This window comes from Gordonia sp. VNK21 (assembly GCF_046098115.1).
Taxonomy (GTDB): domain Bacteria; phylum Actinomycetota; class Actinomycetes; order Mycobacteriales; family Mycobacteriaceae; genus Gordonia.
Genome location: NZ_JBJURU010000001.1, coordinates 428,350 through 485,188 on the forward strand (window position 1 = coordinate 428,350; position 56,839 = coordinate 485,188).

Below are 56,839 nucleotides of genomic sequence, written 5' to 3' on the forward strand. Positions count from 1 at the left end.
ACGTCCTCGTCGTCGGTGGTCTGATCGGTTTCGCTGTCCGGGTACGCGAACAGCTCGGTGAGGAAGAGGTTCACCTCACCGGTGATCGGATCGAGGCAGCGCGCACACTGGCCGCGGGTCTCTGCCCGGACCGTTCCGGTCACCAGCACACCCTCGGACACCGACTCGAGCCGCACGTCCAGCTCTACCGGGGTGCCGGCCTCGATGCCGACCATCTCGGCGCCGATCCGGGTGTCGGAGACATCGGTCCGGTGCAGTTCGGTCATCGACCCGGCCCGCCGGGGCAGAGAACGGACGTCGATCACGAAGGCTTCGGTAGTACTCACTGCCGAGATTGTACCCGCAGGTAATGCGGGATTCAGCCCGCCATCGGTGCCGCGGCCGGCCGGTGAGCGCGCTCGTGGCCGAAGTCCGGGTTGGCGAAGTCGCCGCCCACGGCGTGCGGGTGCTCGACGTAGTCGTGGGTGCCGGCACCGGTCCGCAGCTGCTGGCGGCCGCGATTGACCGACCGCAGCGTGCCGGTGAGGACGTCCTCGAAGGCCGCCAGCTTCTCGTCGACGTAGACGTCGCATTCGCCGCGCAGGCGGTCCGACTCGGCGTAGGCCGCGTCGACGATGCGCTCGGCCTCCGACTTGGCGGCGGCCACCACCTCGGCCTCGGAGACCAGGCGCTGCTGCTCGGCGATGCCGTCGGCGACGGACTTCTCATAGTTCGCATTGCCGGCCTCGACCACGCGGGCGGCCTCGGCGCGGGCACGGCCGGTGACGGCCTCGAACTCGCGCTGCGCACCGTGCGCCAGGCGCTGTGCGTCCTCGTTGGCCGATTCGGTCACCGACCGGGCGTGCGCGGACGCCTCCTCGACCATGCGGTCGGCCTTGGCCTTGGCCTCGGAGAGCATCCGGTCCGCCTCGGCGCGGGCATGCGCCAGGGTCGACTCAGATTCGCTCTGCGCGCCGTCGATCAGTTCGTCGGCCGTGGTCCGAGCGTTGGCGACCAGGGTCTCCTTCTCGTCGAGCACGTCCTGTGCGTCGTCGAGTTCAGCCGGAATGGCATCACGCAAGTCGGCCAGCAGCTCGATCACCGCACTGCGCGGGACCACGCAGTTCGCGGACATCGGCACACTGCGGGCTTCTTCAACGATGTCGATCAGCTCGTCGAGAGCTTCAAAAACGCGGTACACGATGACCCCTATCCGGCACGGACGCCTCTTGTCTCACCCAGGGTTGCGGGTATTGCTGAGGCCATTGTGCCGAATGTTGCAGCTGTGACTAGGGAGGCAGGATGGGCGTGTCGCGACCGATCCGTCAGACCTTCCGCACGCCGTTGATCTTGTCCATCAGCGCCTGATGAATGGCCGGAGACAGATACGGCGCGGCCTCGCCGCCGAGTTTGGCGACCTCCTTGACCAGCGAACTCGACACGTGGGCGTACCGCGGATCGGTCAGCATGAACAGCGTCTCCGCACCGGAGAGCTCGCGGTTCATCTGCGCCATCGGCGCCTCGTAGGCGAAATCCGTCTCCGCCCGCAGTCCCTTGACGATGGTGGTGGCGTCCTCGTCGTGCACCAGATCCACCAGCAGTCCGGTCCAGCTGCGCACCGACACGTTCGGCAGATCGGCGCAGTCCCGCTCGATCAGCGCGATGCGCTCGTCGACGGAGAACATCCCCTGCTTGTTCGGGTTGACCACCACCGCCACGATCACCCGGTCGAAGCGGGCGGCGGTGCGCTCGACGACGAAGCGGTGACCGAGAGTGAAGGGGTCGTAGGATCCGGGGCACACGGCAGCGCTCATGGACCGAAGCCTACTTGCCCGGGCGGCCCCGGCGATCAGCCGGCGAGCGTAGTGGCCAGCAGCACCCGGGTGTCGCCGTAATCCTTATCGGCGACCTGCTCGAGACCGGCCGGCCACACCGGCGGCGCACTGCGCGAGCCGCGTTCGAGCACCACCCAGGCATCCGGAGCCAGATGCGGCCGCAGCGCCGCGAGCAACGCGTCCACCTCGTCGGCACCGACCTCGTAGGGCGGATCGACGAAGACCACGTCGAAGACTCCGCCCGGTGCGGACAGGAAGGCGTCGACGGTCCGGGCCACCACGCGGGCCCGCCCCTCGGCCCGGCAGACGGCGATGTTTTCGGTGATCACCCGAGCGGCCTTCCGGTCCGATTCGACCAGCACCGCGGTGGACGCGCCGCGGCTGAGCGCCTCGAGTGCGAGCGCCCCGGTTCCGGCGTACAGATCCAGCACCCGGGCGCCGGCCGGATCCATCCGGGCGGCGAGCATCGAGGCGATGGCCTCGCGAACGCGATCGGAGGTCGGACGGGTGCTGTCGGCGGGCGCGGCCAGGCGGCGGCCGCGGAACTCGCCGGCGATGATTCGAGGCATGATGCACCCATCCTACGGCCTGGGAAGTCCGTTCAGACGAACCGACTGTGACTTATCCCACACCCGTCCGCTGAACAGTAACGATCACCGATATTCGCCGATGAATATGGTTTCGGCAATGACTTTCGGCAATCGATCCGCCTAGCCTCGATGACGTCATGAATCCGGAACAACCGCCTTCAGACCGAAAGACCGCCGCCCCGGCGACGGTCCCGAAGATTCAATACCGCCGGCCCACGGTCGCCGACGGAATCCGCATGTGGGAGATCGCTCGCGACTCCCAGGTGCTCGACGTCAATTCCAGTTACGCCTACGTGCTGTGGGCCCACGATTTCACCGAGACATCGATTGTGGCCTGTGCCGACGGAAGGCCCGTCGGTTTCGTAACCGGATACCGCAAGCCCCGCCGGCCCGACGTGCTGATGGTGTGGCAGGTCGCGGTAGACGCCGATCAGCGCGGACGGGGAATCGCCGCGCAGATGCTGATCGACCTCTTCCGGCATTGCGCCGGAGCCGGGGTCACCAGCCTCGAGACCACCATCAGCCCGGACAACGTCGGCTCCCAGCGCACCTTCGCGTCGGCCGCCGAGACGCTCGGCCTCGGATTCCGGTCCGAGCCGCTCTTCGCCGTCGACGACTTCCCGGACGCACACCAGCCCGAAGATCTGTACATCCTCGACAGGCCGACCGATATCTGAATACCGATACCTGCATAAGGAACTGAACTAGAGATGACGACGACTATCGATACGCACGTGGACGACGCTACTTTTGCCAAGCATGAATCCGAAGTCCGCTCCTACTGCCGCAATTGGCCGGCGGTGTTCACCACCGCCTCCGGATCCTGGCTCACCGCCCAGGACGGCATTCGCTACCTCGATTTCTTCGCCGGCGCCGGAGCCCTGAACTACGGGCACAATCACCCCGTTCTCAAGGAGCGGCTGATCGACTACCTGGTGCGCGACGGCATCACGCACGGCCTGGACATGTACACCCAGGCCAAGGGCGAGTTCCTGGAGACCTTCAACCAGCGGATCCTCAGCCCCCGCGGGTACGACTACCGGGTACAGTTCCCCGGCCCCACCGGCACCAACGCCGTCGAGGCGGCCCTGAAGCTGGCCCGCAAGGTCACCGGCCGCGAAGCCGTGGTCAGCTTCACCAACGCCTTCCACGGGATGACCCTCGGCTCGCTGGCGGTGACCGGCAACGCCATGAAGCGCGCCGGCGCCGGCATCCCGCTGGTGCACAGCACCCCGATGCCCTTCGACAACTACTTCGACGGCGCCATGGAGGACTTCTCCTGGTTCGCCAAGACGCTCGACGACTCCGGTTCGGGACTGAACCGGCCGGCCGCCGTCATCGTCGAGACCGTGCAGGGCGAGGGCGGGGTCAACGTGGCCAGCGCCGAGTGGCTGCGCGCCCTGGCCGAGCTGTGCCGTGAGCGCGAGATCCTGCTCATCGTCGACGACGTCCAGATGGGCTGCGGCCGCACCGGCGAGTTCTTCTCGTTCGAGTTCGCCGGCATCCGGCCCGACATCGTCACCCTGTCCAAGTCGATCGGCGGCTACGGGCTGCCGATGGCACTGACCCTGATCCGTCCGGATCTGGACGTCTGGGGCCCGGGTGAGCACAACGGCACCTTCCGCGGCAACAATCCGTCCTTCGTCACGGCCACGGCCGCCCTCGAGCAGTTCTGGGCGGACGACGACCTCACCGACGCCGTGCACCGCAAGGGCGCGATCATCGAGGACCGTTTCGCCGAGCTGTGCATCAAGCATCCGGAGCTGAGCCACCGCGGCCGCGGCCTGGTGCAGGGCCTGGTCTTCGAAGACGGCGAGAAGGCCGCTGCGGCCTGCGCCCACGCCTTCGAGCACGGCCTGCTGGTGGAGACCGCCGGCCCGAGCGACGAGGTGATGAAGCTGCTGCCGCCGCTGACCATCAGCGAGGAGGATCTGCGCCACGGCCTGGACATCCTGGCCGCCGCCGTCGAGGAGGTGCTCGCATGATCGTCCGCACCACCGACGAGATCACCGGCACCGACCGCGACATCGCCGACGGAGCCTGGCGCTCCAAGCGCATCGTTCTGGCCGGCGACGGCGTGGGCTTCTCGTTCCACGAGACCGTCATCGAGCCGGGCTCGGTCAACGAGTTCCACTACGCCAACCACGTCGAGGCCGTCTGGCTCATCGAGGGCGAGGGTGAACTTCTCGACCGGGAGACCGGCATCACCTATCCCCTGGGCCCGGGCAGCATGTACCTGCTCGACGGCCACGAGCGGCACACGGTGACCGTCCGCGAGCGGATGCGCATGCTGTGCGTGTTCAACCCGCCGGTGGTCGGCGACGAGGTGCACGACGAGAACGGCGTGTACCCGCTCAAGACCGTCGACGCCTGAGCCCGGAGCGCGCCTCGCCGGCGCGCTACCCTGGGGTATGCGGACTCGAAGCGATGCCTGGATACCGGCGCCGCGCACCGAGCCCGACCCCGATCCGCTGACGCAGAGCCGTCGGCTGGCCGAACTCACGGCCGGCCGGCGGCTCGTCGTCGTCACCGGGGCCGGTCTGTCCACACCCTCGGGTATCCCCGACTACCGCAGCCCGGGATCGCCGCCCCGCACCCCGATGACCATCGAGATGTTCCTCAGCTCGCCCGATTTCCGGAGGCACTACTGGGCGCGCAACCATCTGGGCTGGCGGCACATGGATGCGGCCCGGCCCAATGCGGCGCACCGCGCCCTGGCCCGGCTCGAACAGACCGGCACCGTGGCCGGGGTGATCACCCAGAACGTGGACATGCTGCATCTGAAGGCGGGCTCGCGGCGGGTGGTGGATCTGCACGGCTCGTACGGGCGGGTGCGCTGCCTGCAGTGCGGACGCCGGCTCTCCCGCCATGCGCTCGACGCCCGCTTCGAGGCGGCCAATCCCGGCTTCCGCGAGTCGGTGAACGGGCGCGGCGCCATCGAGGTGGCCCCGGACGCCGACGCCGTGCTCGCCGAGACCTCCGGCTTCGTCCTGGTCGACTGCCCGGCCTGCTCGGGCATCCTCAAACCCGACATCGTGTACTTCGGTGAGACCGTCCCGAAAGACGTTGTGGCGCAGTCCTTCGCACTGGTCGACGAGGCCGACGCGGTACTCGTCGCGGGGTCGTCGCTGACCGTGATGAGCGGTCTGCGCTTCGTCAAGCGCGCCGCCCGCGACGGCAAGGAGGTCTTCATCGTCAATCGCGGCGCGACCCGTGCCGACGGCGTGGCGACGCTGAAGATCGACCACCGCTGCGAGGTGGTGCTGCCCGCTCTGGCGGATCTGCTGGAAGCCTAGATCCCGACCAGGTCGTCGGCGTGGATCACCGGACGGCGCAGCTCTGACGGCAGGACGTCGGTGGAGCGGCCGAGCATCTTGGTGACGTCCTCGGTGTCGTAGGCGGACACCCCGCGCGCGATCGCCGTGCCGTCGGGGGCGATCACCTCCACCACGTCGCCGGCCGAGAAGCTGCCCTCGACCATGGTGATACCGGCCGACAGCAGCGACCGGCGGCGGCGCAGTGCGGCCACGGCACCGTCGTCGATGGTGAGCCGCCCGTGGCTCTCGGCGGCGTGCCGCATCCAGAACCTGCGTGCCGACAGCCGCTGCGGCGGTGCGGCGAAGACGGTGCCCACCGAGGCATCCGAGAGCGCCCGGCCGGCGTCGGCGGCGGCCGCGAGCAGCACCGGCACCCCGGACTCGGAGGCGAGCCGGGCGGCCGAGAGCTTCGATGCCATCCCGCCGGTGCCCAGCGACCCCCCGGCCCCGGCGATCACCCCCTCGAGGTCCTCGGCGCCGCGGACCTCCTCGATGAACCGGGCGGGCGCACCGTCCGGTCCGGGCTTGCGCGGATCACCGCTGTAGAGTCCGTCCACATCGCTGAGCAGAACCAGTGCGTCGACCGCGGCCAGATGCGCCACCAGAGCGGCCAGCCGGTCGTTGTCGCCGAACCGGATCTCGTTGGTGGCCACCGTGTCGTTCTCGTTCACCACGGCCACCGCGTGCAGGGTGCGCAGCCGGTCGAGCGTCCGCTGTGCATTGGCATGACTGCGCCGGTCGGCCACATCGTCGGCGGTGAGCAGCACCTGTCCCACGGTCCGGTCGTAGCGGGCGAAGGAGGTGCCCCAGGCGTGCGCCAATCGCAGCTGCCCCACCGAGGCGGCGGCCTGCTTGGTGGCCAGATCGGTGGGTCGCATGTGCAGTCCGAGCGGGGCGATACCCGCGCCGATCGCCCCGGACGACACCACGATCACATCGCTGCCGGCGCGCATCCGGGCTTCGAGAGCATCGACGAGCGCGTCGAGCCGCGCCATGTCCAGGCCGGTGTGCAGGTCGGTCAGCGCCGAGGAGCCGATCTTGACGACGATGCTGCGGGCTGCGGCGATCCCGGCCCGGGCCGGGCTGGTCATCGCCCCGGGCGCCTCACTCATCGTCGGTGTCTCCACTGCCCGCGCCGTCGTCGGCGTACTCCCAGCCGAGGCCCTCGTCGCCGGCCTCGTCGGGACGTTCGCGGCGCAGCTTGCGGGCCTGCTTGCGTTCGGCGGCACCGATGCGGTCGCTGCGTTCGAGACGCACGTCCGTGCCGCGACCGGTGAGCGGCACCTCCTGGCCCATCGGGGTGCTCGGCTCCCAGTCGAAGCTGACCTCGCCGATGGTCACCGAGCAGCCCGGCTGAGCGCCGCGTTTGACCAGCGCGTCCTCCACCCCGAGCCGGTTGAGCCGGTCGGCGAGATAGCCGACGGCCTCGTCGTTCTCGAACTGGGTCTGCCGGATCCAGCGTTCCGGGCGGGCGCCGCGGACGATGAAACCGCCCTCGACGTCGGGATCGGCCTCGATCGTGAACTCTCCCTGGTCGACGGCCTTGGGCCGGATCACGGCCCGCCGGGCGACCGGCTTGTCGTGCTCCCGCCGGTAGTCGGCGACCAGCTCGGCCAGCGCGTAGGTCAACTCGTTGAGGCCGATGTGCGCCACCGCGGAGATGCGGTAGACCGGCCAGCCGCGTTCCTCGAGTTCGGGCTGCACCAGATCGGCCAGGTCCGCCGCATCCGGGATGTCGATCTTGTTGAGGATGACGATGCGCGGGCGCTGCGCGAGATCGCCCAGCGAATGGTCCGCGCTCAGCGCCGGCTGATAGGCGGCCAGCTCGGCTTCGAGCGCGTCGATGTCGGAGATCGGATCACGACCGGGTTCGAGGGTGGCGCAGTCCACCACGTGCGCGAGCACCGCGCAGCGCTCCAGGTGCCGCAGGAAGTCCAGACCCAGTCCGCGCCCCTGCGAGGCGCCGGGAATCAGGCCGGGGACGTCGGCGACGGTGAACGTGTCGGCACCGGCGGTGACCACGCCCAGATTGGGAGCGAGGGTGGTGAACGGATAGTCCGCGATCTTCGGCTTGGCGGCCGAAAGCACCGACACCAGCGACGACTTGCCGGCCGACGGGAAGCCGACCAGGCCCACATCGGCCACCGATTTGAGTTCGAGGATCAGCTCGCGTTCCTGACCGGGCTCGCCGAGCAGGGCGAAGCCGGGCGCGCGCCGGGCCTTGGACGCCAGCGCCGCATTGCCCAGTCCCCCGCGACCGCCCTCGGCGGCGACGAACTCGGTGCCCGCACCCACCAGATCGGCGAGGATCGCGCCGTGCTCGTCGAGCACCACGGTGCCGTCGGGCACCTTGAGCACCAGAGACTCGCCGTTGGCACCGCTGCGGTTGCCGCCCTCACCGGGTCTGCCGTTGCCGGCCTTGGCGTGCGGGCGGAAGTGGAAGTCGAGCAGCGTGTGCACCTGCGGATCCACCACGAGGGTCACGTCACCGCCGGAACCGCCGTTCCCGCCGTCCGGGCCGCCGAGCGGCTTGAACTTCTCCCGATGCACGGAGGTGCAGCCGTGGCCGCCGTTGCCGGCCTGCAGCGAGATCTTGACCCGGTCGACGAATCGCGACACTGCGGGCCTCCTTCGGGACGGTGATGAGTGGGGCGAGCGGCCCCGGTGGACAGACAGCGACAGGGCGGGTCAGGGTGCGTCTGCGACCCTGCCCGCCCTGTCGGGTGGAAAAGCTGTGAACGTCCGGGTCAGACCGCGGCCGAATCCGGGACGATGTTCACGGTCTTGCGGCCCCGCTTGGTGCCGAACTCGACGGCGCCGGAAGCCAGCGCGAAGAGCGTGTCGTCGCCGCCGCGGCCCACGTTGACGCCCGGGTGGAACTTGGTGCCGCGCTGGCGGACCAGGATCTCACCGGCGCTGACCTGCTGGCCGCCGAAACGCTTCACGCCGAGGCGCTGGGCGTTGGAATCGCGACCGTTGCGCGAACTGGATGCACCCTTCTTATGTGCCATCTGTCAATCCTCCTGGATAAAGCGTGAAAGCGATTACTTGATGCCGGTGACCTTGAGGACCGTCAGCGGCTGACGGTGACCCTGACGCTTGTGGTAGCCGGTCTTGTTCTTGAACTTGTGGATCCGGATCTTCGGGCCCTTGACGTGCTCGACGACCTCGCCGGTCACCGAGACCTTGGCCAGCGCGTCAGCGTCGGTGGTCAGGTTCGCACCGTCGACGACCAGCGCCACCGGCAGCGACACGGTGCTGCCCGGCTCGCCGTCGATCTTCTCGACCTTCACAATGTCGCCCTCGGCGACCTTGTACTGCTTACCGCCGGTCTTGACGATCGCGTACGTTGCCATTTCCCGCTGTCCTCTTTACTCATCATCGTGCCGGGGCCGCAGCTATCCCTGCGCCCGGCGGATTGGGTATCTACCTCAGTTCCGGAACCGTCCGGAACCTGCTTCTGCAGCGGCGCACACGAGTACCCGCGCCTGCAGAAGGCGACCCGTCAAGGCTACGGCACGCCGTAGAGACAGGTCAAACCGGCTCGCCGCGGGCCCGGCCTCAGTCCTGAGGCGGCCCGGCAGCCCGCTGACCGCTGCGCCGGCGCGGTGTCCGCTTGACGGCCACCACCGGTTCGGCGGTCTGCTCGGCCACGGTGGTGGCCGGCTCCTCGTCGGCGGTCACCACGATCGGCTCGGCCGGCGGGGTCGGTGCCGCGGCGCGGCGCACGGCCCGCCGGCGACGGGTGGTCGAGACCACCGGCGCGGCCGGCTCGGAACCGGTGTCGGCGGGGGCCGCCTCCGGAGCCGTGTCAGCCGCCGGGGCCTTCTCAGCTGTCGGGGCCTTCTCGGCTGCCGGGGCCTTCTCGGCTGCCCAGGGTTCGCTCGCGTCGTCCTGCGATGCGCTCTCACGCTTCGGCGCGGCGGTGCCGGCCACCTCGCGGCGCACCCGGGTCGACGACCCGGACCCGCTCTCGCGTCGCCCAGAGTCCCGCGTGCGCGACTCCTGCGTGCCCGACTCCTGCTTGTTGCCGATATCGGCAGCGTCGGTGTCCGGCGAGGCGGCGGCCTCGGGCCGGTGCCCGTCCACCGATGCGGCGGCGTGACCGTCCTCCTCGTCGTGGTGAGCCATCGCCTTGAAGAGCGGGTGCTCGGCGGCCGGCTTGTGCGGCTTGGTCTCCGCCGCGGGCTGCGCCTGCGGTTCGGACTTCTTCTTGTTGCGCCGGGACCGCTTGGACCCGGACTCGCCGCGGCCGTCGTCGCCGCCCGAGCGCACCTCCACCGGGTTGGCGTGCACGATCACACCCCGCCCCTGGCAGTGCGTGCAGGTGGTGGCGAAGGCTTCGAGCAGTCCGGTGCCCAGACGCTTGCGCGTCATCTGCACCAGCCCCAGCGAGGTGACCTCGGAGACCTGGTGGCGGGTGCGGTCACGCGAGAGGGCTTCGGTGAGCCGGCGCAGGACCAGATCCCGGTTGGACTCGAGCACCATGTCGATGAAGTCGACGATGATCATGCCGCCGATGTCGCGCAGCCGCATCTGGCGCACGATCTCCTCGGCCGCCTCCAGATTGTTGCGGGTGACGGTGGCCTCGAGGTTGCCGCCGGATCCGGTGAACTTGCCGGTGTTGACGTCGATGACCGTCATCGCCTCGGTGTGCTCGATGATCAGGGTGCCGCCCGAGGGCAGCCACACCTTGCGGTCGAGCGCCTTGGTGAGCTGCTCGTCCACCCGGTACACGCCGAAGGAGTCGGCGGCAGTGGGCGAGCTCTTCTCGAAGCGCTCGACACGTTCCATCAGGTCCGGGGCCACCTGCCCGACGTAGCCGGAGACCAGGTCCCACGACTTGTCGCCCTCGACGACCAGCTTGGAGAAGTCCTCGTTGAACAGATCGCGCACCACCCGGACCAGCAGATCGGGCTCTTCGTAGAGGGCCCGGGTGTTTCCGGATGCCTTCTCGATGTGCTTGGCGGATTCGGCCTCGATCGCCTTCCACTGCTTCTCCAGGCGCTGCACGTCGGCCTCGAGCTCTTCGGCGCTGACGCCCTCGGAGGCGGTGCGGATGATCACTCCGGCCTCGTCGGGAACGATCTTGGCCAGGATCTGCTTGAGCCGCTTGCGCTCGGTGTCGGGCAGCTTGCGGCTGATGCCGGTCGACGTGCCGCCGGGCACGTACACCAGGTAGCGGCCGGCCAGCGAGATCTGCGTGGTCAGCCGGGCACCTTTGTGCCCCACCGGGTCCTTGCTCACCTGGACGACCACCATGTCGCCGGGCTTGAGCGCCTGCTCGATCTTGCGCGAACCGCCGTCGAGGCCGGCGGCCTCCCAGTTGACCTCGCCGGCGTACAGGACGCCGTTGCGGCCGCGGCCGATGTCGACGAAGGCGGCCTCCATGCCGGGCAGCACGTTCTGCACCCGGCCGAGGTAGATGTTGCCGACCATCGACTGCGAGTTCTCGGTGGTCACGAAGTGCTCCACCAGCACACCGTCCTCGAGGACGGCCACCTGCGTGTAGTCCTCGGTGGGCGCATGCGCATCGGCTGCCGCGGCGGCCGGGTCGACGTTGTGCTCGCGCACCACCATCACCCGTTCGACGGCCTCCCGGCGTGCCAGGAACTCCGACTCGGACAGAATCGGCGGACGGCGACGGCCCGCGTCGCGGCCGTCACGCCGCCGCTGGCGCTTGGCCTCGAGCCGGGTGGAGCCGGAGATGCCCTGCACCTCGTCACGCTGACGCTTGGCGCGCGGCTCCCGCTCGTGCACCACGGTGTTCGGCGGATCGTCGGACGACGAGGCATCGTCGCTGTCGGCCCCGCCGCCCTTCCGACGACGGCGACGGCGACGGCGCTTGCTCGACGGAGTCGTCGAATCGGCGTCGCCGTCGGCTCCCTCGCCGCCGGGCTCGCTCCCCTCGGCGCTGTCCCCGCCGGCGTCGCTGCCGCCGGAAGCCTCGGCATCGTCGGTCTTGCCGTCGGCACTCTTACCGTCGGCGTTCTTGCCCTTAACGGGCTTGCCCTCGGCGGCCTTGGTCCCGGAGCGCGTGTCCTCGGAGTTCGTGTCCTGCGGAGCTGCGCTCCCTGACGCTGCGGACTCGTCGGACTGCCCATCGGCGCCCGTGCCGTCGTCGGACTGCCCGGTCTGTCCTTCGCCCTCGGTGCCCTCGGCGCCGTCACCGCGGCCACGACCGCGACCGCGGCGTCCGCGCCGCCGGCGACGCGGACGGTTGCCCTCGCCGGACTCGTCGGCACCCTGGCCCTCGGTCGCCGCGGATTCGTCCGACGCGGCCCGGTCCTGGCCGTTCTCGTCCCGACCGTTCTGATCCCGGCCGTTCTCCTCCCGGCCGACGGCGGGCGCCGGTTCGGGCGTGGTCGGCGGCAGGAACAGCGGTGCGGCCACCTCCACGGGCGCTGCGGGGGCGGCGGGCGTGGCGGCGGGGTCGGTCACGCCGGAGAAGAACAGGCCCTCCGGCTGTCCGGTGCCGGGCACGTCCTTCGACTCGGCCGGCGCTGATGTCGCCGGCGCTGATTCCGCCGGCGCCGGTTCGGCGGGTGCTGATTCGGCGCGCGCCGAATCAGCCGGGGCCGGTTCTGCCTGAGGAGGTTCCGCCTGCGCTGGTTCTGCCGGCGTCGCAGCCGCCTCGGTGGACGGCTCGGCGTCGGCCGCCGGCGCCTCGGCCGGGGCCGCGATGCGGTCTGCGACAGACTGCGCCTCGTCGCGGCTGATGGATGACTGCGCGGTGCGCGCGGCCACTCCGAGCTCCGCCAGGTGTGCCAGTACTTCCCTGCTGGTCAGTCCCAGCGTGCGGGCGAGTGCGTGGACACGCAGTCGGAGCGGAAACTGCTGCGCCGGTCCATCCGCCGAGGTGGCGTCTGCCGGCGACCCGTTATCGGTCACGTGGTCTCCTCGAGACCCCCGGGCGCGTCGGAGCTAACAGCGACGCGGCCACGCGAGGGCCTTCCCAATGTGTGCCGGCCGTGTGCGGCCGGGTGTTGTGTGGTCTTCGCGTCCGCAGACGCCTTGCTGGCGGCGCCATCTGGACGCCTGTTCGACGGCACCGCGTCGGTCGTGAGTAACGACGTTCGCCTGGTGGTCGCATCAACGTCGCCAAAGTGTGACACCGCTGACGGTTCGAGTATCCCACACGTACACCCGATCACCGCACACGACCTACAGACTCGGGGGCTCCGCGGGCCGCGTCGGGGGGTGGAGAATTACTTGTTGAGCTGGGGAAACCAGAGCGCGATTTCTCGTGCAGCCGATTCCGGCGAGTCCGATCCGTGAACGATGTTGAACTGGGTCTCCAGCCCGAAATCGCCGCGGATGGTGCCCGGCACGGCCTTCTCGACCGGGTCGGTGCCGCCGGCCAGCTGCCGGAAGGCGGCGATGGCGCGCTCCCCCTCGACCACCAGGGCCACCACGGGCCCGGAGGTGATGAACTCGAGGAGCGAGGCATAGAAGGGGCGCTCGGCGTGCTCGGCGTAGTGCTCGGCGGCCACCTCGGTGGGCACCTGACGCAGCTCGAGGGCGGCCAGGGTCAGGCCTTTGCGCTCGATGCGGTTGATCACTTCGCCGACCAGTCCACGCTGGACGCCGTCGGGCTTGATGAGAACGAGGGTCTGTTCAGTCACGAGCACACACTTTAGCGGCACCGGCCGCACCGGCCGCGGCGAGTGCCGCCGGTCCGGGCGGGGCCGGGCTACGGGCAGTACTGGGCGTCGACGGCGAAGACGCCGTAGTCGAAGAGTGCGCCGGCGGTGCCCTCGGGGTCGACGACGATCTGCACGCAGGCCCCAGGCGTCGTCGACGCGGTCCGCAGCTCGCTGTCGATCCGCTCCCCGAGCGCCCGGTTGGCGTCCTGGTAGTCGGGCGGCGCCGGGAGCGCCTTCACCACGTTGCCGGGCCGCTGACCGGCCAGCCAGAGGGTGGCATCGCGGGTCGCCAGATAACCGAAGGCGCCCTCGCGCACCGGCATCGGCTCGCCCGGGACGGCGGTCTCCTGCGGTGCGGGTTCGGTGACCGGGCCGGCGTCAGTCGTGTCGGCCGCCGCGGGAGCCGCCAGCGCCACGGAAACTCCGGCCGTCAGCAGCAGCGTTGTCAGAAGGGTCCGTCGGCCGGCACGCGACATAGGTGTCAGTCCTCGCTTGTTGTTCGCAGGTGGGGTCGGGCTGTCGCCATCGATTGTAGCGACAGTCACACTCGGGCCGAGTGTAGCCACTCTCACAGGCCAGGCGGCCGACGCGGCGCGCCCGGGCCGCCGGTCAGGCCTCGTCGGGACGCCCCGACGGCTGCTGCACCGGCCGCTGTCCGGGCAGCTTCCCCGCCTCGATCCGTTTCTCCACGTCGCGTTTGACGTAGGCGATGTAGATCCAGACGCACAGGAAGATGACACCCACCACGGTCACCGACCAGTGGAAGAGCCCGCCGAGGATCACCAGCAGCTGGGCGGCGAGGTTCATCTGCAGCGCCCGCGGGTTCTTCTGCCGGCCCGAGAGCGCGATCAGCAGGATGAAGACCAGGCCCAGGTAGGTCCCGGATGCCCAGGTGACACCGTTGCCGAGGGTGGCAACGACCGGGAACGTGAGGCCCATGACGATGGCCTCGAGGATCAGGGTGCCGGCCATGACCCCGCGGAAGCCCTTCCACGGATCGGTGGGCGGCGGGGTGAACTGCTGAGTCATGACGGCTCCTTGCCGAACAGGGCGCGGCCGGCGCCGGCGGTCACGACCGAACCGGTGATGATCACGCCGCCACCGGCGACGGGTTCATCGTCGGTCTCACCCTCGGGGCCCTCTTCGGCCATCGCGACGGCGGTGGCGACCGCATCGGGCAGGAACGGTTCGACGTGCACCCGGTCGTCGCCGAAGATCTCCACCGCCAGGTCGGCCAGTGCGGAGACGTCCAGGGCCCGCGGCGAGCCGTTGTCGGTGATCACCACGGCGTCGAGGGCGGGTTCGAGTTCTGTGAGCACCCCGCGGGCGTCCTTGTCGCCGAGCACGCCCACCACGCCGATGAGCCGGCGGAAGTCGAACTGGCCGGTCAGCGCCTGCGCCAGCGCCCGCGCCCCGTGCGGATTGTGGGCGGCGTCGACGAAGACGCTCGGTGCGCTGCGCAGGCGTTCGAGCCGGCCGGGGCTGGTGACGGCCGCGAAACCCGCGCGCACCGTCTCCACGTCGAGCTGCTTGTCGGCCCCCGCACCGAAGAAGGCTTCCACCGCGGCCAGCGCGACCGCGGCGTTGGCGGCCTGGTGCTCACCGTGCAGCGGCAGGAAGATCTCGTCGTACACCCCGCCCAGCCCCTGCAGCGTCAGCAGCTGGCCGCCGACGGCGGTGCGTGCCTGCAGCACCGAGAACTCCGAGTTCTGCCGGGCCACGATCGAACCGGCCTCTACGGCGGCACGCAGGAGCACGTCCATCGCCTCGTGCTGCTGGAGCCCGATCACCGTGACCGGATCGTCGGGCACCAGCGCATCCGGGTCGGCGGCACTGATGATCCCGGCCTTCTCGCCGGCGATCAGGGTGAGCGTGTCGCCCAGGTAGTCGGCGTGGTCGAGGTCGATCGGGGTGATCACCGCGACCTTCGAGTCGATCACATTGGTCGCGTCCCACCGTCCGCCCATGCCGGTCTCCACCACGGCCACGTCCACCGGGGCCTCGGCGAAGATCGCATAGGCCAGGGCGGTGAGCACCTCGAACTTGCTCAGGCGCGGACCACCGGCGGCCACCGAGGAGTCGTCGATCATCTCGATGTACGGCTCGATGTCGCGGTAGGCGTCGATGTAGGTGCGCGGGCTCACCGGGGTGCCGTCGACGGCGATGCGCTCGGTGACGCGCTGCAGGTGCGGACTGGTGATGCGGCCGGTGCGCCGATGGTGGGCCAGCAGCAGGGCGTCGACCATCCGGGTCACGGAGGTCTTGCCGTTGGTGCCGGCGATGTGGATCGACGGATAAGCGCGCTGCGGGTTGCCGAGCAACTCCATCAGCGCGCTGATCCGGGTCAGTGACGGCTCGATCCTGGTCTCCGGCCAGCGCGTGTCGAGTTCGGCCTCGAGCACCGCGAGTTCGGCGAGGTCGGCCTCTCCGGGCTGTTCGGCGCCGAACGCCCCGTCACCGGATGCAGTGGTGCTCAACGGTTCTCCCGCTGCTCCAGCTCAGCGATCTTGGACCGCAGCCGGGCGGTCTCGGCCTCGGCCAGGTCACGCCGGGCGCGGATCTTGGCGACCACCGGCTCCGGCGCCTTGGACAGGAACTGTTCGTTGCCGAGTTTGGCGGTGGTGCCCGCCAGTTCCTTCTCCGCGGCGGCGAGATCCTTGGCGGCGCGGGCCTTTTCGGCGGCCACGTCGACGGTGCCCGAGGTGTCGATCGCCACGGTCGGGGTGCAGCCGGTCAGCCGCACCTCCACCGTGGCGGTGGCGGCGAAGTCGTCGCCGGGTTCGGTGAGCTTGGCCAGCGCATCCAAGTACGGCCGCAGATGGGCCAGCTCGTCGTCGAGCCCGCTGATCCGGGCGGCCACCTTCTGGCCGGGGTTGAGGCCCTGATCGCTGCGGAAGCGGCGCACCTCGGTGACCAGCTTCTGCAGATCGGTCACGTGCGCGGCGGCCGCGGTATCGGCCGGTTGTCCCGAGGCGGTGGGCCACGAGGCGAGCACCACCGATTCGCCGCCGGTCAGCGCCTTCCACAGCACCTCGGTGACGAACGGCATGACCGGCGAGAGCGCCCGCAGCAGCGGATCGAGGACGTTCCCCAGCACCAGCGCGGTGCGGGAGGCGGCGTCCTCGCCGCCGGCGATCTGCACCTTGGCCAGTTCCAGGTACCAGTCGCACACCTCGTCCCAGGCGAAGTGATACAGCGCCTCGCAGGCCTTGGAGAACTCGTACGCTTCGAAGCCCTCGTCGACGTCGGCCAGGACCTGATCGAGCCGGTCCAGGATCCACCGGTCGGCGTCGGTGAGCTCGCTGCGCGGCGGCAGTTCGCCAATCCGCGCACCGTTCATCAGCGCGAACCGGGTGGCGTTGAAGAGTTTGGTGGCGAAGTTGCGCGAGCTCTGCGCATGCGACTCGCCCACCGAGATGTCGCTGCCCGGGTTGGCGCCGCGAGCCAGCGTGAACCGCAGCGCGTCGGCGCCGAAGCGGTCCACCCAGTCCAGCGGGTCGATGCCGTTGCCCTTGGACTTGCTCATCTTGCGGCCGTGTTCGTCACGGACCAGACCGTGCAGGAAGACGTCCTCGAACGGCACCACCGCCTTGCGCTCGGCGAAGCCGGCCAGGTCGAGCCTGCCCACGTAGGTGCCGAACATCATCATCCGGGCCACCCAGAAGAACAGGATGTCGTAGCCGGTGACCAGGACGCTGGTCGGATAGAACTTGTCGAGGTCGGCGGTCTGTTCGGGCCAGCCGAGGGTGGAGAACGGCCACAGGCCGGAGCTGAACCAGGTGTCGAGGACATCCGGATCCTGGGTCCAGCCCTCCGGTGCCGTCTCGTCCGGTCCGAAGCACTCGACCTGACCGTCGGGTCCGTACCAGATCGGGATGCGGTGCCCCCACCACAGCTGCCGGGAGATGCACCAGTCGTGCATGTCGTCGACCCAGCCGAACCAGCGCGGTTCCTGGCTGGCCGGATGAATGACGGTGTCGCCCTCGCGGACCGCATCGCCGGCCGCCTTCGCCAGCGCATCGACCTTGACCCACCACTGCATCGACAGCCGGGGCTCGATGGTCTCGCCGGACCGCTCCGAGTGGCCCACACTGTGCAGGTACGGGCGCTTCTCGTCCACCACGCGGCCCTGTTCGGCGAGCGCCTCACGGATCGCGACCCGCGCCTCGAAGCGGTCCATCCCGTCGAACCGCGTGCCGGTGTCGGCGATCCGTCCGGCCTTGTCCATGATCGTGGGCATCGGCAGATCGTGCCGCAGCCCCATCTCGAAGTCGTTGGGGTCGTGCGCCGGGGTGATCTTCACCGCGCCGGTACCGAATTCCGGATCGACGTAGGCGTCGGCGATCACCGGGATCTTCCGGTCGACGAAGGGATGGTCCAGTTCGGTGCCGACCAGCGCCCGGTAGCGCTCGTCGTCGGGGTGCACGGCGATCGCCGTGTCGCCGAGCATGGTCTCCATTCGGGTGGTGGCCACGACGATGTGCGGCTCGTCGTCGTTCATCGAGCCGTAGCGGAAGGAGACCAGCTCGCCCTCGACCTCCTCGAACTTGACCTCGATGTCGCTGATAGCGGTCTGCAGCACCGGCGACCAGTTGACCAGGCGCTCGGCCCGGTAGATCAGTCCGTCGTCGTACATCTGCTTGAAGATGGTCTGCACCGCCCGGGACAGGCCCTCGTCCATGGTGAAACGGTCGCGGCTCCAGTCGACGCCGTCGCCGAGGCGCCGCATCTGGCCCTGGATCGTGCCGCCGGACTCGCGCTTCCACTCCCAGACCTTCTCGATGAAGGCGTCCCGGCCGAGGTCTTCCTTGCTGGTGCCCTCGGCGGCGAGCTGCTTCTCGACGATGGTCTGGGTGGCGATGCCGGCGTGGTCCATGCCGGGCAGCCACAGCACCTCGTAGCCGAGCATCCGCTTGCGCCGGGTGAGGGTGTCCATCAGGGTGTGGTCGAGCGCGTGGCCCATGTGCAGCGAGCCGGTGACGTTCGGCGGCGGCAGCACGATCGAGTAGCCGGGCTTGTCGCTGCCGGAGTCGGCGGTGAAGTAGCCGGCGTCCACCCAGCCTTGGTAGAGCCCTTCCTCATGATCGGCGGGATTCCAGGAGGCGGGCAGCGAGCTCGACGAATCGGGAGTGGTCACAGCGACCATTCTAGGGAAGCCGCGACGCGGGCCCGTGGCCTGTCCTCCCCACTGCTCCCCTTTCAGGCTATCTCTACCGACCGGGCTTGCCGCAAGCCCGGGACGGCCGGGCATAATCGCAGGTCCGTCCTTCGTTTGGAGTGTTCTGTGCCTTCTCCCGACCACCGGCCGCCGGCCTTCTTCGATCTCGATCCGCAGCAGCCGGCCAAGGCCGCCCCGGAACTGATCGCCGGCGACGCCGCACGCTTCTCGGCCGTGGCCTCCGCCACCGAGCGGTCCCTGTCGGTGCTGCGCGAGCGGCTGGCCCGGCTCGAGGCGACCCCGGCGCGGGCCGGCCGGGAGGCCGCCGAACGCGATGCGGAGATCCGCGGACTGTATGCGCGGATCGGGCTGCTGAGCCGGCGCAGCGCGGATCTGTGCCTGGGCCGGATGACCCCGGCCGACGGCGGCGAGCCGGTGTACATCGGCCGGCTCGGGGTGCTCGGCGAGGACGGCGAGCCGCTGCTGATCGACTGGCGCACGCCGGCGGCCGAGCCCTTCTTCGCCGCGACCGTCGCCGAGCCGCGCGGCCTGGTCTCCCGGCGCCGCTACCGCTGGACCGGCGGCCGGGTGGTGGACTACTGGGACGAGGCGCTCACCGCCGACGCCACCGGTGCGGCCCTGGACCCGCAGTCGTCGTTCCTGGCCGGATTGGGGGCTGCGCGCACCACCGAGATGCGTGATGTGCTGGCGACGCTCGCCGCCGACCAGGACGCGATCGTGCGGGCATCGTCGCGCGGCGCGCTGGTGGCCGACGGCGGACCGGGCACCGGTAAGACCGTGGTGGCCCTGCACCGGGCCGCCTATCTGCTGTATGCGGATCCGGCGGTGTCCAGTGCCCGCGGCGGAATCCTGTTCATCGGGCCGCACCAGCCGTACTTGAACTATGTGGCCGGGGTGCTGCCGGATCTGGGCGAGGAGGGCACCGCCTTCGCCACCCTCGCCGATCTGGTGCCCGAGGGCGCGGTGGCGGTACCCGAGCCCGATCCGGCGGTCAGCGCCCTCAAGAGCACCACCGTGCTGATCGACGCGATCGCGCCGGCAGTGCGCTTCTATCAGCAGCCGCCCACCGAGCCGCTCACGGTGCAGACGGAGATCGCGCAGGTCACCGTCCCGGCGGCGGTGTGGGCGCAGGCCTTCGAGGCGGTCGAGCCCGGTACCCCGCACAACGAGGCCAGGCAGGTGGTGTGGGACGAGCTGCTCGAGTTGCTCACCGACGGGCAGACCCCGGAGATCGCCGCCCTGCTGCGCCGGGCGATCGTCGCCGAGGGCTCGATCCGCAAGGAGCTGCGCCGGGCGTGGCCGCTGATCGAACCGGGACAGCTGGTGGGCGACCTGTTCTCGGTCCCGGCCTACCTGGCGATGGCGGCGCCGAAACTGAGCGCCGAGCAGGTGGCGCTGGTGCAGCGCCGCGATCCGCAGGCCTGGACCGTCGACGACCTGCCGCTGCTGGACACGGCGCGCAGGCTGCTCGGCGATCCGCAGTACGAGCGGCTGCTGGCCCGGCGACGCCGCGAGGAGGCCCGACGCCGGGCCGGGATGTCCCGGGTGATCGACGATCTGCTCGCCGGCGACGACGGCGAGGGCCTGGTCCAGCAGTTCGCCGGCGGTGGTCTGGCCGAGCTGACCGTCGACCAGAACGCCCTGGCGCAGCCCGGCCACGACCGGCTGGCCGGCTCGTTCGCGCATGTGATCGTCGACGAGGCGCAGGAGCTGACGCCGGCGCAGTGGCAGATGCTGCGCAGCCGCTGCCCGTCGGGCAGTTTCACCGTGGTCGGCGACCGGGCGCAGGCCCGGGCCGGTTTCCCGGAGTCGTGGGAGGACCGCCTCAGTGCCGCCGGGCTGCGCCAGATCCGGGTGTCCGGACTGCATCTGAACTACCGCACACCGGAGGAGGTGATGACCGTCGCGGCCGAGCAGATCCGGACCGCGCTGCCCGACGCCAATATTCCGGAGTCGGTGCGCCGCAGCGGGATTCCCGTGCGATACGGCCGTCGCGAGGAGCTCGATGCGGTGCTGCGCGACTGGCTCGCGAGCCACGACGGGGTGGCTGCGGTGATCGGCGCCGACGCCGATCCGGGGCTCGATCGGGTCACCGCGCTCAGTCCGGAGATGACCAGCGGACTCGAATTCGATCTGGTGGTGGTCGACGACCCGGCGGCGTTCGGCACCGGTCTGCCGGGCGCCGTGGCCCGCTACATCGCTTTCACCCGCACCACCGGCGAACTGGTCGTGCTGGGCTGACCCTCCACCACGAGACTGCGGCCGCTCGCGGCGAGCAGTCGGTCAGCCGGCGTTCTCGCGCAGGCGATGCAGATCCTCGGGTGCGTCGACGTTGGTCAGCCAGCGCGGATTGCTGATGCCCACCCGGTGGGTGACGATCGCGTCGACGGCGCTGAGCATCCGCAGCTCGCCGTCGGCGATCAGTCCCAGCAGCGTCGGCATCACCCGGGTGCGGTAGATCCCGGCCATGGGATGATCGCGGCCGCCGTCGCGGACGATCACCGCGTCCACCGACGGGGTCAGTGCGCGCAGCAGTTCGTCGATCAGCTCCGGCTCGATCAGCGGCATGTCGGTGGCGCAGACGAAGGCCGCCGGGGCACCGGCGCCGGCAGCCACGTCCAGGGCCGCGACCAGTCCGCCGAGGGGGCCGGTGCCGGCTTCTTCGGCGGTGACCCACTGGTAGTTCGGGGATTCGCCGAGCTGTCCGTAGGCGGCCGACGTCTGCGCCGCCGTCACCAGCACCGGAGCACAGCGCTGGGCCACCACGTCCACCACGGTGTCGAGCATGGGCCGGCCCTGGAAGTCCAGTGAGGCCTTGTCCTGCCCCATCCGGCGGGAACGGCCGCCCGCGAGAACGATCCCGGCCAGATTCAGATGCTGGTGCGTCATGGCGCTCATTGTGCCCGGCGCCGCCGCCGAAAAGGCCGCTTCGGTCACACCCGCACCATCTACGCCGACCCTCGGGGAGCTCAGGAACCCGAGCCGGCGGAGATGACCCCGCAGGCCACCCGCGAGCCGGCATCGCCGGTCATCATCGTCTTCTCATCGGCGCCGGGGGTGCCGTCGTTCTGCTTGTACTTGTCGGCCGGGATGTTGCCGAAGTTGTCGGCGCCGGAGTGGATGATGATCGCCGTGCCCGAGCCGGCCTCAAGATCCTCACGGGTGAAGCCGTCGGTGGTGGTCTCGAGCAGGGCCGAGCCGTCGGAGCGGACCTGCAGCGAGGTCAGATCACCGCTCATCGGATGGCCCTCGTGGCCCGGCGCCTGGAAATGCCCTCCGGCCGAGTTGAAGTCGCCGACCTCTCCCCCGCCCGGCGCCTGCGAGTTCGGCTCGCATGTGCCCACCGAGTGGATGTGCAGGCCGTGGAAGCCCGGCGAGAGCTTGCCCGGCTGCGTCGTCTTCACCTCGACGGTGGCGTAGCCGTCCTCGAAGTCGATCTCCGCGGTCGCGATCTCGGTGCCGGTCGCGTCCTTGATCGGGACCTTCAGTTCGGAGTCGTCGTCGTCCGAGCCTCCGCACGCGGTCAGGGCGAGCGCCGTCGCCGCCGTGAGCAGTACTGCGGACAGAGACCGGGTGCGGTGTCGGGAAGCCATGCCTCCACGGTAGTCCTCGACACGGCTGACACAAGGGGGCGACGACAACCGGCTCAGGCAGGCCGGGCACGGACGTGGGCGCGTTCGCCCTGCTTGCCGAACAGGGTGAGCAGTTCGACCGGCCCGTCGGTGGTAGCCCCGAACCAGTGCGGCGTGCGGCAGTCGAATTCGGCGGCCTCCCCCGCGGTGAGCAGCAGATCATGCTCGCCGAGGACCAGCCGCAGCCGCCCGGCGAGCACATAGATCCAGTCGTAGCCCTCGTGCACCCGGAGCCCGGGACTGTCCACGTCGGCGGTCGCCGCCGGGATCACCAGCTTGAACGCCTGAATGCCGCCGGGGCGGCGGCTCAGCGGCAGCACCACCCTGCCGCACTCGTCGACCACCGGCCGGATGGCCACCCGCGGGTCGCCGGTGGCGGGGGCGTCGACGAGCTCGTCGAGGGTCACGCCGTAGACCCGGGCCAGCGGCAGCAGTTGCTCGAGAGTGGGCCGGCGCAGACCCGATTCCAGGCGGGAGAGCGTGCTCGCGGAGATCCCCGTCTGCGCGGCCAGGTCGGTCAGGGTCACCTCGCGCCGGGTGCGCAACTGCTTGAGCCGGGGCCCCACGGCATCGAGGGTTCGATCGTCGTCCATGACTCCACTTTGCCATTCGGCAAGAAAGTTTGCCATCGTGGCGAGGACGGGCTCATCATCGTCGGCATGACCACCACAGCAGACACCAGCACCGCATCCGACCGCCACGACGAGGTGATCGTCATCGGCGCGGGCGCCGCCGGACTCAGCGCCGGCCTCACCCTGGCCCGGGCCCGCCGACGCATCACCGTCGTCGACGGCGGCGCTCCGCGCAACGCCCCGGCCTCCGGCATCCACGGCCTGATCGCCGCCGAGGGCATCGCCCCCGCCGACTACATCGCCCGCGGCCGCGCCGAGGTGACCGGCTACGGCGGGCGGATCATCGACGGCCGGGTCCAGCGCATCGAGGCCGCCGCCGACGGCTTCAGCGTGACCCTCGACGACGGTCGCACCCGGTCGGCCCGCACCGTCCTGATCGCCGCCGGGGTCCGCGACGAACTCCCCGACGTCCCCGGTCTGGCCGACCACTGGGGCACCGCCGTCCTGCACTGCCCCTACTGCCACGGCTGGGAGGTCCGCGACCGTCGCATCGGGGTGCTGGCGACCGGCGCCCTGTCCTGGATGCAGGCCCTGATGTTCCACCAGTGGAGCCCGCACGTCACTCTGCTCACCGGCGCCGTGACCGTCACCGACGACCAGCTCGCCACCCTGAGCGCCGTCGGCGTCCGGGTCGAGCAGGACCGGGTCGACGCAGTGCTCGACGACGGGCACGGCACTCTCACCGGGGTACGACTGTCCGGCGGCGCCGTCGTCGAGCTCGACGCCATCGCGGTGCACTCGCACATCCATGCCAACACCGACATGCTCGCCGGCCTCGACGTAGTCGTGGAGGAGAACGACTTCGGCACCTACCTCGCCACCGACGCCGACGGCCGCACCCCGGTACCGGGGCTGTGGGCGGCCGGCAACATCCGCGACCAGATGGCTCAGGTCACCAGCTCCGCGGCCGACGGCGTCTTCGTCGCCGCCCGCCTCAACACCGACCTGGTCCTGCGCGACGCCGAAACTGCGCGGCAGAGCTGAGATGCACTCAGCGCGCGGCCCGGAGGCCGCGCGCTGAGGCGAGGGGTGAGATCAGGCCGACTTCTCGCGCGGCTCCCGCTTCTTCCGCGGCACCACCGTCGGCAGCACGTTGTCGTTGACCGTCTCGGCGGTCACCACCACCTTGGCGACGTCGGTGCGGCTGGGAATGTCGTACATCACCGGCAGCAGCACCTCCTCCATGATGGCGCGCAGCCCGCGGGCACCGGTGCCGCGGTGGATGGCCTGATCGGCCACCGCCTCGAGCGCATCGTCGGAGAACTCGAGCTCCACGTTGTCCATCTCGAAGAGCTTCTTGTACTGCTTGACCAGTGCGTTCTTCGGCTCGGAGAGGATGGAGACCAGGGCCTCCTTGTCCAGGTTGGTCACCGAGGCGATCATCGGCAGACGGCCGATGAACTCCGGGATCAGCCCGAACTTGATCAGGTCCTCCGGCATCACCTCGGCGAAGTGATCGGTGGTGTCCACCTCGTTCTTGCTCGACACCTCGTTGCCGAAGCCGATGCCGCGCTTGCCGACCCGCTCGGAGACGATCTTCTCCAGACCGGCGAAGGCGCCGGCCACGATGAACAGCACATTGGTGGTGTCGATCTGGATGAACTCCTGGTGCGGGTGCTTGCGCCCGCCCTGCGGCGGCACCGACGCCTGGGTGCCTTCGAGGATCTTCAGGAGCGCCTGCTGCACGCCCTCACCCGAGACGTCGCGGGTGATCGACGGGTTCTCGCTCTTGCGGGCGACCTTGTCCACCTCGTCGATGTAGATGATGCCGGTCTCGGCCCGCTTGACGTCGTAGTCGGCGGCCTGGATCAGCTTCAGCAGGATGTTCTCCACGTCCTCACCGACGTAGCCGGCCTCGGTCAGCGCGGTGGCGTCGGCGATCGCGAAGGGCACGTTGAGCATCTTCGCGAGCGTCTGCGCCAGGTAGGTCTTACCGCAGCCGGTGGGTCCGAGCATGAGGATGTTCGACTTGGCCAGCTCCACCGACTCGGTTCCGCGGGCGTCCTTCTTCTCGCCCGCCTGAATCCGCTTGTAGTGGTTGTAGACCGCCACAGCCAGAGTCCGCTTGGCGGTGTCCTGGCCCACCACGTAGGTGTCGAGGAACTCGCGGATCTCGGCGGGCTTGGGCAGCTCGTCGAGCTTCACATCGCTGGTCTCGGCGAGTTCCTCTTCGATGATCTCGTTGCACAGGTCGATGCACTCATCGCAGATGTAGACCCCGGGGCCGGCGATCAGCTTCTTGACCTGCTTCTGGCTCTTCCCGCAGAACGAGCACTTGAGCAGGTCACCACCGTCTCCGATACGTGCCATCTTCCTCTGCTCCTCTTTCTCCTCTGCGAGTACTTCAACGGTACCCGCGGCCACCGGCCTTCACCGGCTTGCAGCGAACTTCGAGACTACGACGCACCGCACGCTGCAGTGCCCTGCCCGGCCCGGCGTGTCGGCGCCGGGCCGGCCGGTCACTTGCGTGCCGACTTCTTGCGGTATTCGAAGACCTCGTCGACGATCCCGTACTCCTTGGCCTCGTCGGCCGAGAGGATGTTGTCGCGGTCGGTGTCCTTGCGGATCTTGTCCTTGTCCTGGCCGGTGTGCCGGGCCAGGATCTCGTCGAGCCGGTTGCGGATGCGCTCGATCTCGGCCGCCTGGATCTCCAGGTCGGAGACCTGGCCCTGGAAGGCGCCCCCGGTGCGCGGCTGGTGGATCAGCACGGTGGCGTTGGGCAGCGCCGCCCGCTTGCCCGGGGTGCCGCCGGCCAGCAGGATGGCCGCCGCCGACGCCGCCTCGCCCAGGCACACGGTGACGATGTCGCAGTGCACGTACTGCATGGTGTCGTAGATCGCCAGCATGTCCGGTACGCTGCCGCCGGGCGAGTTGATGTACATGGTGATGTCGCGGTCCGGGTCCTGGCTCTCGAGCACCAGCAGCTGGGCCATCACGTCGTTGGCCACCGTCTGGTCGATCGGGGTGCCGACGAAGACGATGCGCTCCTCGAAGAGCTTGGCGTACGGGTCGTACTGCCGCTGACCGTTGGGGGTGTTCTCGATGAACTGCGGCAGGATGTAGCGCGCCTGGATCTGCTTGAGCGCGATCGCCGAGTCCGGGATGCCGGCGCGGACCTCGGCCGGAAGGGAGTTGTACATGGATGCTCCGATGTTCATGGGCTGACGGGGTGGTGCCGGGTTCACTTGCCGGGGCTGGCGACCGAGGTCACCACGTGGTCGACGAGGCCGTACTCCTTGGCCTCCTCGGCGCGGAACCACTTGTCGCGGTCGGCGTCGGCCTCGATCTTTTCCAGCGTCTGGCCGGTGTGATCGGCGTTGAGCTGGTTCATCTCCTTCTTGGTCAGCGCGAACTGCTCGGCCTGGATCGCGATGTCGGCCGCGGTGCCGCCGATGCCCGCCGACGGCTGGTGCATCATGATGCGCGCGTGCGGCAGCGCATGCCGCTTGCCCTTGGCGCCGGCGGTGAGCAGGAACTGGCCCATCGAGGCGGCCATGCCCATCGCGTAGGTCGCGACGTCGCACGGGGCCAGCTGCATGGTGTCGAAGATGGCCATGCCGGCGGTGACGCTGCCGCCGGGCGAGTTGATGTACAGGTTGATGTCACGGTCCGGATCCTCGGCCGCGAGCAGCAGGATCTGTGCGCAGAGGCGGTTGGCGATGTCGTCGTCGACCTGGGTGCCCAGGAAGATGATGCGCTCGCGCAGCAGGCGCTCGAAGACCGAATCGGTCAGATTCAGTCCGGCCGCGCCCGAGGTCATGCTGGGCGGCGTGTAAAGGTTGCTCACTGTTGTCGTCCCTATCTGTAGCGAAAGTGACCACCGGCGCGGATCCTTCCGGCCGGAAAGCTGTCACCGACATTAATCAACTCGGGGCCCGCGGGTGTTCCCCACACGCCCTCGATTCGCTGAAAGCGGAACACTTACGCCCACAGCGGAATCGGTCGGGTCCGGCACCCGACGGATGCGACAGCCGGGACCGGAAGCGATTCCGGTCCCGGCTGCGCGGGTGCGATGGTCCTCGCGGGAGGATCAGGCGTCGTCGCCCTCAGCGTCCTCGTCGGCCTCGGCGTCCGCGTCGTCGCCGCCGAAGAACTTGGCGGTGTCGATGGTCTCGCCGTTGCTGTCGGTCACGGCGACGTCGCCGATGACCTCGGCGAGCGCCTTGTTGCGCCGGACGTCGGCGTACAGGGCGCCGATCTGGTTGGCGTTCTGCAGCTGCTGGATGAACTCCTGCGGCGCGATGCCGTAGCGCTGGCTCTGCATCAGGATCTGCTGGGTGAGCTCGTCCTGCGAGACGTCCACATCCGACTCCTCGGCGATGGCGTCGAGCAGCAGCTGGGTGCGCACCGACTTCTCGGCCTCGGCCTTGGACTCGGACTCCCACTCCTCACGGCTCTTGCCCTGCGCCTCGAGGAACTTGTCCACCTGGGCGGCGTCGTGGCCCAGCGCGTGCACCAGCTGATGCTGGGTGGCCTCGACCTCTTCCTCGACGATCTTCTCCGGCAACGGGAACTCCACCTGCTCGAGCAGCAGCTCGAGGACGGCGTCGCGGATGGCGCCGGCCTGCTCGTACTTCTTGCTGTCGGCGACCTGCTCGCGCAGGCTCTCACGCAGCTCGTCGACGGTGTCGAACTCACTGGCCATCTGGGCGAACTCGTCGTCGAGCTCGGGCAGCTCGCGCTCCTTGACCGACTGCACGGTCACGGTGACCTCGGCCTCGGCGTCGGCGTGCTCACCGGCCACCAGCTTGGTGGTGAAGGTGGTGGACTCGCCGGCCTTGAGGCCCTGCAGCGCCTCGTCCAGGCCGTCGATCAGGTTGCCGCTGCCCACCTCGTGGGACAGACCCTCGGTGGTGGCCTCCTCGACGGTCTCGCCGTCGACGGTGGCGGTCAGGTCGATGGAGACGAAGTCGCCGTCGGCGGCACCGCGCTCGACCCCGACCAGGGTGCCGAAGCGCTGCTGCAGCGAATCGAGCTCGGCCTCGACGTCGGCGTCGGCCACCTCGACCGGATCCACCTGGACCGCCAGCGACGAGAACTCGGGCAGGGTGATCTCCGGGCGGATGTCCACCTCGGCGGTGAACTTGACCGGCTCGCCGTAGGTCAGTTCAGCCAGATCGATCTCCGGCTGGCTGATGGCCTTGGTCTCGGTCTCGGCGATCGCCTGGCTGTACTTGGCCGGCAGCGCGTCGTTGACGACCTGCTCGAGCACGGCCTCGCGGCCGACCCGGGCCTCGATGATCTTGGCCGGAGCCTTGCCCGGACGGAAGCCCGGGATCCGGATCTGCTGCGCGAGCGCCTTGTAGGCGCGGTCGAAGTCGCCGGAGAGTTCTTCGAACGGAACCTCGACATTCAGCTTGACTCGGGTCGGGCTCAGCTGCTCGACGATGCTCTTCACGACGTTGGTGCTCCTTTTAGTGCGTACCCATCAGGGTGGCTTGTTCCGTGCTCGTGCAAGTGGCTCCCACCAGGGGCTCAGCCGCCTGCTGGAGTCGGGATGACAGGATTCGAACCTGCGACCCTCCGCTCCCAAAGCGGATGCGCTACCAAGCTGCGCCACATCCCGCGGTCCGGCGCCGACTGACGAGCGTCGCGACCAACCGCCCATAGTACGGGGCGGCCGGCCCTCGCCCCGAATCCGGGAGCGGTTTTCCGATCGCACCGGCAGTGCAGTAGAGTCGGTGCTCGCACGACGGTCCGCCCTGCGGCGACCCGGCGCGCACGCGGGTGTAGCTCAATGGTAGAGCCCTAGTCTTCCAAACTAGCTACGCGGGTTCGATTCCCGTCACCCGCTCCACTCTCCGCCGCCCCGGTCACCCGGGGCGGCGGAACTGTTCACGGAGCAGCCTCCGCCGCAGCGACGGGTCGGACAAGCTGGACATACACTCCCACCGACACGCCTCGTGCCACCGATCACATCGGCCGGGGACCCGCCAGGTCAGCCGCGTTTCGCCGGTGCAGGCGACGCGGCGGACTCACCAAACCGTCTGGACCGAAGGCAACAGTTGTGTAACGATACTGTGTGTGCGTCTCGGGGGACGCCTTCCATGATCGCGAAAGAAAGTTCTGACCCAGTGTTCTCAGTCAAGACTTCAGCCCGGCGCAAAGCCGCGGCCCGGTTCGTCGCCGTCGGTGTGAGCGCAGCGGCTCTGTCGCTGGCGGTTCCCGCCGTCTCGAGCGCCGCACCGGTGACCGTCATCCCGGGTGGACCGACCATCGAGGTGCCCGAGCTGCCCAATCTCGAACTGCCCGGCGCCCCGACCAAGCCGAAGCCCAAGTCGACGCCGAAGCCCAAGCCCAAGACCACCGAGCCGGCCAAGCCGAACGTTCCGGCCATGCCGAACGTGAAGACCTCCACGGGCTACGTGGCGCTCGCGGTGGACGGCGCTCACACCATCTACTGGTGGAAGAACGGCGAGTTCATCAAGGAGATGCCGATCTCCATGGGCTCCAACGCCCACCCGACTCCCAACGGTGTGTACCACACCAAGGAGAAGTACCGGGACATGTACATGGACAGCTCGACCTACGGCGTGCCGGTGGACTCCCCCGAGGGCTACCGCACCTACGTCGAGTACGCCACCCGCATGTCGTGGGATGGCATCTTCATCCACGCCGCTCCGTGGTCGGTGCAGCAGCAGGGCAACACCAATGTGAGCCACGGCTGCATCAACGTGAGCACCGAGAACGGCAAGTGGGTGTACGACAACGTCGGCCGTGACACGCCGATCGTGGTGCGCGGCACCGTCGGCGGCCAGTACACCGGCGACTAGTCGACGCCCCGCCCGCGCTCGGCTGAGCGCCGGCCGCGGACCGCAGGTCCGTGACGTCACAGACACAGTGTGGCCCCTTCCGAGACATTCGGGAGGGGCCACACTTCGTATCCGCGGACGGGGTCCGCGGCTCAGACGATCATGCGTTCGCCGAGCGTCGCCTGCACCTGCAGGTGCCCGGCCAGGACCTGGCAGGCCGTCGAATCGGGATCGGTCAGCGGTGCCCGGCGATACGGTTCGGCCGCATAGCTCACATGCCTTCCGCCGGTCCGGTTGGTCAGCCGCCACCGGCCCAGCCGCCAGCCGGCGGGCAGATAGCCCAGGACCTCGCGGGCGGCGACGCCCAGCCGCGCCGCATCGCGCCACCACTGGCGCGGGGAGAATCGGGTCAGCGCCGCATTCTGCATGCGTCCGCTGCGGATCCGGGCCGCGGCGTCGCCGAGCCAGTGCCGTGGTTGCAGCAGCGAGAGCGACGGGGTGAGGTCGGCGATGTCACGCACCAGCGAATCGGGGCTGGCATTGCAGATCACGTCGTCGTCGGCCCCCACCCAGAAGACCGGCAGTCCGGCGGGCAGATCGGGGCCGGGTCCGGCCACTCCCCAGCCGTCGGCGCCCGGTACGGCGCCCGGTGGCTGGTGCGGATCGGCCACCAGGCCCACCGCTGACACCTTCCGGGCCAGTTCGGCGCCCCCGGGGCCGGCCAGTGCCGTCCGGATCACCACGGCGCCCTGCGAGTAGCCGATCAGCATCACCGGTACGCGGGCCGCCGCGATCTCGGCGCTCAGCCGCTCCACCCCCAGGGCCACCGAATCGAGGTAGCTGATTCCCTCCCGGTCGGGAGACGGGCCGTAGCTGGCCGGATAGGGCACCCAGCGGCCGACGAAGCGCTCGTCGAGAGCATCGGTGACGGCGGCCAGCATGCCGGTGACCGCGGTGCGCTCATCGCCGGGATACGACTCCCCCGTGCCGCCCACGGCGAGCACCAGCACCTGCGGGGCGGTCTCGCTCGTGGTGATCATGGCGTCCAGCCTGCCCGCCGAGGCTGGGCGTGGCCCGCCCGGGCCGCTGAGGATCGGCTGAGAATCGGAGGCAGCCGGGGAATCGGTGACAGCCGGGGAATCGGAACCAGGTGGGACTCGCGGTCAGTGCTGGCAGACCGGACACCAGAAGAGGTTGCGCCCCTCCAGTTCCCGCCAGGCGATCGGGCTGCCGCAGATCCGGCACGGCTCGCCGGCCCGGCGGTAGACGTAGGTGCGCGGCCGGTCGGGTGCATACGCGGGGGCACCGTGGTCGTCCTCGGGCCGGATCACGTGGATCTGACCGCGGCGGGCGCCGACGGCCATCAGGTCCACCAGATCCGCCCAGAGTTCGTCGTACTCCTGCCGGCTGATCGACGTACCTGGCCGCATCGGGTCGATGCCGGCCCGGAAGAGCACCTCGGCGCGGTAGATGTTGCCGATCCCGGCGATCACCTTCTGATCCATCAGCAGGGCGCCGATCGGCCGCGACGACCGGTGCACCCGCTGCCAGCCGTCGCCGGGGTCGGCGTCGGCGCGCAGCGGGTCAGGTCCGAGGCGGGCCAGCAGCGCGGCCAGATCCTCCGGGGTGTAGAGCTCGCAGGCGTTGGGTCCGCGCAGGTCGGTGCCGATCGTCGCGCCCTCCAGGCGCATCCGCACCTGCCCCACCGGATCGGCCATCGGGACCGGCTGTTCGGTGAAGGTCCCGTAGATCCCCAGGTGGATGTGCACCATTCGCCGGGTGCCGCGCGCCCCGTCGTCGTAACGGTGGATGAGGTGTTTACCCCACGCCTCGGCCCGCCGGAACACCAGCCCGTCGAGCAGCGCCGCCTCCGGCCCGAACCGGCCCTGCGGACTGCTGACCTTCAGTCGCTGGCCGGCGAACTGCCGCTGCTGGCGCCGGGCCAGCCGGTGCAGCGCATGTCCCTCGGGCATGCGGCGGACCGATCAGGCTCCGGGCAGGTGGTTCTCGCCGGTCCGCTCGTAGTCGGCGAGCAGATCGATGCGGCGCTGGTGCCGCGGCTCCTCCGACCAGGCGGTGGTGACGAAGGCGTCGACGATGGCCAGCGACTCCTCCTTGGAGTGCATCCGGCCGCCCAGACCGATCAGCTGGGCGTTGTTGTGCTCGCGGGCCAGCTGCGCGGTCTCCACGCTCCACGCCAGGGCGCAGCGCGCGCCCTTGACCTTGTTCGCGGCGATCTGCTCGCCGTTGCCGCTGCCGCCGAGGACGATGCCCAGGCTGCCCGGATCGGCGACCACGCGCTCGGCGGCCTCGATGCAGAACGGCGGATAGTCGTCCTGGGCGTCGTACTCATGGGCGCCGCAGTCGATCACCTCGTGGCCGGCGGCCCGCAGATGATCGGCGATCTCATTCTTGCGTTCGAATCCGGCATGGTCGGCACCCAGGTAAATCCGCATGAGGGCCACTATAGATTGAGGGTGTGGACAGCCATGCGCCCATCCCCTCCGTTCCCGGCGTCGACGACCCGCTGGTCGCCGACCGGCCCGAGCACGTCCCCGGGCCGGCGGCCCTCTGGGCGCCGCCGGCCAAGTACTCGGCGGCTCCGCGCCGTCACCCGTGGGAGATCCCGCTGCTGGTACTGCTGATCCTGGTCAGCGTCGGCGCGTACGTCGCCGTGCTGGTGCTGGTGGCCCTCGGCTCGCTCAGCGACTACGCACTGCTCGTCCTGGTGCTGCCGCTGGTGCTGTTCCTGGTCCGCGGCATGACCTACGCCTCGCAGCGGGTCAACGGCGTCCAGCTCACCCCCAGTCAGTTCCCGGAGGGCTACCGGATCCTGGTGGAGGCGGCCGCACGCTACGGCCTGGAATACGTGCCCGACGCCTATGTGGTCAACGGCAACGGCGCCATCAACGCCTTCGCCTCCGGGCACGGCTTCCGGCGGTTCGTGGTGATCTACTCGGATCTGTTCGAGATCGGCGGCCGCGCCCGCAGCACCAAGGCCCTCGAATTCGTGATCGGCCACGAGGTGGGTCACATCGCCGCCGGTCACGTCTCCTACTGGCGGCAGGTGGTCTCGTCGACGGCGATGAGCATCCCGATCATCGGCAGCAGTCTCTCGCGCGCCCAGGAGTACACCGCCGACAACTACGGCTACTACAACCGACCGTCCGGCGCCCCGGAGGCGATCGGGGTGATGGCGGCGGGCAAGTACATGCTCACCGCCGTGGACTTCGACCAGTTCGCCGACCGGGCGACCCGCGAGAAGGGCTTCTTCGTCACGCTGGTCAACGCGCTCGCCACTCATCCGGTGCTCACCTGGCGGGCCGCGGCACTGCGTGATCGCACCCGGGCCGGCGCCCTGTGGCGGCGGCCCACCACGGTCCAGCGCGGTGTGGGCAGCGGCAACGTGGCGCCGATCCCGGCACCGCCGGCGCCCATCGACCTGCCGGACGGCGCCCTGCCGAACGGCCTGCAGTCACCGCCCAACGTCTACAGTCCCGGCCCGGGCCGGCACTGATCCCGGCGACGGCTCAGGAGAAGTCGGGCTCGGTCCTCGTCCGCTTGAGCTCGTAGAAATGGGGATAGGAGGCCAGCGCCACCACCCCGTCCCACACCTTTCCGGCGTCCTCACCGCGCGGGATCTTCGAGAGCACCGGTCCGAAGAAGGCCACCCCGTTGACGTGAATCGTCGGTGTGCCCACATCGTCGCCCACCTTGTCCATTCCGGCGTGGTGGCTGCTGCGGATCTGCTCGTCGAACTCGGTCGAGTCCACCGCCTCCGCCAGATCCGCTTCCAGGCCGGCGGCCTCCAGCGCCGCCGGGATCGCGGTGGCGTAGTCCTTGTTGCCCTCGTCGTGGAACTGCGTGCCGAGTGCGGTGTACAGCGGCGAGAGCACCTCGTCGCCGTGCCGGGCGGCCGCGGCCGCCAGCACCCGCACCGGCTGCCAGGCCGTCGACAGCAGCTGCCGGTACGACTCGGGGATGTCCTTGCCCTCGTTGAGGACGGCCAGGCTCATCAGGTGGAAGTTCACCTCGATCGGCCGCACCTTCTCGGCCTCGAGGATCCAGCGCGAGGTGATCCAGCACCACGGGCACAGCGGGTCGAACCAGAAGTCCACACGATCGGTAGCAGCCATGCCGCCATTCAACCACCGCCGCCCGTCCCTGCCCACCGGTCGCCCGTTCTCCCCCGCCCCGCCGGGCCGCCGGACGACTAAGGTGGGCGTGGTGAATGCACCGAATCTGACGCGCGAGGCCGCGAAGCGGCGCGCCGAGACCATCACCGTCGAGAACTACCGGATCGAACTCGATCTCACCCGGGGCCCGGAGACCTTCTCCTCGCACACCGTGGTGACCTTCACCGCGCAGCCCGGCAGCGAGACGTTCATCGAGCTGATCACGCCGAAGCTGGTGTCCGCCAACCTCAACGGCACCGACCTGGACGTGTCCGGCTACGACGCCGAGCACGGTCTGACGCTGCCGGCGCTGGCCGAGCAGAACGTCCTGTCGGTGGTGGCCGACTGCGCCTACTCCAACACCGGTGAGGGGCTGCACCGCTTCGAGGACCCCGCCGACGGCAAGGTGTATCTGTACTCGCAGTTCGAGACCGCCGACGCCAAGCGGATGTTCGCCTGTTTCGATCAGCCTGATCTCAAGGCCACCTTCTCGGTCGCGGTGACCGCGCCCGCCGACTGGAAGGTCGTCTCCAACGGCGCCCCCACCGCCGCTGCGCCGGCCGGAGAGGCGCTCCGGCACGAGTTCGCCACCACCGAGCCCATGAGCACCTACCTGGTGGCGCTCATCGCCGGCCCGTACGCCACCTGGACCGACGAGTACCGCGACGAACACGGCACCATCCCGCTGGGCCTGTACTGCCGCGCCTCCCTCGCGGAGTTCATGGACGCCGACCGGCTGTTCACCGAGACCAAACAGGGATTCGGCTTCTACCACAAGGCATTCGGCGTCCCGTACGCCTTCGGCAAGTACGACCAGCTCTTCGTTCCGGAGTTCAACGCCGGCGCCATGGAGAACGCCGGCGCGGTGACCTTCCTCGAGGACTACGTCTTCCGGTCCCGGGTCACCCGGTACCTGTACGAGCGCCGGGCCGAGACCGTGCTGCACGAGATGGCGCACATGTGGTTCGGCGATCTGGTCACCATGACCTGGTGGGACGATCTGTGGCTCAACGAGTCCTTCGCGACCTTCGCCTCGGTCCTCTCCCAGGTCGAGGCCACCGAGTACACCAACGCCTGGACCACTTTCGCCAACGTCGAGAAGTCGTGGGCGTACCGCCAGGATCAGCTGCCCTCGACCCATCCCGTCGCCGCCGACATCCCGGACATCGCCGCCGTGGAGGTGAACTTCGACGGCATCACCTACGCCAAGGGCGCCTCGGTGCTCAAGCAGCTGGTGGCCTACGTGGGCCTCGAGCCCTTCCTCGCCGGCCTGCGCGAGTACTTCGCGCAGCACCGCTTCGCCAACGCCACCTTCGCCGACCTGGTCGCCGCACTCGAGCGCTCCTCCGGACGCGACCTGAGCGACTGGGGCGCACAGTGGCTCAAGACCACCGGCATCAACGTGCTGCGGCCGGCCTTCGAGGTGGACGACGACGGCGCCTTCACCTCGTTCACCGTCCTGCAGGAGGGCGCCGCACCCGGCGCCGGCGAGACCCGCGTGCACCGGATGAAGATCGGTGTCTACGACGACGACGCCGACGGCCGGCTGGTGCGCACCCACAGCGTGGAGCTGGACGTCACCGGCGCCGCCACCGCGGTGCCCGACCTGATCGGTGTGCACCGCGGGAAGCTGGTGCTGCTCAACGACGACGACCTCACCTACGCCTCGGTGCGTCTCGATCCGGATTCGCTTGCCGTGGCCACCGCCCGGGTCGCCGACATCGCCGATCCGATGCCGCGCACCCTGATCTGGTCGGCGGCCTGGGAGATGACCCGGCAGGCCGAGATGACCGCGCGCGACTTCATCGCCCTGGTGCAGGCCGGGATCGGCGCCGAGACCGAGGTGGGCGTGGTGCAGCGGGTGCTGCTGCAGGCGGCCACCGCGCTCGACTCCTACGCCGAACCGGGCTGGGCCGCCGCCACCGGGCGGCCCGGCTTCGCCGCCACCCTGCTCGAGCTGGCCCGGACCGCCGAGCCCGGCTCCGACCATCAGCTGGCCTTCGTCAACGCGCTGCTCGCCGGGGCGATCAACGACGACCAGCAGCCGGTCCTGCAGGCACTGCTCGACGGCGACGACCCGGCCGGACACGGTCTGGCAGAGCTGACCGTGGATGCCGAACTGCGCTGGCGGCTGATCAAGGCGCTGGCCGCGGCGGGCGCCATCGACACCGACCCGGCCACTTCACCGGTGATCGACGCCGAACTGGCCCGGGACAACACCGCCGCCGGCAACCGGCACGCCGCCTCGGCGCGGGCCGCCCGCCCGCTGGCCGAGTCCAAGGCCGCCGCCTGGCGGGTGGCCTTCGAAGACGACGCCGTCGCCAACGTCACGGTCCGCTCGATCGTCGAGGGACTCACCCGCCCCGGCCAGGACGAGCTGCTGGCCCCGTTCACCGACGCCTACTTCGCCACCGTCAAGGAACTGTGGTCGCGCCGCACCAGCGAGGTGGCCCAGACCGTGGTGGTGGGCCTGTACCCGTCCTGGGAGATCAGCGAGTACGGACTCTCGGCCGCCGACGCCTTCCTGGCCGGCGAGGACGTGCCGCCGGCGCTGGCCCGGCTGATCGTGGAAGGCCGGGATTCTGTGGCCCGCGCACTGCGCGCCCGCGCCGCCGACGCGGCCGCCGGCTGAGCGCACCCGTACACAACGGTTTCGGGCCCCGACCTCCGGAAGGAGGCGGGGCCCGAAGCCGTAGGACGGGGCGAACTCAGGCCGGCGGTGACGACTCGGTCACGCCGGTCCGGCTCAGGGGCGAGCGACCGCGGTGGCCATCACGCGCAGCGCGGAGACCAGCCCGTCGACCAGCTGGTTCTGCTTGAAGGCCGACAGCGCGGCGGCCACACCGAGTTCGGCGACCCGGTCGTTGACCCGGCCGGCCACCTCGGAGCCGGACACCACGACCACGTCATGGCTGTTCGGCGAGACGGCGATCAGCGCGGCGTGCGCGGGTTCGGGGGCACGCAGCAGCACTTCGCGCGCGCCGGCCACCGGATCGCTGCCGAGATCGCCGAGGTAGACCGAGAAGCGCACCAGCGCCACCTCACTCGCCTCCCGCAGCGTGTCGTCGAGCAGGATCAGCTCATCCCGCGAGAACGGCGGCGTGTCGAAGCCCTGGCCCGGCAGCAGCGCGGTGGAGATGCGGCCGCTGGGGGTGACCACCGAGCCGAGCGGCAGGCCGTCGTCGTTGAGCACGCCGAGATTGTCGACGACGCCCGAGGAGTTCTTGACGATGTCACCACTTGCCACTTGCGGCACCTCCCACGGTGTCGGCCTGCTCCGCGTGGCGGGCCAGAGCCATCGGCTGGATCTCCGTCGCGCTGAACAGCGCCGGCGGACGGTTCCACGGCTGGTCCAGGGTGTATTCCTGAACCTCGGGACGCTTGGTTCCCCACGAGAAGAGCATCGAGACGACGCAGCCGGCCACCATGAGCAGACACAGCGCCGTCACGGTGATCCCGACGGGCACGATCAGGTCTTCCACTGCCACCCTTTCGACGAGCGCTTGCGAGTCGACAAGCGCGCCCGACCTGCCGAGTGCAGGTCTTCGTTGCTCTAATCTAACGCACCGGCACCGCCCGTGTCCGTCGAGGGCCTACAGTGCGTCGTAGACCGCTGCCGCGGGGCGTCGTAGACCGCTGGAGCGGGGCGTCGTAGACCGCTGACGCGGGGCGTCGTCGACCGCCCCCCGGCACCCGCCGTGCACCCGGCGGCGATGAGGAACAATGGCGGTGTGAGCACGTTTTACGAAGAGGTCGGCGGCGCGGCGACGTTCCGGTTGATCACCGAACGCTTCTACGCCGAAGTGGCCGACGACGAGATCCTGCACCCGATGTACCCCGAAGAGGATCTGGGGCCGGCCGAGCGCCGGCTGCGCATGTTCCTCGAGCAGTACTGGGGCGGCCCGCACACCTACTCCGAGGAGCGCGGACATCCGCGTCTGCGGATGCGGCACGTGCCGTACACCATCGGCCCGATCGAACGCGACGCCTGGCTGCGCTGCATGACGATCGCCGTCGACGCCGTCCCCGCCGACGTGCTCGACGACGAACACCGCGCCGCCTTGCTGAACTACTTCACGATGGCCGCCCAGTCGTTGATGAACTCCGCGGTGTGACTCCCCGGTGTGAGAAGGAGCCCAACCTCCAGCGGTGTGATTGGCCTGTGACCGTGGCATGAAAGGATGCGATCGTGAGTGCTGACAATGTGATGCCGGTTCCGGGTGGCGCGCCCGAGTGGTGGCGCAAGGCCGTCGTGTATCAGATCTACCCGCGGTCGTTCTCCGACCTGTCGGGCGACGGCGTGGGCGATCTGGCCGGTGTGATCGACAAGCTCGGCTACCTCGAACTGCTAGGCGTGGACGCTCTCTGGCTCTCGCCGGTGATGCGCTCGCCGATGGTCGACCACGGTTACGACGTCTCCGACCCGCGCGACATCGATCCGCTCTTCGGTGATCTGGCGACCTTCCAGGCCCTGATCGACGAGGCCCACGAACGCGACATCCGGGTGACCATGGATCTGGTCCCCAACCACACCAGCGATCAGCACAGCTGGTTCTCGCAGGCGCTCTCAGCCGGTCCGGGCAGCCCCGAACGCGCCCGATACATCTTCGCGCCGGGACGCGGCGAGAACGGCGACGAGCCGCCGAACAACTGGACCTCGGTCTTCGGCGGGCCGGCCTGGAGCCGGGTCCGCGAGCGCAACGGTGAACTCGGCGAGTGGTACCTGCACCTGTTCGCCCCGGAGCAGCCCGACCTGAACTGGGACAACCCCGAGGTGGCCGCCGACCTCGAGGAGACCATGCGGTTCTGGCTCGATCGCGGCGTAGACGGTTTCCGCATCGACGTGGCGCACGGCATGGCCAAGGCTCCCGGGCTGCCCGACATGGACGCGCCCTCGGTGATCCTCAAGCACACCGACACCGATCCGCGGTTCAACAACGAGGCCGTGCACGACATCCACCGGATGATCCGGCGGGTCACCGACGACTACCCCGGCACGGCCAATGTGGGCGAGGTGTGGGTGACCGGCAACGACGACTTCGCCAAGTACGTCCGTCCCGACGAGCTGCACCTGGGCTTCAACTTCCGGCTCGCCAGCGCCCCCTTCGAGGTCGGGGCCATCGCCGAAGCCATCGACGAATCGCTGGCCGCGACCCTCCCGGTGGGCGCCGTCCCCACCTGGACGCTGTCGAACCACGACGTCGACCGCGAAGTGACCCGGTACGCCCCCGACCTGGCGTTCCTCGACGACGCCGAGGTCTCCGCGGAGGAACGCGCCTGGGCGGCCGAGAACGCGCTGGCGATCGGCATCGCCAGGGCCCGCGCCATGGCGCTGGTCGAGCTGGCCCTGCCGGGCACCGTCTTCATCTACAACGGCGCCGAGCTGGGCCTGCCGAACGTCGACCTGCCCGACGAGGCGCTCACCGACCCGGTGTGGAAGCGCTCGGGCTACACCGAACGCGGCCGCGACGGCTGCCGGGTGCCGATTCCCTGGGAGGGCGACGAGCCGCCGTACGGTTTCAGCGAGACCGCCGACACCTGGCTGCCGATGCCCGAGCACTGGGGCCGGTTCACCGTCGAGGCACAGCTCGAAGACCTGTACTCGACGCTGTCGCTGTACCGGCAGGCCATCGAACTGCGATATGCGCGACCGGAGTTCGACGGCGACCCGACCGGCCAGATCCCGGAGGTCGCCTGGTACGGCTCCCCCGACGGCTGCCTGGCCTTCCGCCGCCCCGGCGGTCTCATCTGCGCCCTGAACACCACCACCGCTCCGGTGCCGCTGCCGCAGGGACAGATCCTGCTCACCTCGCTGCCGCTGGTGGAGGGCATGCTCGCACCGAACTCGGCGGTCTGGCTGGTGCCGTAGAGCCGCGAGCCGTCGCTCAGAGCACCGAGACGCCGAGGGCGGCGCTGCGCTGATAGACCGAGCCGAACCGGGCGTCGATCCGGATCCAGCTGGGGCTCACCCGGATCCGGATGGGTTCGCGGCCGCCGATGGCATCGAGCGGTGAGTCCTCGGTGATCTCGCGACCCTGCTCGTCGCGCACGAACCCCATCGCGGTGAGCGCGAAGACCGACCGCATGCTGATCGCCGCGGTGCCGGCGGCATCGTCCTCGCCGGTCACCTCCAGGACGGTCTGATCGAGCAACGAGGCCGCCGGGCCGAGGGCGCCGGACTCCTCGCGGGCCACCCGGGTGCCGCGGCGGGCCAGTGCGATCACCTCCCGGGCCGGGACATCGTCGAGATGACTGAAACCGGACAGGCCCGGCAGCGCACCCTGCCAGGCCACCTGCATGGCGAAGCCGAAGCCGATCACCGGATCGCCGGCCGCCGCCGAGGCCTGCATCGCCGCCAGGTCGGCGATCGCATCGGCCGGATCCAGGTCGCCGAAGACGGTGCGCGTGGCCAGCACGTCGAATCCGGTGCGCACCCACAGCCCCACCCGGCCGTCGTCGCGGCGGCGCAGCCGCAGCACTCCGGAGTCGTCCACCCGCGCGGCCCGGGCCAGGAAGGCCTGCACATCGGCGCGGTCGGCGTCACCGGCCGGCGTGAGCCCGCTCATCGCAGGAAGGACTTCAGATAGTCCTTCTCCTCCGCCGGGATCCGTCGGGGCCGCTGCGTGTCGATGTCGAAGGACACCAGCTGCGTCGTGGCCACCACGTACGGCTTCTCGTCCGGGCCCACCCCGTACGGCCGCACCTCGTAGCCGACGGTGAAGTCCACCGCCCGCACCCGGGTGGTGAACATGGTCACCGCGATCGGCGACTGGTCGTGCCGGATCTGCCCCTGATACTTCACATGCAGGTCGGCCACCAGGCAGCCGGCCCGCATCGGCGCGGTGGGCTTGTCGTCGTAGAACAGCCACGGAATCCGCGCCTCTTCGAGCAGCGTGACCATCCGGGCGTGATTGATGTGGGCGAAGACATCCATATCCGACCAGCGCACCGGCACCTGAACCAGGAAGCCCTGTTCGGTGGACCGGCCGTCGTCGGCGAACAGCGAGCGGCGCTGCGACTGTGAATGCGGATCCTCAGACGGACGGGCAGACGGTTGCGGAGCTGCGGAAGTCATGTAGGCCTTTCTCTCTCAGACCAGACTACGCACGGCCCGCACCGCCACCGTCAGGGCCGCGATCTCCGGCTGCTCCTCGACGATCAGCTCCTCGAGGGTCCCGCGCACCCGGCGCAGCGCCGACGAGCGGGCCGACGACCAGTCCGCGATCATCGCCTCGGCGTCCTCCCCCGGCTCGGACAGCGACAGGATGGCCAGGGTCAGCGCCCTCACCAGCGAGTACAGGTCGTCGCGCAGCGCCAGCCGCGCGAGCAGCTGCCAGCGGTCCCCGCGCTGGAGGGCGTTGACGTGATCGAGCAGCACGTCGATGTCGAAGTGCTCGAGCACCGCGAACGCCAGTTCACCGACCTCGTCGACGTCGCGGTCGGCGATCTCGGCGATGTCGAGCACGTCGAGCAGGTGCAACCGGTACGGGCAGCGAGCCACCGCCCGGGCGAGCACCGGCTCCACACCGTCGGCCATCAGCTGGTCGGTCACCCGGTCGAGCGCTCCGGCGATGGTCGGCCGGGCCCAGTCGTCGATCCGCGGGGCCAGCTCGGCGACGGCCTGATAGCGCAGGCATTCGGCGGCCACCGCCAGCGGCTGCGGCCGGTGTTCGAGGAACCAGCGGGAGGCGCGCGCGCAATCAGCTCGCGCACCCGCTCGGTCATCGCGTCGACGGCAGTCACCGGCACCGGTTCGGCGCGCAGCCGGTCGATCAGCGCAGTGACGCCGAAGACCTCCGCGGTGACGCTGTAGGCGCGCACCGCGTCCTCGACCCGGGCGGTGGTGGCCTCGGTCATCCGGAACAGGTAGGTCATCCCGGCGTCGTCGACGATCTGGTTGATCAGCACCGTCGCGATGATCTCCGGCCGCAAGCGGTGCCCGGCGATGCCCGGTCCGAAGCGCTGGGCCAGCGGCTGCGGGAAGTAGTCGCGCGCCAGCGGTTCGAAGAACTCCCCATCCAGCAGGGCGCTGCCGGCCAGTTCGGCTTTGGCGCGCAGCTTCACCTGTGCCATCACCGTCGCCAGTTCCGGGCTGGTCAGTCCGCGCCGCACCGCAGACGCCGACCGTTCCAGAAGTGTCTCCGGTTGCGGCAGCGCCTCGAGTTCCAGATTCACCCCGTCCCGGGCGAGCTGTTCGAGCAGCCGGGCGTACAGGTCGGCCTCGCCGTCGGATCGTGCGCGGGCACAACCGAGTTCGGCGTTCTGTGCGATGTTGTCGGCCAGCACCAGCTCGGCCACCTCGTCGGTGAGCGAGGCCAGCAGATCGTCCCGGTCGGCGGCGTCGAGGGCACCGGCGGAGACCTGCGAGTCGAGCAGGATCTTGATGTTCACCTCGTGGTCCGAGCAGTCCACACCGGCCGAATTGTCCATCGCATCGGTGTTGATCCGCACCCCGTGGAGATCGGCCTCGATACGGCCGAGTTCGGTCACACCCAGATTGCCGCCCTCGCCGACCACCTTGGCGCGCAACAGGTTCGCGTCCACCCGGACCGGATCGTTCGCCTTGTCGCCCACCTCGGCGTGGCTCTGCGCTGAGGCCTTGATGTAGGTGCCGATGCCGCCGTTGAAGATCAGGTCCACCGGGGCCAGCAGGATCGCCCGGATCAGCTCCGGCGGCGACAGCCGATGCACGTCGCCGCCCAGCCCCAGCGCCGCGCGCATCTCCGGGCTGACCGGGATGGCCTTGACCGACCGCGGCCACACTCCGCCGCCGGCACTGATCAACGCCGGATCGTAATCGGCCCACGAGGATCGGGGCAGCGCATACAGCCGTGCGCGTTCGGTGTACGACGCGGCCGCATCCGGATCCGGGTCGACGAAGACGTGCCGATGATCGAAGGCCGCCACCAGCCGGGTGTGCCGCGAGGCCAGCATCCCGTTGCCGAAGACGTCGCCGCTCATGTCGCCGACGCCCACCGCGGTGAAGTCCTGCTTCTGCACATCCACGCCCAGCTCGCGGAAGTGCCGTTTGACTGCTTCCCAGGCCCCGCGGGCGGTGATCCCCATGGCCTTGTGGTCGTAGCCCACCGACCCGCCGGAGGCGAAGGCGTCGCCGAGCCAGAACCCGTAGTGGCCGGCGATGTCGTTGGCGATGTCGGAGAAGCTCGCGGTGCCCTTGTCGGCCGCCATCACCAGATACGGATCATCGCCATCGCGCCGGACGACGCCCGGCGGCGGCAGCACCCGGCCGCTCTCGTGGTCGAGGTCGTCGGTGAGGGCGATCAGCGCGGCCACGAAGGCCTGGTAGCAGGCGACGCCCTCGGAGCGCTGCGCATCCTGATCCGCGGCCTGATCGCCGGTGGGCGGCGGCGGACGGCGCACCACGAAGCCGCCCTTCGCCCCGGCGGGAACGATCACCGCGTTCTTCACCGCCTGCGCCTTGACCAGGCCCAGGATCTCGGTGCGGAAGTCGTCGCGACGGTCGGACCAGCGGCAGCCGCCGCGGGCCACCGCACCGAAACGCAGGTGCACTCCCTCCACCCGCGGTGAGTGCACGAAGATCTCGTACAACGGCCGTGGCTGCGGAGCCTGCGGAATATCGCGGGTCCGCAGTTTGATCGCCACCGTGGGCCGGTAGGCCTCGTCGAGCTCGCGGGCGGACCCGCACTCGGACCGGAAGTAGTTGGTGCGCACCGTCGCGTCGAGCACCGATGCCAGGGCCGAGAGCACCCGGTCGGCGTCGAGGGAGAGCACGCCGGCCAGCCGGGTGCCCAGCTGGGCGCGGGCCGCGGCCCGCCGCTCAGAGCGTTCGTCGGCGCGCACCGCCGGATCGAAGGAGACGGTGAACACCTCCACCAGACTCGCGGCGACCTCCGGATAGCTGCCGAGGACCTCGGCCACGTGGGTGGTGCCGAGCCCGATGCCGCACTGCTGCAGATAACGGACGTAGGTGCGCAGCACGGCCACCTGCCGGGAGGTCAGCCCCGCCCGCAGCACCAGCTCGTTGAGCCGGTCGACGTCGCCGTGCCCGAGCCACATCCGGGTGAAGGCGTCCGAGATCCGGGCGTCGGTCTCGGCGGCGGCCGCCTCGTCCGGCTCGTCGGCGCTCTGCAGGTGCGGTGCCGGCTGCACCCCGAATTCGTAGATCCGCACCCGGCGACGGCCGGGCAGAGTCATCAGGTAGGGGTGCTCGTCGAGCACGGTCAGACCCAGACTCGAGAGCATCGGCAGCACATCGGTCAGCGCCGCATCCCGGTCGGCCAGGTAGACGGTGAGCAGCCACGGATCCGGGCTGCTCCGCCGCACCTGGACGTGCACGCCGTCGGGACCGAGTTCCGAGGCGATCGCGAGGTCCTGGGCCGCCGCAGCCGGCGCCCGTTCCTCCCGGTACCGCTCGGAGAGGGCCGGCAGCAGCCCGGCCACCGCGGCCTCGCCACCGGCCAGCCGGCGCACCCGGTCGTCCCACGATCGCACCGCGTCGGCCAGCCGCCGCTGCAGCCCGCTCTGCAACGGTCCTCCGGTGCTGAGGTCCTCGGTGATCCGCCCGGAGGTGCGCATCGACAGCTGCAGCTGCGCCAGCGGCGACTGCCCGAGCTGTGTCGCGAACTCGGTGTCGGTGCCGCCGAGCTCGCGTTCGAGGAGTTCGACGATCCGGCGCCGCACCCCGGACGAGTAGCGATCACGCGGAATGTAGGTGAGCACCGAGATGGTGTGCCCGTCCCGGCCGGCCCGCAGGTACAGCCGCGCCGACTGCTCGAGCCCGGCGTCGAGCAGTTCGCCGGTGCGCCGGGAGAGCTCGGCGGTGGGGGTGGCGAACAGCCCGAAGAGCGGATAGTTCTGCAGCAGATCCACCGCCCCGGCACCGCTGAACGAGTCGGCGTCGAGTCCGAGGGCGGCCAGCACGGCGGCCGCCTTCTCCCGCACCACCGGGATCTCCTGCACCGGACGGTGCCGGCCCACCGAGGTGAGCACCCCCACCACCTGGTGCTCCACCTCACCGTCGCCGAGCCGCAGCACCAGCGGATAGCGGGTCTGCAGGACCGCGGTGGGCAGACCCATCCGGTCGAGGACGGGACGGAGCGGTTCGGGGTCGAGCGGCTGGAGCCGGAGCGTCTCCGGATCCGACCAGATGCCCAGGCCCGGTGAGCCGTCGCTGCGGGCGTATCCGACGGGAGAAAAGTTCACCTGGTCGGCCAGCCAGCGCAGCAGCTCCCGGTAGGCGCCGAGTTCGCGTTCCGGGGCGCGCAGCACCCCGGTGAGCCGGATCAGTTCGGCGCGGATCGCATCGGCGTCGCGAGCGACCGCACCGACCAGGGCGATCGACCGCCGCACCTGTTCACGCAGGACCGCCAGGTCGGCGCCGGGTGCGGCGTAGGCGCGCACGCAGACCCAGGCCTCCGGTTCACCGGGGCCGGCGCCGTCGCCGATCGCGGTGAGCCGGCCGTCGGCATCGCGGTGCACCGGCATGATCGGGTGGTCGAGTCCGGCGATCGCCAGCCCGGCATCGGCGGCCACCGCCAGCACCGATTCGACCAGCAGCGGGGCGTCGTCGGCCACCACCACGATCTCGATCCGGCCGTCGGGGTCGCGGCCGGTCGCCACGATCGCCTCGCCGGGGCCGCGGACGGCGGCGGCCGTGACATGCCTGCCGAGCCTCGCCGCGTCCTCGGCCGTGCTGCCCCCGTACCGGAGCAGTCCCGCCGAGATCAGCTCGTCGGTGGTCTTCGCCTCAGCCATGCGCGCCCTCCTCTCGGCCCAGGCTAGTGCCGACGGCACCGGCGCGCGGCCGGCTCGGGACGAACGTGTCGCGCTCAGCGCGCCGGGCCGGGCTCCGGTGTGGTCGGCGGCTGCTCGGCGCCGGGCGCTTCCGCGGTGTCCGGCGCTCCGTCCACCGGCTCCTCGAGGGCCGGAATCACCTCGGTCGGCTGGTCGTCGACGGCGGGCGGGAGTTGTTCGGTCGCCGGGTCACCGTGATCGTCCGGGGCTGCCGGCGCCTCCCGCGGGGCCTTGCGGTCGTAGGGCTGCCAGGCGAGGATCAGCGAGGCGCCCACGATGCCGAAGACGGTGCCGAAGATGTAGCCGCCGAAGTTCGCTGCCGGGAACGCCACCAGCGCGGTGACCATCGCGACCAGTCCGGTGATGAGCCGGTACCGCCCGCCGAGTAGGCCGGCGACGGCGCACACGCCCATGATGATGGCGAGCACCATCGTCGACACACCGGAGATACTCGACAGGGTCAGCACCAGATCGCCCACCTGGAAGCCGTTCACCGGCGGCCGGGCGATCAGGAACGCCGAGATCGCCAGGCAGTACGGACCCATCGTGGGGCGCTTCTCGGCCCACTCACGATAGCGCCGGCGATACTCCGTCAGCACGGGTTGGCATCTCCGCGGACCACCGAGACCTTCGCGCCGGAGACCGACAGGCTCGACGCCCGCATCGCCTGGACGTCGGCGCCCACGTCGAGGATCGAGGCGGTGGGTGCGGCGATGGCCGTGGCCAGTTCGGACGAGTCCGAGTCGCGTGCGGGCTGCGCCGAACCGATCAGCGCATTGACCAGTGTCATGTCCGCGCCCAGGCCGTCGACGTCCATCATCATGTTCTTGGCCTTGGTGGCCGCGCCCGGAGCCTTGATGACCATGGTGACCGTGCCGATGCCGGGCAGGTTCGGCGCCGACATCGCCAGGCACAGGTCGGTGAGGGTGGCCTCGCCCATGGTGACCACCACGGTCTCGACCTTGCCGTCCTTGACGGTGTCGATGCTCCGCGGGTACACGGCGATGTCCTTGCCCTCGAGCTTGGACAGGGTGGCGTAGAAGTCCTCACCGGAGACCGCCATCTGCACGGGCACGTCGCCGCGCACGATGCCGATGCCCATGTAGCCGGTCACGAACAGCCCGCTCAGCAGGGAGGCGATGAAGACCTTGGGCCGGGTGTGCCGGAACCACCGGCTTTCGCGCTCGGGTTTCCCTCCGTCGCGCTTGGCCTTCTTCATTGGACGCTCCTACTCAACACCACATCGCGGACCACAGAACGGCGGACGCCCTCCCCTGTCGTCCAGCGACGACGCCGCAGCTCGACGAGAGCGCACAACGCCGTCCTGCTGAACCGTACCGGCGCTCAGGCGGCCGGAAGCACGCCCGCGACAAGCCCGGCACAAAACGCGCACAGCCCGAACACAGATCGCCGCCCCCGAATGGGGACGGCGATCTGTGCGCGGCATCGGGCCGGCGCGGCCCGCTGCGATCAGTCGCGGGTGAGCTTGCGGTGGGTCACCCGATGCGGGCGGGCGGCCTCGGCACCGAGGCGCTCGATCTTGTTGGCCTCGTAGGCCTCGAAGTTGCCCTCGAACCAGAACCACTGCCCCTCGGCGACGTTGCCCTCCCAGGCCAGGATGTGGGTACAGGTCCGGTCCAGGAACCAGCGATCGTGCGAGATCACCACGGCGCAGCCCGGGAACTCGGTGAGCGCGTTCTCCAGGGAGCTGAGGGTCTCCACGTCCAGGTCGTTGGTCGGCTCGTCGAGCAGGATCAGGTTGCCGCCCTCTTTGAGGGTCAGCGCCAGGTTCAGCCGGTTGCGCTCACCGCCGGAGAGCACCTCCGAGGGCTTCTGCTGGTCGGAGCCCTTGAAGCCGAAGGCGCTCAGGTAGGCGCGTGAGGGCATCTCGTTCTGGCCCACCTCGATGAAGTCCAGGCCGTCGGAGACCACCTCCCACACCGACTTCTTCGGGTCGATGTTGGCGCGGTTCTGGTCGACGTAGCTGAGCTTGACGGTCTCGCCCACCTTGACGGTGCCCGAGTCCGGCTCCTCGAGGCCGACGATGGTCTTGAACAGGGTCGTCTTGCCGACACCGTTGGGGCCGATCACGCCGACGATGCCGTTGCGCGGCAGAGTGAACGACAGGTCCTTGATCAGCACCCGATCGTCGAAGCCCTTGCTCAGATGCTCGGCCTCGACCACCACATTGCCCAGGCGCGGCGGCGTGGGGATCTGGATCTCCTCGAAGTCGAGCTTGCGGTGCTTCTCGGCTTCGGCCGCCATCTCCTCGTAGCGGTCCAGGCGGGCCTTGTTCTTGGTCTGCCGGGCCTTGGCTCCCGAGCGGACCCAGGCGAGTTCCTCCTTGAGCCGCTTCTGCAGCTTCTGGTCCTTCTTGCCCTGGACTTCCAGACGCTCGGCCTTCTTCTCCAGGTAGGTCGAGTAGTTGCCCTCGTACGGGTGCAGCTTGCCGCGGTCGACCTCACAGATCCACTGCGCCACGTGATCGAGGAAGTAGCGGTCGTGGGTGACGGCGAGGACGGCGCCCGGGTACGTGGACAGGAACTGCTCGAGCCAGAGCACCGACTCCGCGTCGAGGTGGTTGGTGGGCTCGTCGAGCAGCAGCAGATCCGGCTTGCTCAGCAGCAGCTTGGCCAGCGCCACCCGTCGGCGCTCACCGCCGGAGAGATGAGTCACCGGTGAGTCGCCGGGCGGGCAGCGCAGCGCGTCCATCGCCTGCTCGATCTGGCTGTCGATGTCCCAGGCGTCGGCGTTGTCCAGGTCCTCCTGGAGCTTGCCCATCTCCTCCATCAGTTCGTCGGAGTAGTCGGTCGCCATCAGCTCGGCGATCTCGTTGTAGCGGGCCAGCTTCTCGGCGATCTCGCCCATGCCCTCGAGAACGTTCTCCTTGACCGTCTTGTCCTCGTTCAGAGGCGGCTCCTGCAGCAGGATGCCGACGGTGGCCTCCGGATCGAGGAAGGCCTCGCCGTTGCTCGGCTGATCCAGGCCGGCCATGATCTTGAGGATCGACGACTTGCCCGCGCCGTTCGGGCCCACCACGCCGATCTTGGCGCCCGGGTAGAACGACATGGTGACGTCGTCGAGAATGACCTTGTCGCCGTGCGCCTTGCGCACCTTCTTCATGGTGTAAATGAACTCAGCCACAGTCAAAGCCTCTCTACCTCGGCAGACATCCCACCGGGTCGGATTCGGGTACAGGTGCGGGACACGTGTGTGTACTGGCCGGCCGGCGCACAGGCGTTGCGCACCGGCGCAGACCGCATGACACCAGCCTAGCGAGTGTCACCGCTCACCAGGGCCACCGGGCGACGACGGCGCCGCGATCGTCGGATCGCGGCGCCGCGGGAGCGTCTTCCGTCAGCCGGCGGACAGCCGGGCATGGACGCTCTCGACCGCCGACGAATAGATCTCGGAGATTCCGGTCTGCAGCTCGGCCTCGACCTCCGGTGAGGCGGCGCCGAACTGTGCCGACCACACCAGGTGCGACCCTCCGTCCACCTCGGTCACGGTGATGGTGGACTCGTACCGTTCCAGCGGCAGCGGTCCGTCGAGGTACTGATAGGTGTAGGACCGATCCGAATCACTATGCGCCACAATGCGTTCACGGGCCGGCTGACCGTCGGCGAAGACCAGGTGACGGATACCGTCGTCGTCGACGCGCGCCTGGCCGATCGCGGGGGCCCAGTCTGCGATGCCGGCCGGGTCGCCCACGACGCCCCACACGGTGGCGGCATCGACGGGGAAGGTCTTCTCTACGGTGATCTCGGCCATGACTGTGCCCTTCCCTGTTCTGCTCGGTGCTGCTTCGGCTCGCTGCTTCTCGGTGATGTGGTCGAGTGCCGCTCGATGTGAGCGGGGTAACAACGTGCCCGACGCTACCAGTCGAAGGCACAGCAGACCGGAGGCTTCGTCCGTGTCACCGCCGGGCGCCCGCCAGGGCCTCCCGGCGTGCGCGCTGGAGCACCGGATCCGGGTACGGCACGGCCGCCACCAGCTCGCGGGTGTACTCGTCGGCCGGCGACGACAGCACGGACGCGGCGGGACCGGCTTCGACCACCTGTCCCGCACGCAGCACCACCACCTCGTCGGAGACCTGCTCGACGACGGCCAGGTCGTGGCTGATGAACAGCGCGGCGAAGCCCAGGTCGCGCTGCAGGTCGGCGAACAGTTCCAGGACGCGCGCCTGAACCGAGACGTCGAGTGCACTGGTCGGCTCATCGGCGATCAGCAGCTCCGGTCCGGTGGCCAGCGCCCGTGCCAGGGCCACCCGCTGCCGCTGCCCGCCGGAGAGCTCGTGCGGCAGCCGGCCCGCGAAGCTGCGGGGCAACTGCACGGCGTCGAGCAGTTCGTCGACGCGCTCGTCGCGGCCGCCGAGATGGGCGATGACCAGCGGTTCGGCGATCGACTGGGCCACTGTGAACCGCGGATCCAGGGAGGCCGCCGGATCCTGCGGCACGAAGGCGATCCGGCGCCGCAGCCGGCGCAGCTCACCGCGGGATGCACCGGTCACGTCCTGACCGGCCACCGCGATCCGGCCGGCCGTGACCGGCAGCAGTCCGCCGATGGCCCGGCCCAGCGTGGTCTTCCCGGAGCCGGACTCCCCCACCACGCCGAGTACCCGGCCGGGTGCGACGCTCAACGACACCGCCGAGAGCGCCACCGCGCCGCGACGGCCGAACCGGCCCGGATGAGTCACGGTCACGTCGTCGACGAGCAGGGCCGGGACCGGGTCCGCCCGGACCGGCTCCTCCGGGCCGGCCGTCTCACGGCCGACGGTGACCGGGGCGAGCTCCGTCGCGCGCGGGTCGTCGCCGGGCTCGGGCAGCCGGGGTACGGCGGCCAGCAGCTGCCGGGTGTACGGATCTGCCGGTTCGGCGAAGACCCGGTAGACGTCGCCGCGCTCGACGGTCTCGCCCAGCTGCACCACGACCACCTCGTCGGCGATGTCGGCCACCACGCCCAGGTTGTGGGTGATCAGCAGAATCCCCGCGCCGGTCCGGTCCCGCAGCCGGGCCAGCAGATCGAGGATCTCCCGCTGCACCTGGACGTCCAGGGCGGTGGTCGGTTCGTCGGCCAGCAGCAGCACCGGATCGTTCGCCAGCGCCAGCGCGATCACCACCCGCTGCCGCTGACCGCCGGAGAGCTGGTGCGGATAGTGGTCGACCTTGGTCGCGGCATCGTCGATCTCGACCAGCTCCAGCAGTTCGACGGCCTGGGCACGGGCACGGGACCGCGACACCCGGCGATGGGCGCGCAGCGCCTGCGCGAGCTGCCAGCCGACGGTGCGTCCCGGGTTCAGGGCGGTCTGCGGCTCCTGGAAGATCATCGCGACCCGGTCACCGCGGACGGCGTCGAGCTCGCGTTCGCTGCGGCCGAGCACCTCCACGCCGTCCACCTTCACCGAGCCGGTGGCCTCGGCCCCGCGCGGCAGCAGCCCGATGGCCGCACGCGCAGTCATCGACTTCCCGGAGCCGGATTCGCCCACCAGGGCGACGATCCGCCCGCGCGGGACGGTCAGCGAGATGCCGGCCACCGCCGGCCGCGGGTAGTCGAACCGCACCCACAGGTCGTCGACCGCCAGGGCCGGTGGCTGCCCGGAAGTGTCGTCGGTCATCAGATCCTCCTCGAACGTGAGATCGCCTGGGCGATCAGATAGAAGCCGAGCACCAGCAGCGAGATCACCAGCAGCGGCGCCACGGCGAACCACGGATTGGTCTCCAGATAGCCGTTTCCGGCCGCCAGGATGGCGCCGAGCGTCGGGGTGGGTGCCGGAACGCCGACGCCCAGGAAGCTGAGCGCACCGTCGAGGAAGACGGCCAGCGACAGCGACAGAGCGAACTGCACACCCAGGGCCTCAACCGAATTCGGCAGTACGTGCCGGGCCAGGATGCGGATCGGTCCCGCGCCGCTGACTCGGGCGGCCTCCACGTACGGCTGTTCGCGGACGCGCAGCACCGCGGTGCGGGTGAGGCGGGCGAAGATGGGGATCTCGGCCAGTGCGATCACCAGTGCCACCGTGAAGCCACTCGGGCCCAGAATCGCGGTCAGGGCGATACCGAGGATCAGCGCCGGGAACGCCAGGATGACGTCGAAGACGCGCTGCGCCAGGACGTCGCTGACCGGATGTCCGACCGTCACCAGGCCGGCGAGGGTGCCGATCGCCGCGCCGATCGGCACGGCGGTGAAGACGATGAGCAGATCCACCCGGATCCCGTAGAGCACGCGGGAGAGCACATCGCGGTTCAGATCGTCGGTGCCGAACCAGTGCGTCCAGCTCGGGTTGAGCAGATACGCGCCGTCGAGCTGCTGCTCGGGACCGTAGGGCGCCAGCACCGGGGCGAACAGGCCGAGCAGCACCACCAGCAGCACCAGCCCGGTGCCCAGTGCCCCGGTCCCGGTGACCAGGCTGCGCCACAGCGGGGTCCGGGTGCGTGACCGGTTGCGGTCGGCCGGCGACTCCGGCAGCAGTCCGGGTGCGATCTCTTCGGCGCCGCGGCGGGCGGCGGAGTCCGGCGCTGCGGCGGCGGCGATGTTCCCGGCGGCCGCGCCGCCCTGATGGAGGTCCGAACGTGTCATCACTGTCCTGCCAATCGGATTCGGGGGTCGAGCCAGGCGTGCAGCACATCGGCCGCGAGCTGGATGAGTACGAAGACAGTCACCGACAGCAGGATCAGCACCTGCACCAGCGGATAGTCGCGGGCGAAGATCCCCTCCTGGGTGAGCAGCCCGAGCCCGGGCCAGCCGAAGATCGCCTCCACCAGGACGGCGCCGCCGAGCAGACCGCCGACCGTCAGCCCCAGCGCGGTGAGGGTGGGCGGCAGCGCATTGCGCAGGGCCGTCGACAGCACCACCCGGCGCCGGCCGATGCCCAGCGACCGCGCGGTGGTCGCATACGGCTGAGCCAGTTCGGTGTGCAGCGCCTCGGTGAGGAAGCGGGCCAGCAGCGCCCCGGCCGGGAGGCCCAGGGTGACCGCGGGCAGCAGCAGGTACTGCGCACTGATCTGCAGGCTGTCGGTGAAGCCGTCGGGCGGGGTGCCGCCGGCCGGAAGCAGCCGCAGGTGCACCCCGAAGACCAGGATCGCCAGCGTCCCGACGACGAAGGTGGGCAGCGCGATCGCCGCGGCGTTGATCACCGTCAGCACGGCGTGCACGACCTTGTTGTCGACCAGTACCGCGGTCAGGCTGAGCGCCGCAGCCAGCACCAGCGCCACCAGCAGCGCGGTTCCGGTCAGTACCAGGGTGTTGGTCAGGCCGTAACCGATCAGCGAGCTGATCGACCCGCCCACCTGGTAACTGCGGCCGAAGTCGCCGGTCAGCACACCGCCGAGCCAGTCGACGTACTGGGTGAAGAAGCCGCGGTCGAGCCCCAGGTCGGCCCGGATGGCAGCGAGCTGCTCCGGGCCGGCGTCCGGACCGGCCAGCGCCGATTCGGGACCGCCGGGGACCCAGCGGAGGATGGCGAAGATGAGCAGGGAGGCCACCACCAGGACCACCAGGGCGGTCGGCAGGCGGCGCAGCAGATATCCGGTCATGTGTCAGTCGTTTCGGTTGCTGGTCAGATAGGTCTTCGCCAGGTGGAGCCGGCTGATCTTGTCCCAGGTGATCGCACCGACCGACGGTGCGGCCGCGATCTTGGGAATCGTCACGCCGATCTCGATGAGGAACAGGTCGGCGAGGTAGCGGTCGTTGAGCTCCCGGTACGCCGCCGTGGCGGTCGCGGAGGTGGGCGTGGGTGCCACCCATGCCGCCGTGGCGGCGTCGCTGTATCGCTGGTTGGAGTAGTTGGAGCTGTTCTTCGCGGCGTTGAACGGGTAGGCGGAGACCGCCAACGTCGACGGGGTGAACTGCGCGAAGCCGTGCTCGAGGACCCATAGCCCGTCGAAGGAGCCGGCGATGAGCTTGCCGGTCTGCTGGGTGTAGTCGTTCGGGACCAGCTTCACGTCCAGCCCGATGTCGGCCAGATTCGACTGCACGATCTCGGCGACGATGCCGTAGGTCCCGCTGGTCGAGTAGTCGATCGTCAGCTCGGGCACCGGGCCGTGTTCGGCGAGCAGCTTCCGGGCCCGGTCCAGGTCCCGGCCGTAGGTGCTCGTCCCGCGCGGCTCGAAGGCCGGCGACGATTGCGGCCACGGCAGGTTGGAGACGTAGCCGCTGCCGCGGTAGACGTCGGTGATGATGCGGTCGCGGTCGATGGCCAGCGCGATCGCCTTACGGACCCGGACATCGCTCAGTGCGGGGTTCGTGAGGTTGACGCCCACGTAGGTGGCGCCTTCGGCGCCGGTGAAGGTGACGTCGGTGAACCCGTACCGGCTGGTCGCGAGTTCCTGGTCGTGATACGAGAGGCTGGTGGCCACGTCCAGCTGGCCGGTGCGCAGCCGTGAGTACGCCGACTGCTCGTCGGAGACCACCACCAGATCGACACCGTCCAACGGCGGCGGACCGCCCCAGTAGGCGTCGTTGCGGACCAGCTGCACCTGCGACTTCGGCCGCCAGCCGGAGAACCGGAACGGGCCGGTGCCGTTGAACTCGGTCCCGGCCTGCAACTGCGGCAAGGTGTTCCCGTCGATGATCGGCGCCACCGAGAGAAGATCGAAGACGTTGCTGAGCGGATGCTCGAAGCGCAGTACCGCCGTGTGCGGATCACTGGTGTCGAAGCCGGTCACCGCCGCCGCGGTCCGCTTGAACTGCGGGTTCCACGAATCGTCCAGATACGCCCGGATCGAGGACTCCACATCGGCGGAGACGAAGGGGCGGCCGTCGTGGAAGTGCACGTCGCGCCGCAGCTGCAGGGTCAGCGACCGTCCGTCCGGGGCGAGCTCCCACGAGGTGGCCAGCGCCGGCTGCGGGGTCAGATCGTCGCGGTCGTAGGTGACGAGGGTGTCGAAGACGTTGGCCAGCAGCTGACCGTTGGCCGGCGAGGTACCGATCTGCAGGAGAGTCTTCGGCTGCAGGTCGCCGAGCACCCCCACTCGCAGGGTGCCGCCGCGCGGGGCCGGCTCACCGGGCGCGAGGCTGGTGGCCGGGGCCGCCTGCCGCGCCACCGCGGACTCGCAACCGGTGGCGGCGACGGTCAGCAGCGCGGCAAGGGCGAGCACCACGAGGTGGCGGAGTCGTCGTGACTGCATGGTCGGGAGTTCCTTCTGGGCTGGGCGGGACTGGGGCCGGCATGGCTGTGACGAGTTCACCGGGCCGTGCACCGGCCGCCGTCGGACCGGGCATGGTGGGCAATACTCCGCCGGACCGGCCTCCGGCAGAAGGATTTTCATCGCGGTGAATCGAACCGGTGACACTGCCCTGCGGGCGGAGCAATGTGCTCAGCCGTGCCCCGCAACGACCGCGGCACATCGTCTCCCGCCCCCGATCGATGGAGTCCGTCCGGATGTCTTCCACCCCACCGCCCTATGCCCGCGGCTACGACGATTTCGGCGGTGTGGCCGCCCGCACCAGTTCACAGTCGCAGCCGTGGTGGCCGGAGCAGCCACAGCCACCGGAGAAGGCCCCGAACATCATCGTGGTGCTGGTCGACGACATGGGCTACGCCGACATCGGTCCGTTCGGCAGCGAGATCTCCACCCCGAATCTGGACCGGCTGGCCTCCGCCGGCTACCGGCTGAGCAACTACCACACCACTCCGGTGTGCTCCCCGGCCCGCGCCGCCCTGCTGACCGGCCTGAACCCGCATCGGGCGGGCTTCGGCTCGGTGGCCAACTCCGACCCCGGCTTCCCGGGTCTGCGGCTCGAACTCGCCGACGACGTGCTCACCCTGCCGGAGATCCTCCGGGAGAGCGGCTATGCCACCTTCGCCGTCGGCAAGTGGCATCTGGTGCGCGACGCCGACCTCGGTCCCGGACGGACCCGTAAATCATGGCCGCTGCAGCGCGGCTTCGACTCCTACTACGGCTCCCTCGAGGGTCTGAACTCGTTCTTCCACCCCAATCAGCTGACCGCGGACAACTCTCCGGTCGACGTCACCGAGTATCCGGAGGACTACTACGTCACCGACGATCTGACCGACCGCGCGATCCGGCAGATCAAGGGGCTGCGGGCCCAGCAGCCCGACAAGCCCTTCTTCCTGTACTTCGCCCACATCGCGATGCACGGCCCGCACCAGGTCAAGGACGAGGATCTGGCCCGCTATCGCGGAAAGTACGCGCAGGGCTGGGACGAGGTGCGCCGCCGGCGCTTCGAGCGGCAGGTGCAGAGCGGGCTGTTCGATCCGGGCACCCCGATCGCCGAACGGAACACCGAGCCGGGCTACGACGCCCCCGAGTGGGCATCGCTGACCGAGGACGAGCAGCGCCGCTATCAGCGCTATCAGGAGGTCTATGCGGCGATGGTCGACAGCGTCGATCAGTCGCTGGGCCGGATCGTCGACACCCTCACCGAACTCGGCGAACTGGACGACACGATCATCGTGTTCACCTCCGACAACGGCGGGACCGCGGAGGGCGGTGCGACCGGAACCCGTTCGTACTTTTCGCAGTTCGTGCACGGACCGGTTCCGCCGGACTGGGAGCGCGACGTCCCTCACGACGAGGAGCTCATCGGCTCGGCCGCCCTGGGTGTGCACTATCCGCGCGGCTGGGGGCAGGCATCGAACACCCCGTTCCGCTTCTACAAGGGGCAGACCTTCGCCGGCGGGGTGCGCGTGCCGTTCGTGCTGTCGTGGCCCGCCGGTCTGGCCCGCGACGACGGCGACTCGGGCGTGCGGCGGCAGTTCTCCTATGTCACCGACCTGGCACCGACGCTGCTCGAACTGGCCGGAGTGCCCACTCCGCCGACCCGGCACGGCCGGCCCGCACAGCCCCGGGACGGCGTCTCGATCGCCGAAGTCCTGCGTGACCGGAAGATCGACTCCCCGCACCGCGAGCAGTACGCGGAGTTCGGCGGTCACCGCGGCTTCTACCGGGACGGCTGGAAGCTGCTGTCACGCCACCGCAGTCCCGAGACCGTCGACGATCCGCGCTGGGAGCTCTACGACGTGCGCACCGACCCGGCCGAGACCCACGACCTGGCCGGCCAGTTCCCCGAGCTGGTCACTGAGCTCGCGCAGGCCTGGGACCGTGCGGCCTGGCACAACACCGTCTTCCCGCTCTTCGACTCGGTCGCCGATCAGATCCGACGCCGGCCGCAGGAGCAGAGCTACGCCGATCCGGTGCGGATTCTGGCGGGCACGCCGACCCTCGAGCGGTATCGCTCGAGCCGGCTGATCGCCTACCGCGACTTCGAGGTCACCGCCGAGCTGAACGGCTGGCGGCCCGGCCACGATGGGGTGATCGTCTCGCACGGCGACGTCCAGGGCGGCTATCTGCTGTTCGTCGAGGACG

At 69.9% G+C, this 56,839-nt stretch carries 51 protein-coding genes and 2 tRNA genes (2 of these 53 running past the window's edge); 13 read left to right on the forward strand and 40 right to left on the reverse strand.

Annotated features, from left to right (window positions below; translation table 11 throughout):
* The 4 genes from ACJMNC_RS02160 to rsmD all read right to left on the reverse strand — a co-directional run.
* Positions 1-326: the 5' portion of a YceD family protein gene (locus ACJMNC_RS02160; RefSeq protein ID WP_408946298.1), read on the reverse strand. Its footprint begins 238 nt before the window's first position; the window shows 326 of its 564 coding nt (coding positions 1-326); its start codon is at positions 324-326; its stop codon lies beyond the left edge, outside the window.
* Between the two features lie 32 nt (positions 327-358).
* Positions 359-1,180, reverse strand: a complete 822-nt coding sequence (locus ACJMNC_RS02165; protein ID WP_408946299.1) for a DivIVA domain-containing protein — start codon at positions 1,178-1,180, stop codon at positions 359-361.
* Positions 1,181-1,304: 124 nt separating this feature from the next.
* Positions 1,305-1,793, reverse strand: a complete 489-nt coding sequence (gene coaD / locus ACJMNC_RS02170; RefSeq protein ID WP_408946300.1) for a pantetheine-phosphate adenylyltransferase — start codon at positions 1,791-1,793, stop codon at positions 1,305-1,307.
* A gap of 35 nt (positions 1,794-1,828) precedes the next feature.
* On the reverse strand, positions 1,829-2,383 hold the full coding sequence (gene rsmD / locus ACJMNC_RS02175; protein ID WP_408946301.1) for a 16S rRNA (guanine(966)-N(2))-methyltransferase RsmD: 555 nt from the start codon (positions 2,381-2,383) through the stop codon (positions 1,829-1,831).
* A gap of 158 nt (positions 2,384-2,541) precedes the next feature.
* Between rsmD and ectA the strand changes: the two genes are divergently transcribed.
* Genes ectA through ACJMNC_RS02195 form a run of 4 tightly spaced genes read left to right on the forward strand, consistent with a single transcriptional unit; the run spans position 2,542 to position 5,700 of the window.
* The gene (ectA, locus tag ACJMNC_RS02180; protein WP_408946302.1) at positions 2,542-3,081 is read left to right on the forward strand and encodes a diaminobutyrate acetyltransferase; all 540 of its coding nucleotides are present in this window, start codon (positions 2,542-2,544) and stop codon (positions 3,079-3,081) included.
* Between the two features lie 33 nt (positions 3,082-3,114).
* Complete coding sequence (ectB, locus tag ACJMNC_RS02185; RefSeq protein ID WP_408946303.1) at positions 3,115-4,389, forward strand: diaminobutyrate--2-oxoglutarate transaminase; 1,275 nt, start codon at positions 3,115-3,117, stop codon at positions 4,387-4,389.
* The gene (locus ACJMNC_RS02190; RefSeq protein ID WP_408946304.1) at positions 4,386-4,778 is read left to right on the forward strand and encodes an ectoine synthase; all 393 of its coding nucleotides are present in this window, start codon (positions 4,386-4,388) and stop codon (positions 4,776-4,778) included. The genes ectB and ACJMNC_RS02190 overlap by 4 nt, the downstream gene beginning before the upstream one ends.
* A gap of 37 nt (positions 4,779-4,815) precedes the next feature.
* Positions 4,816-5,700, forward strand: a complete 885-nt coding sequence (locus ACJMNC_RS02195) for a Sir2 family NAD-dependent protein deacetylase (protein ID WP_408946305.1) — start codon at positions 4,816-4,818, stop codon at positions 5,698-5,700.
* Here the strand turns inward: ACJMNC_RS02195 and proB are convergent.
* From proB to ACJMNC_RS02245, 10 genes are all read right to left on the reverse strand, one after another.
* A complete protein-coding gene (gene proB, locus ACJMNC_RS02200; protein ID WP_408946306.1) occupies positions 5,697-6,833 on the reverse strand; it encodes a glutamate 5-kinase in 1,137 nt (378 codons plus the stop codon). The genes ACJMNC_RS02195 and proB overlap by 4 nt on opposite strands.
* Positions 6,826-8,340: a GTPase ObgE gene (gene obgE / locus ACJMNC_RS02205; protein WP_408946307.1), complete on the reverse strand. Its 1,515-nt coding sequence runs from the start codon at positions 8,338-8,340 to the stop codon at positions 6,826-6,828. Before obgE ends, proB begins: the two co-directional genes overlap by 8 nt.
* Before the next feature lie 128 nt (positions 8,341-8,468).
* Positions 8,469-8,732, reverse strand: coding sequence for a 50S ribosomal protein L27 (gene rpmA, locus ACJMNC_RS02210; RefSeq protein WP_408946308.1), 264 nt, complete (start codon positions 8,730-8,732; stop codon positions 8,469-8,471).
* 33 nt (positions 8,733-8,765) lie between these two features.
* Positions 8,766-9,077 (reverse strand): 50S ribosomal protein L21, encoded by a 312-nt coding sequence (gene rplU, locus ACJMNC_RS02215; RefSeq protein WP_408946309.1) that lies wholly within the window; start codon positions 9,075-9,077, stop codon positions 8,766-8,768.
* Between the two features lie 205 nt (positions 9,078-9,282).
* Positions 9,283-12,612: a translation initiation factor IF-2 N-terminal domain-containing protein gene (locus tag ACJMNC_RS02220; RefSeq protein ID WP_408946310.1), complete on the reverse strand. Its 3,330-nt coding sequence runs from the start codon at positions 12,610-12,612 to the stop codon at positions 9,283-9,285.
* 317 nt (positions 12,613-12,929) lie between these two features.
* A complete protein-coding gene (gene ndk, locus ACJMNC_RS02225; RefSeq protein WP_408946311.1) occupies positions 12,930-13,346 on the reverse strand; it encodes a nucleoside-diphosphate kinase in 417 nt (138 codons plus the stop codon).
* Between the two features lie 68 nt (positions 13,347-13,414).
* On the reverse strand, positions 13,415-13,783 hold the full coding sequence (locus tag ACJMNC_RS02230; protein ID WP_408946312.1) for a hypothetical protein: 369 nt from the start codon (positions 13,781-13,783) through the stop codon (positions 13,415-13,417).
* Positions 13,784-13,976: 193 nt separating this feature from the next.
* Positions 13,977-14,396: a DUF4233 domain-containing protein gene (locus ACJMNC_RS02235; protein WP_408946313.1), complete on the reverse strand. Its 420-nt coding sequence runs from the start codon at positions 14,394-14,396 to the stop codon at positions 13,977-13,979.
* Positions 14,393-15,844, reverse strand: coding sequence for a bifunctional tetrahydrofolate synthase/dihydrofolate synthase (gene folC / locus ACJMNC_RS02240; RefSeq protein ID WP_408946314.1), 1,452 nt, complete (start codon positions 15,842-15,844; stop codon positions 14,393-14,395). The genes ACJMNC_RS02235 and folC overlap by 4 nt, the downstream gene beginning before the upstream one ends.
* Positions 15,841-18,504, reverse strand: coding sequence for a valine--tRNA ligase (locus tag ACJMNC_RS02245; protein WP_408946315.1), 2,664 nt, complete (start codon positions 18,502-18,504; stop codon positions 15,841-15,843). The genes folC and ACJMNC_RS02245 overlap by 4 nt, the downstream gene beginning before the upstream one ends.
* Before the next feature lie 147 nt (positions 18,505-18,651).
* Here ACJMNC_RS02245 and helR point away from each other — a divergent pair, with 147 nt between their 5' ends.
* Entirely contained in the window at positions 18,652-20,787 is a 2,136-nt protein-coding gene (gene helR, locus ACJMNC_RS02250; protein ID WP_408946316.1) for an RNA polymerase recycling motor ATPase HelR, read from the forward strand.
* Positions 20,788-20,829: 42 nt separating this feature from the next.
* On the opposite strand, the gene ACJMNC_RS02255 is transcribed toward helR, so the two are convergent.
* From ACJMNC_RS02255 to ACJMNC_RS02265, 3 genes are all read right to left on the reverse strand, one after another.
* Positions 20,830-21,444, reverse strand: a complete 615-nt coding sequence (locus tag ACJMNC_RS02255) for a molybdenum cofactor guanylyltransferase (RefSeq protein ID WP_408946463.1) — start codon at positions 21,442-21,444, stop codon at positions 20,830-20,832.
* Positions 21,445-21,515: 71 nt separating this feature from the next.
* Positions 21,516-22,139, reverse strand: a complete 624-nt coding sequence (gene sodC / locus ACJMNC_RS02260) for a superoxide dismutase[Cu-Zn] (RefSeq protein ID WP_408946317.1) — start codon at positions 22,137-22,139, stop codon at positions 21,516-21,518.
* Positions 22,140-22,192: 53 nt separating this feature from the next.
* Positions 22,193-22,771 carry a helix-turn-helix domain-containing protein gene (locus ACJMNC_RS02265; protein WP_408946318.1) on the reverse strand — a complete coding sequence of 193 codons (579 nt, stop codon included), beginning with the start codon at positions 22,769-22,771 and terminating at the stop codon, positions 22,193-22,195.
* A gap of 66 nt (positions 22,772-22,837) precedes the next feature.
* On the opposite strand from ACJMNC_RS02265, the gene ACJMNC_RS02270 reads away from it, so the two are divergent.
* Positions 22,838-23,794 carry an NAD(P)/FAD-dependent oxidoreductase gene (locus tag ACJMNC_RS02270; RefSeq protein WP_408946319.1) on the forward strand — a complete coding sequence of 319 codons (957 nt, stop codon included), beginning with the start codon at positions 22,838-22,840 and terminating at the stop codon, positions 23,792-23,794.
* 51 nt (positions 23,795-23,845) lie between these two features.
* On the opposite strand, the gene clpX is transcribed toward ACJMNC_RS02270, so the two are convergent.
* From clpX to ACJMNC_RS02295, 5 genes are all read right to left on the reverse strand, one after another.
* The gene (gene clpX / locus ACJMNC_RS02275) at positions 23,846-25,120 is read right to left on the reverse strand and encodes an ATP-dependent Clp protease ATP-binding subunit ClpX (protein ID WP_408946320.1); all 1,275 of its coding nucleotides are present in this window, start codon (positions 25,118-25,120) and stop codon (positions 23,846-23,848) included.
* Between the two features lie 149 nt (positions 25,121-25,269).
* A complete protein-coding gene (locus ACJMNC_RS02280) occupies positions 25,270-25,950 on the reverse strand; it encodes an ATP-dependent Clp protease proteolytic subunit (protein ID WP_408946464.1) in 681 nt (226 codons plus the stop codon).
* A 41-nt stretch (positions 25,951-25,991) separates the two neighbouring features.
* Positions 25,992-26,570, reverse strand: coding sequence for an ATP-dependent Clp protease proteolytic subunit (locus ACJMNC_RS02285; RefSeq protein WP_408946465.1), 579 nt, complete (start codon positions 26,568-26,570; stop codon positions 25,992-25,994).
* Positions 26,571-26,840: 270 nt separating this feature from the next.
* Positions 26,841-28,208 carry a trigger factor gene (gene tig, locus ACJMNC_RS02290; RefSeq protein WP_408946321.1) on the reverse strand — a complete coding sequence of 456 codons (1,368 nt, stop codon included), beginning with the start codon at positions 28,206-28,208 and terminating at the stop codon, positions 26,841-26,843.
* Positions 28,209-28,302: 94 nt separating this feature from the next.
* A tRNA-Pro gene (locus ACJMNC_RS02295) sits at positions 28,303-28,376 on the reverse strand.
* A 157-nt stretch (positions 28,377-28,533) separates the two neighbouring features.
* On the opposite strand from ACJMNC_RS02295, the gene ACJMNC_RS02300 reads away from it, so the two are divergent.
* A tRNA-Gly gene (locus ACJMNC_RS02300) sits at positions 28,534-28,607 on the forward strand.
* 250 nt (positions 28,608-28,857) lie between these two features.
* Positions 28,858-29,583, forward strand: a complete 726-nt coding sequence (locus ACJMNC_RS02305) for a L,D-transpeptidase (protein ID WP_408946322.1) — start codon at positions 28,858-28,860, stop codon at positions 29,581-29,583.
* Between the two features lie 131 nt (positions 29,584-29,714).
* Here the strand turns inward: ACJMNC_RS02305 and ACJMNC_RS02310 are convergent, their stop codons facing one another.
* From ACJMNC_RS02310 to ACJMNC_RS02320, 3 genes are all read right to left on the reverse strand, one after another.
* Complete coding sequence (locus ACJMNC_RS02310) at positions 29,715-30,602, reverse strand: PE-PPE domain-containing protein (RefSeq protein WP_408946323.1); 888 nt, start codon at positions 30,600-30,602, stop codon at positions 29,715-29,717.
* A gap of 123 nt (positions 30,603-30,725) precedes the next feature.
* Positions 30,726-31,535: an Fpg/Nei family DNA glycosylase gene (locus tag ACJMNC_RS02315; RefSeq protein WP_408946324.1), complete on the reverse strand. Its 810-nt coding sequence runs from the start codon at positions 31,533-31,535 to the stop codon at positions 30,726-30,728.
* A 12-nt stretch (positions 31,536-31,547) separates the two neighbouring features.
* Positions 31,548-32,018: a ribose-5-phosphate isomerase gene (locus ACJMNC_RS02320; RefSeq protein WP_408946325.1), complete on the reverse strand. Its 471-nt coding sequence runs from the start codon at positions 32,016-32,018 to the stop codon at positions 31,548-31,550.
* A gap of 23 nt (positions 32,019-32,041) precedes the next feature.
* Between ACJMNC_RS02320 and ACJMNC_RS02325 the strand changes: the two genes are divergently transcribed.
* Positions 32,042-33,079: a M48 family metallopeptidase gene (locus ACJMNC_RS02325; protein WP_408946326.1), complete on the forward strand. Its 1,038-nt coding sequence runs from the start codon at positions 32,042-32,044 to the stop codon at positions 33,077-33,079.
* A gap of 13 nt (positions 33,080-33,092) precedes the next feature.
* Here the strand turns inward: ACJMNC_RS02325 and ACJMNC_RS02330 are convergent, their stop codons facing one another.
* Positions 33,093-33,698 (reverse strand): DsbA family protein, encoded by a 606-nt coding sequence (locus tag ACJMNC_RS02330; RefSeq protein ID WP_408946327.1) that lies wholly within the window; start codon positions 33,696-33,698, stop codon positions 33,093-33,095.
* A 91-nt stretch (positions 33,699-33,789) separates the two neighbouring features.
* Between ACJMNC_RS02330 and pepN the strand changes: the two genes are divergently transcribed.
* Positions 33,790-36,369, forward strand: coding sequence for an aminopeptidase N (gene pepN / locus ACJMNC_RS02335; RefSeq protein WP_408946328.1), 2,580 nt, complete (start codon positions 33,790-33,792; stop codon positions 36,367-36,369).
* A 114-nt stretch (positions 36,370-36,483) separates the two neighbouring features.
* Here the strand turns inward: pepN and ACJMNC_RS02340 are convergent, their stop codons facing one another.
* Together ACJMNC_RS02340 and ACJMNC_RS02345 are read right to left on the reverse strand one after the other, a co-directional pair.
* Positions 36,484-36,984, reverse strand: a complete 501-nt coding sequence (locus ACJMNC_RS02340) for a DUF5130 family protein (RefSeq protein ID WP_408946329.1) — start codon at positions 36,982-36,984, stop codon at positions 36,484-36,486.
* A complete protein-coding gene (locus ACJMNC_RS02345; protein ID WP_408946466.1) occupies positions 36,971-37,219 on the reverse strand; it encodes a hypothetical protein in 249 nt (82 codons plus the stop codon). The genes ACJMNC_RS02340 and ACJMNC_RS02345 overlap by 14 nt, the downstream gene beginning before the upstream one ends.
* A gap of 231 nt (positions 37,220-37,450) precedes the next feature.
* Here ACJMNC_RS02345 and ACJMNC_RS02350 point away from each other — a divergent pair, with 231 nt between their 5' ends.
* Together ACJMNC_RS02350 and ACJMNC_RS02355 are read left to right on the forward strand one after the other, a co-directional pair.
* The gene (locus ACJMNC_RS02350) at positions 37,451-37,852 is read left to right on the forward strand and encodes a globin (RefSeq protein ID WP_408946330.1); all 402 of its coding nucleotides are present in this window, start codon (positions 37,451-37,453) and stop codon (positions 37,850-37,852) included.
* Between the two features lie 92 nt (positions 37,853-37,944).
* The gene (locus ACJMNC_RS02355) at positions 37,945-39,606 is read left to right on the forward strand and encodes a glycoside hydrolase family 13 protein (protein ID WP_408946467.1); all 1,662 of its coding nucleotides are present in this window, start codon (positions 37,945-37,947) and stop codon (positions 39,604-39,606) included.
* A gap of 16 nt (positions 39,607-39,622) precedes the next feature.
* Here the strand turns inward: ACJMNC_RS02355 and ACJMNC_RS02360 are convergent, their stop codons facing one another.
* From ACJMNC_RS02360 to ACJMNC_RS02415, 12 genes are all read right to left on the reverse strand, one after another.
* Complete coding sequence (locus ACJMNC_RS02360) at positions 39,623-40,303, reverse strand: hypothetical protein (protein ID WP_408946331.1); 681 nt, start codon at positions 40,301-40,303, stop codon at positions 39,623-39,625.
* Positions 40,300-40,812, reverse strand: a complete 513-nt coding sequence (locus tag ACJMNC_RS02365) for an acyl-CoA thioesterase (protein WP_408946332.1) — start codon at positions 40,810-40,812, stop codon at positions 40,300-40,302. The genes ACJMNC_RS02360 and ACJMNC_RS02365 overlap by 4 nt, the downstream gene beginning before the upstream one ends.
* 15 nt (positions 40,813-40,827) lie before the next feature.
* Entirely contained in the window at positions 40,828-41,385 is a 558-nt protein-coding gene (locus ACJMNC_RS02370; RefSeq protein ID WP_408946333.1) for a hypothetical protein, read from the reverse strand.
* Positions 41,286-45,473: an NAD-glutamate dehydrogenase domain-containing protein gene (locus tag ACJMNC_RS02375; RefSeq protein ID WP_408946334.1), complete on the reverse strand. Its 4,188-nt coding sequence runs from the start codon at positions 45,471-45,473 to the stop codon at positions 41,286-41,288. Before ACJMNC_RS02375 ends, ACJMNC_RS02370 begins: the two co-directional genes overlap by 100 nt.
* A 74-nt stretch (positions 45,474-45,547) precedes the next feature.
* On the reverse strand, positions 45,548-46,111 hold the full coding sequence (locus ACJMNC_RS02380; protein WP_408946335.1) for a DUF6114 domain-containing protein: 564 nt from the start codon (positions 46,109-46,111) through the stop codon (positions 45,548-45,550).
* Complete coding sequence (locus ACJMNC_RS02385) at positions 46,105-46,731, reverse strand: DUF6230 family protein (RefSeq protein WP_408946336.1); 627 nt, start codon at positions 46,729-46,731, stop codon at positions 46,105-46,107. Before ACJMNC_RS02385 ends, ACJMNC_RS02380 begins: the two co-directional genes overlap by 7 nt.
* A 251-nt stretch (positions 46,732-46,982) precedes the next feature.
* Positions 46,983-48,656, reverse strand: coding sequence for an energy-dependent translational throttle protein EttA (ettA, locus tag ACJMNC_RS02390; RefSeq protein ID WP_408946337.1), 1,674 nt, complete (start codon positions 48,654-48,656; stop codon positions 46,983-46,985).
* Positions 48,657-48,869: 213 nt separating this feature from the next.
* Positions 48,870-49,283 carry an SRPBCC family protein gene (locus ACJMNC_RS02395; RefSeq protein WP_408946338.1) on the reverse strand — a complete coding sequence of 138 codons (414 nt, stop codon included), beginning with the start codon at positions 49,281-49,283 and terminating at the stop codon, positions 48,870-48,872.
* A gap of 145 nt (positions 49,284-49,428) precedes the next feature.
* The gene (locus ACJMNC_RS02400; protein ID WP_408946339.1) at positions 49,429-51,126 is read right to left on the reverse strand and encodes a dipeptide ABC transporter ATP-binding protein; all 1,698 of its coding nucleotides are present in this window, start codon (positions 51,124-51,126) and stop codon (positions 49,429-49,431) included.
* Positions 51,126-52,088, reverse strand: a complete 963-nt coding sequence (locus ACJMNC_RS02405) for an ABC transporter permease (RefSeq protein ID WP_408946340.1) — start codon at positions 52,086-52,088, stop codon at positions 51,126-51,128. Before ACJMNC_RS02405 ends, ACJMNC_RS02400 begins: the two co-directional genes overlap by 1 nt.
* Positions 52,088-53,044, reverse strand: a complete 957-nt coding sequence (locus tag ACJMNC_RS02410; RefSeq protein ID WP_408946341.1) for an ABC transporter permease — start codon at positions 53,042-53,044, stop codon at positions 52,088-52,090. Before ACJMNC_RS02410 ends, ACJMNC_RS02405 begins: the two co-directional genes overlap by 1 nt.
* A gap of 3 nt (positions 53,045-53,047) precedes the next feature.
* On the reverse strand, positions 53,048-54,637 hold the full coding sequence (locus ACJMNC_RS02415; protein ID WP_408946342.1) for an ABC transporter substrate-binding protein: 1,590 nt from the start codon (positions 54,635-54,637) through the stop codon (positions 53,048-53,050).
* Positions 54,638-54,891: 254 nt separating this feature from the next.
* Between ACJMNC_RS02415 and ACJMNC_RS02420 the strand changes: the two genes are divergently transcribed.
* Positions 54,892-56,839, forward strand: partial view of a sulfatase-like hydrolase/transferase gene (locus ACJMNC_RS02420; RefSeq protein WP_408946343.1) — the 5' portion only. The gene runs 386 nt beyond the window's last position; 1,948 of the gene's 2,334 nt are visible here — the first part of the coding sequence; its start codon is at positions 54,892-54,894; its stop codon lies beyond the right edge, outside the window.

What these genes read in the sequence shown, in the direction of transcription:
- coaD (WP_408946300.1), bottom strand. Translation starts at nt 1,793, where the DNA reads ATGAGCGCTGCCGTGTGCCCCGGATCCTACGACCCCTTCACTCTCGGT.
- rsmD (WP_408946301.1), bottom strand. Translation starts at nt 2,383, where the DNA reads ATGCCTCGAATCATCGCCGGCGAGTTCCGCGGCCGCCGCCTGGCCGCG.
- ectA (WP_408946302.1), top strand. Translation starts at nt 2,542, where the DNA reads ATGAATCCGGAACAACCGCCTTCAGACCGAAAGACCGCCGCCCCGGCG.
- ectB (WP_408946303.1), top strand. Translation starts at nt 3,115, where the DNA reads ATGACGACGACTATCGATACGCACGTGGACGACGCTACTTTTGCCAAG.
- ACJMNC_RS02190 (WP_408946304.1), top strand. Translation starts at nt 4,386, where the DNA reads ATGATCGTCCGCACCACCGACGAGATCACCGGCACCGACCGCGACATC.
- ACJMNC_RS02195 (WP_408946305.1), top strand. Translation starts at nt 4,816, where the DNA reads ATGCGGACTCGAAGCGATGCCTGGATACCGGCGCCGCGCACCGAGCCC.
- proB (WP_408946306.1), bottom strand. Translation starts at nt 6,833, where the DNA reads ATGAGTGAGGCGCCCGGGGCGATGACCAGCCCGGCCCGGGCCGGGATC.
- rpmA (WP_408946308.1), bottom strand. Translation starts at nt 8,732, where the DNA reads ATGGCACATAAGAAGGGTGCATCCAGTTCGCGCAACGGTCGCGATTCC.
- rplU (WP_408946309.1), bottom strand. Translation starts at nt 9,077, where the DNA reads ATGGCAACGTACGCGATCGTCAAGACCGGCGGTAAGCAGTACAAGGTC.
- ACJMNC_RS02235 (WP_408946313.1), bottom strand. Translation starts at nt 14,396, where the DNA reads ATGACTCAGCAGTTCACCCCGCCGCCCACCGATCCGTGGAAGGGCTTC.
- ACJMNC_RS02255 (WP_408946463.1), bottom strand. Translation starts at nt 21,444, where the DNA reads ATGAGCGCCATGACGCACCAGCATCTGAATCTGGCCGGGATCGTTCTC.
- sodC (WP_408946317.1), bottom strand. Translation starts at nt 22,139, where the DNA reads ATGGCTTCCCGACACCGCACCCGGTCTCTGTCCGCAGTACTGCTCACG.
- ACJMNC_RS02265 (WP_408946318.1), bottom strand. Translation starts at nt 22,771, where the DNA reads ATGGACGACGATCGAACCCTCGATGCCGTGGGGCCCCGGCTCAAGCAG.
- ACJMNC_RS02270 (WP_408946319.1), top strand. Translation starts at nt 22,838, where the DNA reads ATGACCACCACAGCAGACACCAGCACCGCATCCGACCGCCACGACGAG.
- clpX (WP_408946320.1), bottom strand. Translation starts at nt 25,120, where the DNA reads ATGGCACGTATCGGAGACGGTGGTGACCTGCTCAAGTGCTCGTTCTGC.
- ACJMNC_RS02280 (WP_408946464.1), bottom strand. Translation starts at nt 25,950, where the DNA reads ATGTACAACTCCCTTCCGGCCGAGGTCCGCGCCGGCATCCCGGACTCG.
- ACJMNC_RS02285 (WP_408946465.1), bottom strand. Translation starts at nt 26,570, where the DNA reads ATGACCTCGGGCGCGGCCGGACTGAATCTGACCGATTCGGTCTTCGAG.
- ACJMNC_RS02305 (WP_408946322.1), top strand. Translation starts at nt 28,858, where the DNA reads ATGATCGCGAAAGAAAGTTCTGACCCAGTGTTCTCAGTCAAGACTTCA.
- ACJMNC_RS02310 (WP_408946323.1), bottom strand. Translation starts at nt 30,602, where the DNA reads ATGATCACCACGAGCGAGACCGCCCCGCAGGTGCTGGTGCTCGCCGTG.
- ACJMNC_RS02315 (WP_408946324.1), bottom strand. Translation starts at nt 31,535, where the DNA reads ATGCCCGAGGGACATGCGCTGCACCGGCTGGCCCGGCGCCAGCAGCGG.
- ACJMNC_RS02320 (WP_408946325.1), bottom strand. Translation starts at nt 32,018, where the DNA reads ATGCGGATTTACCTGGGTGCCGACCATGCCGGATTCGAACGCAAGAAT.
- ACJMNC_RS02330 (WP_408946327.1), bottom strand. Translation starts at nt 33,698, where the DNA reads ATGGCTGCTACCGATCGTGTGGACTTCTGGTTCGACCCGCTGTGCCCG.
- ACJMNC_RS02350 (WP_408946330.1), top strand. Translation starts at nt 37,451, where the DNA reads ATGAGGAACAATGGCGGTGTGAGCACGTTTTACGAAGAGGTCGGCGGC.
- ACJMNC_RS02355 (WP_408946467.1), top strand. Translation starts at nt 37,945, where the DNA reads ATGCCGGTTCCGGGTGGCGCGCCCGAGTGGTGGCGCAAGGCCGTCGTG.
- ACJMNC_RS02360 (WP_408946331.1), bottom strand. Translation starts at nt 40,303, where the DNA reads ATGAGCGGGCTCACGCCGGCCGGTGACGCCGACCGCGCCGATGTGCAG.
- ACJMNC_RS02365 (WP_408946332.1), bottom strand. Translation starts at nt 40,812, where the DNA reads ATGACTTCCGCAGCTCCGCAACCGTCTGCCCGTCCGTCTGAGGATCCG.
- ACJMNC_RS02375 (WP_408946334.1), bottom strand. Translation starts at nt 45,473, where the DNA reads ATGGCTGAGGCGAAGACCACCGACGAGCTGATCTCGGCGGGACTGCTC.
- ACJMNC_RS02385 (WP_408946336.1), bottom strand. Translation starts at nt 46,731, where the DNA reads ATGAAGAAGGCCAAGCGCGACGGAGGGAAACCCGAGCGCGAAAGCCGG.
- ACJMNC_RS02395 (WP_408946338.1), bottom strand. Translation starts at nt 49,283, where the DNA reads ATGGCCGAGATCACCGTAGAGAAGACCTTCCCCGTCGATGCCGCCACC.
- ACJMNC_RS02400 (WP_408946339.1), bottom strand. Translation starts at nt 51,126, where the DNA reads ATGACCGACGACACTTCCGGGCAGCCACCGGCCCTGGCGGTCGACGAC.
- ACJMNC_RS02405 (WP_408946340.1), bottom strand. Translation starts at nt 52,088, where the DNA reads ATGACACGTTCGGACCTCCATCAGGGCGGCGCGGCCGCCGGGAACATC.
- ACJMNC_RS02410 (WP_408946341.1), bottom strand. Translation starts at nt 53,044, where the DNA reads ATGACCGGATATCTGCTGCGCCGCCTGCCGACCGCCCTGGTGGTCCTG.
- ACJMNC_RS02415 (WP_408946342.1), bottom strand. Translation starts at nt 54,637, where the DNA reads ATGCAGTCACGACGACTCCGCCACCTCGTGGTGCTCGCCCTTGCCGCG.